Below are 56,797 nucleotides of genomic sequence, written 5' to 3'. Positions count from 1 at the left end.
CCTGCCGGGACGCCACGACCTCCCGGGCGAACACCGTGATCCGCTCCCCGGCCGGGTCCTGATGATCGAGCGGTACCTCGAACGTGTGGTCGGTCAGCACCGTTCCCGGATGGTGGAAGCTCGTCATGGCTCCGTACGCTACCGGCGCCGCTGTTGGTCGCCGAATTGCCCGTATTTGCGAGTAATGTTCGCTACCGTGCCGTCATGAGCTATCACGTACCCCTCGCGCTCCTGTCGCTGTTCGCGGCGCTGTTCGTGCCGGCTGCCCCGGCGTCGGCCGCCCCGCCGGACTCGGTGGTGGTGGTTGCGGGCGACACGCTGTGGGCCCTGTCCCGCCGCTACGGCACGACGGTGGCCGAGCTGCAGCGGCTGAACAACCTGGGCACGTCGACGCTGATCAGCATCGGCCAGACGCTGCTCGTGTCGGACTCGCGGGCCCGCAAGGTGGCCCTGGCGGTGGCGTACGCCGAGGCCCAGGTGGGCAAGCCGTACAGGTTCGCCACGGCGGGCCCGGACACGTTCGACTGCTCGGGCCTGGTGATGCGGGCGTGGGAGGCCGCGGGCGTGGACCTCCCGCGGGTCACCTACGACCAGATCAAGGTGGGCACCCGGGTGGCGAGGCCGGACCTGCGCGCGGGCGACCTGGTCTTCACCAACAACGGCGGCCACGTGGTCCTGTACATCGGCAACGGCGAGATCATCAACGCGGGCCACACCGGCGTCACGGTGGCCCGCCAGCCGCTGATGGCCGCCGAGAAGGTCGTCGCCTACGTGCACCTCACGGACATCTAGCGCGCCGGCCGCGTGGTTGGTCCGGTGGTTGCGGGTCAGCGTGCGGTGGCCAGCGCGTCGAGCGCGACGGCGCCGTCGGGTAGCGCAACGAGCGGGTTGATGTCGAGCTCGGCGAGCTCGCCGGACAGGTCCCGTGCCAGCTGCTGCACCCGCATCACGACGTCGACGACGGCGTCGAGGTCGGCGGCCGGCCGCCCCCTGCTGCCCAGGAGCAGCGGAAGCCCTCTGACCTCGCGGACCATGCGCAGCGCCTCGTCCCGGTCGAACGGCGGCACGCGGAACGTCACGTCGCGGTACACCTCGACCGACACGCCGCCGATGCCGAACATGACGGTCGGTCCGAACAATTCGTCCGTGGCGATGCCCACCACGGTCTCCACACCGCCGGAGACCTGCTCACACACCAGCACACCGTCGATCGGCGTGCTGGTCGCCGCGGCGGCCCGCTCGACCATCCGGGCGTAGACCTCCCGGACCTCGCGTCCGGAACCCACCCCCACCTGCACCAGTCCGAGGTCGGTCTTGTGCGGGAGCTCGGCGCCGGCGACCTTGAGCACCACCGGGTAGCCGAGCGAGGACGCCGCGGCCACGGCCTCGGTCGCGCTGGTGCAGAGGATGTCCCTGCTGGTCCTGATGCCGTAGGCCGACAGCAGTTCCTTGGAGCGGTGCTCCGGCAGGACGGCGCCCGGCACGAGCAGCGCCCGCGCCGCGCCGGCCCCGGGCGACGTGCCGAGGTCCATCGAGCCGCCCCAGCCGGACCGGTACCGCCGGGCGAACGCGTGGTACTCGAAGAACGCCCGGACCGCGGTCACGCAGTTGCCGAACGTGCGGAACACCGGTAGCGACGAACCGAGCAGAGCGTCCCGGTACGCCGGCTCGGTGCCGGCGGGCGAGCCCCAGACGACGCACACCGGCTTGTCGGTCGTCGCGGCGACGGCGATGAGGTCGTCGACGAGCTTGTCGCTCATCGGGGGGAATGCCCCGGTGATGGGCACGACCAGCACGTCGACGTTGGGGTCGGCGACGATGGTGTCGAGGATTCTGCGGCCCCGCCAGTCACCGGTCGGGTGGCCGCCGTTGTCGACCGGGTTGTTGATCCGTAGATAGCCCGGGATCCATTCGCGCAGGGCGACCTGGGTGTCCGGGGTCAGCTCGGGCAGTCGCAGGCCGGCGGCGGTGAGCAGGTCGGCCATGTGCGCGCTGGTCCCGCCGGAGATCGAGTACACGCACACGCCATCACCGCGCGGGGGTGCCGAACGCGCCAGCATCGCCGCGGTGTCGAGGAGTTCGTCGAGGCCGTCCACCCGGGTCACGCCGTACTGCCGCATCACCGCCGAGACGACCGCATCGGCACCGGTGAGGTGACCGGTGTGCGACTTCGCCCACGACCTGCCCACGTCCGTGCGCCCGACCTTGACCGCCACGATGGGCACCCCGCGGCGGGCCGCGTGGTCGGCCGCGAGCTGGAAGGTCCGGCCGTCCTTGAACCCCTCGATGTAGGCGGCGATCGCCCCGGTGCCGGGCCGGTCCGCGAAGTACCGGATGAAGTCGGCCGACTCCAGGTCCGCCTCGTTGCCCGTGGGCGCCCAGTGGCTGAAGCGGATCCCGATCTCCTGTCCCTGGAAGACCGGGCGGCCCTGGTGTCCGCTCTGCGTGATGAGGGCGATCGGTCGGCCCGGCAGGTCGTCGCGGAAGCTCTCGAAGGCGTTGAGGTTGGTGTTGGGTCCCAGCAGGCGCACGCCGCCGGTGGCGAGCAACTCCTCCAGGCGCCGCTGGCGTTCCTCGCCCTCCTGCCCGGACTCCGAGAACCCGGCGGCGAACAGCACGGCGAACCGCGCTTTCTTGGCGATGACCTGTTCCAGCGCCCCCATGGCGTCGGCGACCAGGATCACCGCGAGGTCGAGCTCGTCCGGGACGTCGAGCACGCTCGGCAACGAGGGGATCCCGTCGACAGTCTCCTTGTTGGGGTTGACCGGATAGACGCGGGCGCCCGCCCGCTCGGCCCAGGCCCTGATCCGGCCCCAGTTGAGGGTCGTCGGCCGTCCAGGGGTGTCGGAGGCACCGATCACCGCCACCGTCTCCGGACGGAAGAACCGGTCGAGATCGACCTCGCGCAGCGTGTCGTGCCCTGCTGGGTTCGCCATGTCACCACTTTCTCGTCAAGAGCTTGCTACGTCGGGGTGGCCGGTCGGTTCGCCGGGGACGGCGCCCGAGGCGCGGAGCCGGTCGATGTGCTCCGGGGCGTAGCCGAGCACGTCGGACAGGATCTCGGCGGTGTGCTGTCCGGGCGAGGGCGCGCGGCGCGGACGGTGGCGCGGCTCGCCCACCACGTTGACCGGGGTCGGGAGCAGGTCCGCGCCGTACTCGGCCGCCGGCAGCCACGGCATCCGTTCCCGGAACTGCGGGTCGGCGAGGATGGACGCCGGGCCGTTGACCGGCGCGATGGGACAGTTCACGGCGAGCCCGAACGCCACCCACTCGGCGGTGGTGCGCGCTTCGAAGATCTCCTGGAGCTGGCCGCGGAGCCGCCGGTCCCCGGTCGCGTGGTCGGCGTAGCGGCTGCCGGGACGCGCCTCGTACAGGTCCTCCCGCCCCACGCCCCGGCAGAAGTTCTCCCAGAACTCCCGCTCGGAGGCCATGAAGAGCACGTGCCCGTCGCCGCTGCGGTAGTACTGGTAGCGCACCGCCTCCTCCATGCCGCCCGGCCCGGGGACCCGGCGCTCGCCCCCGTCGGCCGGGTTGCCGGTGACGTCGGGCTCCGGTCGCTCGTAGGCACGGGATCCCTCGATCGGCAGCCAGTTGGCCGCCGCGGCGGCGTCGCTCTGCGCGATGTCGAGCTGGCAACCCCGTCCGGTCGTGCGGGCGCGCAGCAGCGCGGCGGCCACGGCCATCGCGGCCCAGACCGGGCCCACCTTGGTCCCGATGCTCGTGTGGTCGGCGAGGTAGGTGGCGCCCTGCGTGTCCACGCCGGGCGGTGCCACCCCGGCCCACGCGTCGAAGCCGACCCCATGCGACGGCAGGTCGCTGTACGGGCCGGTCAGGCCGAAGCCGGACAGGGAGCAGAACACTATCGCCGGGTTCACCTCGCGCAGCCGGTCATAGCCGACCCCGCGGCGGTGCAGCGCTCCCGGGCGCATGCCTTCGACGACCACATCGGCGGAACGGACCAGGTCGAGGAACACCTCGACCCCCTCGGGCGTGCGCAGGTCCAGCTCGATGCTGCGTTTGCCCCGGTTGACGTGCCAGTGCAGGATCGACACGCCGTCGACGAACGGCCAGCCCAGCCGGCGGATGTAGTCACCGCCGGGTGCCTCGACCTTGATCACGTCGGCGCCGAGGTCACCGAGGATCATGCCGAGGGAGCCGGGTTCGAGCAGCGAGCACTCGACGACCCGTACCCCGGCCAGCAACCCCGTCGCCCCCGAATCCCTGGACTCCGCCGAGTCCGCCATCGTCAGACCTCCCGCTGTCGGTGCGCTCGGTTCCGGCGGTCCATGACCGTAGCCATGCCCCGCCCGCCGCTCACGCACATCGTGTCCAGCCGAACTACTCGTCGTCCCGGCTGCGCCCGGCCGCGCGGGTGCACGCAGCAGCGGTGTGCCGTCACGCCGGGAACGTCATCGAGCCTCGCAGCACCGCGACCATCTGCGCCGGACCGCACCCTTGCCCGCCGGCCGGCTGACCGGGCAGGAGCTGGGAACCCTCGGCTGAGCCGGGTCGGGGTTCCTGGTCGGGCGCCGCACGCACGATCGTCACGGCCGGGCGTGTCGGCCCGTGCATCGCGAAGCGATCCCTCGTGCGCCACCGGCCTCCGACGGTGCCGCGGCAAGGATGACCGCCTCGGCATGGAGCCCCGGTGAGGGAATGTAGCAAGCGCTTGGTCGAAGGGTAGGCAGTGTGGCTCCGCCTCGTCAACAGCGCGGTCTGCGGCAAGCGATCGAGGCGGACGGCGCGGGGACGGGCCGCTGCCGGGGCATCGGACGAAATCAAGCAAACGCTTGACCGACTACGGGGCCGACCCTACGATCGGTCCCGCAGCCACGTCGGTTGCATATACAACCGGAGGGTCGCGTGGGAAAGACCTTGAGGTATGTAGCGCCGTTACTGGTGGCCGTCCTTGCCACCGCAGGATGCGCGTCCAAGACGAAGACCACCGATGCCCCGGCGGGACCCGCGGTCACCGGCAAGATCGATCCCGTCGCCGGGTGTGAGAACGCATGGACCGACCCGGCCGACCGGAGCCCGACCCGCAAGGCCGCCCGCTGCAAGCCCGGATTCCCCGAGCCGCAGCCGCTGCAGGAGCGCACGAAGTTCGTCATCGCGCTGACCACCAAGTCCGCCGAGCTGCAGGGCCCGATGTACTGGGCGCAGGCGAAGGGTGAGTTCGCCAAGGAGAACCTCGACGTCGAGATCAAGATCGTCCCACCCGCCGACGCGCTCAGCCTGCTCGCGAGCGGGCAGCTCGACGCCTGGCAGTCGGGTCCGGACGCGTCGTTTCACAACGCGCTGAACCAGGGGTATGACCTCCGCTGGGTCGCCGGCAACTACAGCGAGGCGCCGGAGTCCAAGAGTGGCCTGTGGGCGGTCGGCAAGAACGACATGTCGAAACTGCGTGGCGGCAAGGTCGGCTCGGCCGCCGGGATCGGCAGCACGATCCTGCTCCCGATCAGCCAGGCCCTCGCCAAGGGCGGGCTCACCGTCAAGGACGTCACGTTCCAGACGCTCAAGCCCAGCGAGCAGCTCACCGCGCTGGAGAACGGCGCCATCGACGCTGCCTGGCTGCTCACCCCCGCGTGGAACCAGGTTGTCGACCGCCCCACCTACAACTTCCTCGGCGGACAGCCGCCCGGCGAGCCGCTCGGCGGGCTGATCTACGGCCCGAAGCTGCTCCGCGAGCACCGTGACGTGGGTGTGGCGTTCATGCGCGCCTACTTCCGCACCATCAGCACCTACTTCACCGGCGACTACAAGGCCGACGCGAACTTTCTCAACGAGCTCGCCCCGCTGCTCGACCTCAAGCCCGAGACGCTGAAGTCCACGCCGCCACTGGTCTTCGACTGGGAGATCCGGGCGGGCACCTCCAAGGCCATGCAGGAGGTGTGGCTGCAGACCGGTGCGATCCGCTACGCCACGCCGCTGCCCGAGGAGAGGGTCGTCGACAGGTCGCTGTACCAGCTGGTCGTCGGCCACCAGGGTTAGGTCGGTATGCCAAGACGTTCCAACACCACCGCGCGCGTCGTGGCCGTCATGGAGTTCCTCGCCGGCCACACCGGCGAGGCGCTCGGCCTGTCGGAGCTGTCCCGGGAGCTCGGCATCAACAAGGCCACGCTGCTGAGCATCATCAGCACGCTGCTCGACGACGGGTGGCTCCTCCAGCACCCGACGACGCGCTGCTACAGCCTCGGTCCGACGCTCATCGGCGCCGGTTCGGCGGCGCTCGGGCGGTTCCCGGACACCGGCCCGATCCGGCCGCTCATGGACCGGTTCGCCGCCGGGTACGACGTCGGCTGCGTGGCCGTGGCGGTCGCCGAGGGTCAGCTCGTCGTGCTGTCCCGCTCCGGGTTCGGCGACCCGCTGCACGGCCTCGCCCGGTCGGGCGTGCGGATGCCCTTCGCGCCACCGTTCGGGCTGGCACTGTCGGCGTGGTATCCGCCGGGCCGATTCGACGCCTGGATGGCGGCGGCGAACCCGCCGGTCGGCCCGGAGGAGATGCCCGGGCTGCTCGGTGACGTCGCCACGGCACGCGACCGGGGCTTCGTGGTCGGGCTCGACCTGCCGCCCGACCACGAACTCGCGCAGCAACTCCGGGCACAGCGCCTGGAGACCGCGGGGATCAGCACGGAACTGCTCGTCCACCTCGGACAGGCGCTGCGGCGGCACGGCTACCACCTGGACGACATCCGCCCGGCAGCGTCCTACCGGGTCAATCACATCTCGGTGCCGATCCTCGGCCCGCAGGGGGGTCCCGAGATCGCGCTCATGGTTCCGCTGCACCACGGCAAGCAGACCGGCGACCGGCTCGTCGAACTCGGGACCGGCCTGGTCGCGCTCGCGCAGGAGGCGGCTCGGGTCGCGCCCGGCGCGGGAGCCGGCGCACGCCAGGACGACACGAAACCAAGGTGAGGTGAAGCGATGGCACACACCCCGACCCAGGAGGAGGCCGCTGTGGACAGCCCCCACGATGACGCCGGCGCATCGTCCGGCCACCCGGGCACGGCGCGAGTCGAGGTGGTACGGCCCCTCGGCATGTCGCCGGCGGCGCAGCGCGGCATGGCGCCCGCGCCCGTGCGCCGCGACCGACTCCGCGTCGCATTGGTGAGCAACGGCAAGGTCAACGGCAGCGAGCTGCTGTTGGCGGTGGCCCGCCACCTCGGTGCGTCCCTTCCGGACCTGGAGGCGCGCCACTACCGCAAGCCCTCGGTGAGCGTCCCGGCCACCGACGAGGACATCGCCGAGATCGCCGCCACCGCCGACGCCGTGGTCGCCGCGATCGGCGACTGCGGGTCCTGCTCCTCCCGGACGATCCGGGACGCCATCGACTTCGAGGCGCTGGGGATCCCGTCGGTCGCGATCATCGCCGACGCGCTCGTCAGCCCGGTCGACTACATGCGCAGGCTCTCCGGGATGCCGGACTACCCGTTCGCCGTCACGAAGTTCCCGGTCGGCAACCTCACCGCCGAGGAGACCGAGGCGCGGGCTGTCGTGCTGGCCCCCGAGATCGAGCGCCTGCTGTTCACCGGACGCCCGGCCCGGACCCACGACGGCGCCACTCCGGCAGCGACCGCCCACGCCGAGGCCGAGACGCCGAACCCCGAGACGTTCGGGTCCGCCGACGCCGCGCTCGCGGAGTTCTACGGGCGCGGTTGGACCGACGGCCTCCCCGTCGTCGTACCGACCCGGGCGAAGGTGGCGCAGATGCTCGACACCGTGGGCCTGCCGGCCGGGCACGTCGTGTTCCGGATTCCCACCCGCAACGACCTGACCGTCACCGCAGAGGTCGTCGCCGCCAACGCCGTCATGGCCGGGGCGCTGCCCGAACACTTCCCCGTCGTGCTCGCCGCCGCGCGGGCACTGGGCCGGCCCGAGTACAACCTGCACGGCCACACCGCCACGCTGTCGGGCGCGCAGCAGATCGTCATCGTCCACGGCCCGGTGCGCGACCGGATCGGGCTCAACAGCGGCGAGGGCGCGCTCGGCCCGGGCACCCGGGCCAACGCGACGATCGGCCGCGCGCTGCGGCTGCTGGTACGCAACGGCGCCCGGTCGGTGCACGGCAAGTTCGACCGGTCGACGTTCGGCCACCCGGGCCGCTACTCCTGGTGCTTCGGCGAGGCGGAGGACGACAGCCCGTGGACCCCGCTGACGACCGAGATGGGTCTGCCCGCGGGCACCGACGCGGTGAGCCTGTACGCCTCGGTGTGGCAGTCGTCGGTCATCTGCCACAGCCGTGACGCCGAGGAACTGCTCGGTCAGCTCGGGCTCGCGGCCCGCACCGCCTGCCACGTCAACTGGCTGCACCGCGACGTGGCGACCGACTCCAGCTTCTACGCCGGCCGGCCGTTCCTCTTCGTCGTCGGGCACGAGCATGCCGCGGTGCTCTCGGCCGGCGGGTACACCGACAAGGACACGATCCGCGCCTCGCTCTATGCGCGGCTCACCGGGCCGCACGAAACGCTGCGGGCGGCGGCAGTCGCCTCCCCGGAGCAGATCCGGCTCGTCTACGTGCACGCGACCGGGATGCAGCAAAGCTGGTTCTTCGCACCGTTCCAGAGCCATCACCTCGTGACGGAGCCGGTAGGCGACCAGTGGCGGCCGACAACAGAAGGGAAGCCGAGATGACGCAACAGTCCGAGCACGACGCTGCGGGCGCCGGGGACGCCGCGGCCGATGCGCTCGCCGGGATCGCCACCGCGTTCGCCGCCGACAACTACCGGATGGACGTCGTGACGACCGCCGGCAACGTCCGGCTCACCGTCAGGCCAGGACCGGGAGCCTGCGGTGAATGCCTCATCCCCGCGTCGCAGCTGCGTGCCATGGCGGCATCGGCACTCGCCGGTGGCCCACTGGCCGGACGGGACATCGTCGTGGACTACCCGCCGGAGGCCCAGCAATGAGCGCGCTGCGGCACCGCGGCCCGCAACCGGCACGCCGCTGGGGGGTGACCCTGTGAAGATCGGGATCCGCGACCTGACTCGCACCTTCGGCCGGGGGTCGAGGACGGTGGAGGCGCTCGGACCGGTGAGCCTTGATGTCGCGCCCGGCGAGTTCGTCTCCATCGTCGGCCCGTCCGGCTGCGGCAAGTCCACGCTGCTGCGCGCCGTCGCGGGGCTGGTACGGCCGAGCGGCGGCCGCATCAACATCCGCGTCGGCTCGCCGTACCCGGTAGCGATGATCTTTCAGGACTACGGCATCTACCCGTGGAAACGGGTGTTGGAGAACGTGCGCTTCGGACTGGACGTCCAGGGCGTCGACCGCAGGACCGCCGACGCGCGGGCACGCTACTGGCTGGAGCGGATGGGGCTGGCCGACTTCGCCGGAGCCTGGCCGGACAACCTCTCCGGCGGCATGCGCCAGCGGGTGTCGATCGCGCGGGCGATGGCCGCCGAGCCCGAGGTGCTGCTCATGGACGAGCCGTTCGCCGCCCTCGACGCCCAGTTGCGGTCGCTGCTGCAGGAGGAGCTGCTCGAGATCTGCCAGACCGAACAGCGGACCGTGCTCTTCGTGACCCACAGCCTGTCCGAGGCGATCCTGCTCGCCGACCGGGTCGTCGTCATGAGCGCGCGTCCGGGCCGGATCCTGCTGGACCGCACGGTGCCGTTCGACCGCCCGCGCAGCCCCGAGATCCGGCTGTCTGCGGAGTTCTCCGCGCTGGAGAACGAGCTGTGGCAGACCCTGCGGGTCGAGGTCAGTGGCCAACTCCGGCCGGTGCCGGGCGCGCCGGCCGACCGGCGCCCGGCCCGCACAGGACACGCGACGGGACGCGACAACCGAGGAGCGCGGGATGGCGATGACAACTGAGCGACGGCCCGGGCACGGCAGCCGTGGGCCCGACGCTACGGCCACGCGGACCATCGCCTACGGCCCCGGCCAGTCCGAGCTGGAACCGCAGCGGGCCCATCGCCGACGCCAGTCGCTGGAGATCAGTCTGGCGGTGGCGGTCCCGATCGCGTTGCTGGGGCTCTGGCAGGCCGCGTCCGATCTCGGCTGGATCGATGCCAGGCTCTACCCGACGCCGGTGACCATCGCCCAGACCGGATGGCGGCTGTCCACCGAGGGAGTGCTGTGGCACGACGTGTTCGCCACGATGCGCCGGGTGTTGTTCGGCTGGGGGATCGGCTCGGTCACCGGCGCCGTGCTCGGCCTGCTCATGGGCTGGGCTCCGCTCATCCGGCGGGCGCTTGAACCCACGCTCGACGCGCTGTACGTGGTGCCGAAGCTCGCCCTGCTCCCGATCCTGTTCAACATCTTCGGCCTCGGCGAGCGCTCACAGATCGCCCTGGTGGCGGTGACCGTCTTCTTCTTCGTCTGGATCGCCACCATGGCCGCGATCATGAGCGTGCCCATCGGCTACCGCGACAGCGCGGTCGTCTTCGGCGCGGGTCGCTGGCAGATGTTCCGGCACGTCCTGCTCCCCGCGTCACTGCCCCAGATGCTCGTCGGGATGCGGGTCGCGGCCGGGGTCGCCGTGCTGGTCATCGTCGCGGCCGAGTTCCTCGTCGGTCAGGACGGGCTGGGTTACCTCATCTTCAACTCGCGCAACCTGTTCATCAACGACGAGATGTTCGTGGGGATCGTCCTCGTCGCGCTCTTCGGGGTGCTCTTCGCCCAGCTCATCCGATGGGTGAGCCGGTTCCTCGTCCCATGGGCGCCGGAGGACCGCGGCGCACCCGACAACTAAGGGGTTCCATGCCGCCACACCTGGATCTCGGCGCGGTCGCGAACGCCGCCGCCGCCGACTTCGGCAAGCCACTGGACGGCGTGCGGGTCCTGGCCGCCGAGGGGATGCAGGCACTCCCGTACGCCACCCAGTTGCTGGCTCGCCTCGGCGCCGACGTGGTGAAGGTCGAGAGTCCGCGCGGCGGGGAGTCCGGCCGTGCCTCCAGGCCAGGCATCACCGATCCCGACGGGCGACACGTCGGAGCGACGTTCCTGCGCAACAACCTCGGCAAGCGCAGCGTGACGCTCGACCTGAAGCACCCCGAGGGCCGGGAACTGTTCACCGTGCTCGCCGGTCGCTTCGACGTGGTCGCCGAGAACTTCAAGCCCGGCACGATGGACCGGCTCGGGCTCGGCTACGGCGACCTCGCCGGGCGCTGGCCGCGGGTGGTGTACGTGTCGGTGTCGGGCTTCGGCAACACCGTCTTCGGCGGCGACAGTGTGTCGCCGTACCGCACCTGGCCGGCCTACGCCCCCGTGGTGGAGGCGATGTCCGGGATCTACGAGTATCGCCGTGAGGGTGACCGGCCGCCGCTCGTCGCCCCCATGGGCGGCGTCGCCGACATCGGCGCCGCCCTGTTCACGTCGGTGGGCATCCTCGCGGCGCTGCGGCACCGCGACCGCACCGGCCACGGGCAGTACCTCGACGTGTCCATGTTCGACTCGATCGTCGCGATCACCGACCTGGTGACCAACTTCTGGTCGCTGGGCATGCGGTCCGACGACGGCGGACCGCCGTTGATCATGCATTCCTGCCGGGCGTCCGACGGCTGGTTCGTCCTGCAGGTGGGGCGCGAACACCAGTTCACGGCACTCGCCGGCACGGTCGGCAGGCCGGAATGGACGAGCGACCCGCGCTTCGCCGAGCGCACGGGCTGGGTTGCGCACTTCGAGGAGGTCGTCCGCCCCGCCGTCGAGGCGTGGGCGGCCGGGCTCACGAGGGCACAGGCGTGCGCACTGCTCGCCGGGGCCGGCATCGCCGCCGGGGCGTGCCTCACCGCTGCGGAGGTCGTCGCGGACCCGCATGTGCGCGCACGCAACATGCTCGTGGCGATGCCGCGTCCCGACGGGGAGCCCGAGCCGGTGCTCGTGCCCGGAAACCCGGTGAAGCTGTCGAAGGTCGCCGACGGGCCGCAGCGGCGGGTGCCCTGGCTCGGCGAGCACACCGAGGAGGTGCTCTCCGGCGAACTCGGGCTCACCGCGGACGACCTCGCCAGGCTGCGCGAGGCGGGTGCCGTCTGAGCGCGACGCGGGGCACCGGGCGGGAAGCGCGCCGGACGATACGGCACATCGTGGCAGGACACGGAGTGGATGGAGGAACAACGACGTGAGCGGGCCGCAACGATGGTACGAGGAACTGGTCGGCATACCGCAGTACACCCAGGTGGCTGAGTTTCCGGTCGAGCAGGGCTACATCTGGACCGGATGCGCTTCGGTGGAGAACGGCAACCCGCTGTTCTGGGACGCCGACGCGGCGGCCGAGATCACGGGCGGACCGATCGCCCCGCCAACGATGCTCTCCACCTGGTTCCGCCCACACCACTGGGCACCGGACCGGGGCCTGGAACTGCTGCCGCTGCAGGCGCACTTCGACCTCAAGGAGCGGCTGCGCCTGCCCGAGGCGATCGTCTCGCACAACACGCTGGTCTTCCATGAGCCGGTCCGGGTAGGCGACACGATGACCACCAGCCAGGTGCTGCGGTCGGTGAGCGAGCCGAAGACGACCCGGCTCGGCACCGGGTTGTTCTGGGTCGTGGACGTGGAGTACCGCAACCAACGGGGGGACCTCGTCGGCGTGGACAGCTACACCTTCTTCGGCTACCGGAGGGACGGGCAATGACGAGCGTGGCCCGGGCGGTCAACCTGCTGCTGGCCGACGTGGCGGTGGGCGACCGGCTGCCGGAGGTGTCCCACGACGTGACGGCCACCAGCGTGGTGCTCGGCGCGCTGGCCACGCGGGACTGGCGGCCGATGCACCACGACCGCGACTTCGCGATCCACCACAGCGGCACGCGGGACATCTTCCTCAACACCCCCAACCAGGCGCACTGGTTCGAGCGGTGCATTGCTGACTGGGCGGGCCCGAGGGCCCGGCTCGGCCGGATGGAGTTCCGGATGCGTGCGTCGGTCTACCCCGGCGATCGGATGGTCGTCGCCGGCGAGGTGACCGAGGTGAGCACCGACGCCACGGGCTGCGGCTGGGTGACGCTCGCCCTGCGGCTCACGGTTGGCGACGAGGACCGGACCGTGTGCACCGCGCGGGTCGCCCTGCCGGTCGACGACGGCGACAACCCCTGGACCCGCCGCAGTACGCAGTGGAGGCCCTGAGCCGCCACCGTGCCGGACTTCCGCGACCGGCGCATCGCCGCGACCGTGGACCGGCGGCTGATCAGGCGATGAGCGCCCGGATCCGCTCGGCGCCCACCGCCAGCAGCAGCGTGGGCAGGCGCGGCCCCGACTCGCGGCCGACGATCAGGCGGTACAGCAGGGAGAAGAACTCCCGCTGCGCCACCTTCAGCTCCGGGGTCGGTGGCGTGTCGAGCGGCAGGCCGAGCTGGAGCTTCGGCACGCCGTACACCAGCGTCGTCAGGCCGTCGAGGGACCAGTGCGCGTCGAGGCCGCCCGCGAGGCGGGCCAGGGCGTCGCGCTGATCGTCGGTCAGGGACGACAGCAGCTCGGCGTCCGGATCGGCCCGGACGTGCGTGCGCTGCTCGGCGGGCACGCAGGTGGTGACCCACCGCAGCGCGCAGTCCAGCCGGGGGCGGGCCTCGTCGAGCGACACCACCGGGTCGGCCGGGTCGATGTCGGTCAGGATCCGCAGCATCTGGGCCGGGTCGCCGACGGTGATGTCGGCGACGGAGGCAAGCATCCGGTACGGCAGGGGCCGCGGCGTGGCCGGCAGCACGCCGAGCGCGGTGCTGGTGGCGCGGTGGTACGCGGCGGCGTCGGCCGGCGGGGCGGTGCCGGCGGCGGTCTTGCGCCCGAGCGTGTCCCACTCGTCGTACAGCCGCTGGATCTCGTCGTCGAAGGCGACCTTGAACGACTGGTTCGGCCGCCGCCGGCTGTACAGCCACCGCAGCAGCGACGGCTCCATGATCTGCAGCGCGTCGGCCGGCGTCGGGACGCCGCCGCGGGAACTGCTCATCTTCGCCATGCCGGCGATGCCGACGAAGGCGTACATCGGGCCGATCGGCGGCCGCCCGCCGAACACCTCGGCGACGAGCTGGCTGCCCACGACGTAGGACGAGCCGGGGGACGTGTGGTCGACGCCGGACGGCTCGAAGTGCACGCCCTCGTAGGCCCACCGCATCGGCCAGTCGACCTTCCACACCAGCTTCCCGGCGCGGTGCTCGCGCAGCAGGACCGTCTCGCCGTGGCCGAAGGAGCAGGTGTAGGTGAGCTCGGTGGTGTCGTCGTCGTAGGCGGTGACGGTGGTGGTGTCGCGCCCGCACACCGAGCAGTACGGCCGGTAGGGGTAGTAGCCGGCCGCGCCCTCGCCGTCCTCGTCGTTCTCCTCCGGGCGGATCTTCGTGCGGTACTTCGCGAGCACCGCGTCGATGTGCACCCGTTCGCGCATGGCGTGCAGGACCTGCTCCGTGTACGCCCCTTCGGTGTACATCGTCGTCTGGCTCACCGGCCGGTAGGTCACGCCCAGCTCGGCGAGCGACGCCGCCATCGCGGCCTTGAAGTGCTCGGCCCAGTTCGGGTGCTCGCTGCCGCGCGGCGCCGGCACCGCGGTGAGCGGCCGGCCGACGTGCTCCGCCCACGACTCGTCGACGCCGTCGAGCCCGGCCGGCACCCGCCGGAAGCGGTCGTAGTCGTCCCAGGACAGCAGGTGCACGCAGTCGTGGCCGCGCCGGCGGAGCTCGTCGGCGACGAGGTGCGGGGTCATGACCTCGCGCAGGTTGCCGAGGTGAATGGGGCCGGACGGGCTCAGCCCGGACGCGCACACGATCGGCGTGCCGGCCGGCCGGTCCTTGGCGGCCTCGATGACCTCGTCCGCGAAACGGGCGACCCAGTCGTCTCCGATACCTTCTGTCACACCCCTATTCAAGCAAGCTCGGATCCGGACTGCTCCAGCAGCGTCTCGACGCGTTCGAGCAGGGCGCCCGGCTCGAACGGCGTCGCGAGGTCGTCCTCGGCCACCAGCACCGTCGACATCGGGTCCTCCCGTTTTGGATATGCGGGCAAACTACCGCAACTATCGTAGATCGCGACATGAAGGCACCTCTCCTGCGGCGCGGTCCGCACGCACCGCGCGGCGTGTTCCTGCCGCATCGGCCGGTCGTGCCGGGCGGTGGCTGGGAGCGCCTCCAGCGCCGGTCGTCGGCAACCATAACGTGAAATGAAGTCTGCTTTAGGTCCGTTGACATCGAAGGTTCCGAATCAGCATCTTTGTCAGGAAAGTTACTTGACAGTTCTGGTTTGGAGGCGTCTCGTGAACCACCCCCTCAGGCTCGCCGGCCTGGGCGCCGCGGCCCTGCTCCTCGCCGGCTCGGTGACGACGGTCCTCGTCATGCGGGGGGCGGACGCGGCCACGGAGACCCTGCTCTCCCAGGGCCGGCCCGCCACGTCGTCGTCGGTCGAGAGCGCGTCGCTCGGCGCGGCCCAGGCCTTCGACGGCAACGGCGGCACCCGCTGGGGCAGCCTGGAAGGCGTCGACCCGCAGTGGATCCGCGTCGACCTCGGCGCGACGTACGCCATCACGCACGTGAACCTCGCCTGGGAGGCCGCCTACGGCAAGGCGTACCGCATCCAGACCTCGCCGGACGGCAACGCCTGGACGGACATCTACAGCACGACGAGCGGCGACGGCGGGACCGACGACCTCACGGGGCTGTCCGGGACGGGCCGCTACGTGCGGCTCTACGGCACGGCCCGCGGCACGCAGTGGGGCTACTCGCTGTGGGAGCTCAAGGTGTACGGCAACCCGGCGGCCGGCCCCTCGTCGAGTGCGTCCGCCTCGCCGTCGGTGTCGCCCTCGCCCTCCCGGTCCGCCTCGGCCTCCCCGTCCCCTTCGCGCTCGTCCTCATCGTCGCCGGTTCCCGGCAAGGACCTCACCGACCCGCGCAAGAAGGACATCGCCATGCAGCTGGTGTCCTCGGCCGAGAACTCCTCGCTGGACTGGAAGGCCCAGTACAAGTACATCGAGGACATCGGCGACGGCCGCGGCTACACGGCCGGCATCATCGGCTTCTGCTCGGGCACGGGCGACATGCTGGAGCTGGTCGAGCTGTACACCCAGCGCGTCCCCGGCAACGTCCTGGCCCGCTTCCTGCCGGCGTTGCGCACGGTGAACGGCACCGACTCCCACGCCGGCCTGGACGGCTTCGTCCCGGCGTGGCGCACCGCGGCGAGCGACCCCCAGTTCACCAGGGCCCAGGACGACGAGCGCGACCGGGTGTACTTCAACCCGTCCGTCCAGCAGGCCAAGGCCGACGGCCTGCGCGCGCTGGGCCAGTTCATCTACTACGACGCGATCGTCATGCACGGCCCGGGCAACAGCGGCGTCAGCTTCGGCGGCATCCGCAAGGCGGCCCTGGCCAAGGCCAAGCCCCCGGCCCAGGGCGGCGACGAGGCCACCTACCTGCACGCCTTCCTGGACGCCCGGGTGGCGGCGATGAAGACCGAGGAGGCCCACAGCGACACCAGCCGCGTGGACACGGCCCAGCGGGTCTTCCTCAACAACCGCAACTTCGACCTCAACCCGCCGTTGAGCTGGAAGGTCTACGGCGACCCGTTCACCATCCCCGCCTGAGCACGCACCGCACGGGCCCGGCCGGCGACCACCGGCCGGGCCCGGCCGTAGGATGGCCGGAGTGACCAGCACCGACCTTGACGGCCTGCGCGCCGGCGACCTCGAGACGCGCGAGGCGCACCTCTACGGGCTGCTCGACCGGGCCCGCGACGACGGCGACCCGTCGGCCGTCGCCAGCCTGCACGCGCTGGTCCGCGACTACGGCGACTACCATCGCTCGCTCTACACCCGGGCGATGAACCAGGCCGCCGTGTTCGCCGTCGCGGACCCGCCGGAGGACCTGCGCGAGGCGCTGCTCGCGGCGCTGGCCGACACGCGGTACAACTGCCAGGCCTGGGCGGCGATGGGGTGCGCCGCGATGGGGCTGCGCGAGGCGGTGCCGCAGCTGGTGCAGCTGCTGGACCATCCGCAGTGGATCGTCGTGGACGAGGCGGTCAAGGCCCTCGGCCGCCTCGGTGACGCCGGCACCGTGCCCGCGCTGCGGCCACTGCTCGCCGACGAGGTCGACTGGGTGCGGCTGCGCGCCGCCGAGGCGCTCGCGGAGATCGGGGGTCCGGAGGCACTCGAGGCGCTGTGGTACGAGTTCGAACACCGCCGGTTCGCGCGGATCGGGCACATCGCCAGCGCCCTTGCCGAGTTCGCCCCGGAGGTCATCCCGAGGCTGACGGCGGCGGCGGACGACCCCGACCCGAACCGGCGCTACTGGGCGGCCGTCGCGCTCGGCTCGACCGGCGACGAGCGCGTCGCGCCGACGCTGGAGCGGCTGCAGGCCGAGGACCGCGGCTCGACGGTGTTCGACGGCGAGGTCCGCGCCGCGGCGAAGAAGGCGCTGCGCACCCTGCGCCGCATCCAGGCGGCCATCGCCGCCCGCGAGGAGCGCCGGTCCGCGTGACGGCGGCCGCTCAGTCGGTGTCGGGGTGGCGGGGCGCTCCGCTGCACACGTGGAAATGCAGGTGCTTGGAGTCCTGGTAGCGGCCGAGGTTCGTCAGCACCTGACAGGCCCCGTGCTGCGCTTCCGTCGGCGTCGTCAGCGCGGCGGCAGGACCGCCGCGCGCAGCATGTGGGCGAGCCAGCCCTGGTAGGCGTCCTCCGGCCAGCCGGCGTCCAGGACCAGGGCCGCGTAGTGGGCCGGGTCGTTGAACAGCCACACCAGGTCGACCGCCCGCCGCTCGTCCGGCAGCGTCGTGAGCTCGGCGAGGCGCCGCACCACCATCGTCGCGCCCGCCCGGCGGTTCGCGCACAGCGTCCGCCACAGGTCGGCCGTCTCCGGGGCGTCGTCGGCGGCCCGGCGGACCGCCTCGAACAGCCGGGCCGCGCGCCGGCCGATGACCAGGCACACGTGCGCGTACGCCGACAGCGCGGCCGCGGCGTCCGGTGCCTGCAACACCGGGGCGAACCAGGGGCGCTCGGCCACCGGGACCGGCTCGTCGTCGCCGGCCAGCGCCACGTCGAGGACCTGTTTGAGCAGGGCCGGCTTCGAGCCGAACGCGGCGGTCACCGTCGGGCGGGCCACGCCCGCCACGGCGGCCACGTCGGCCAGGGACGTCGCCGCGTAGCCGCGGTCCTCGAACAGCCGCGCCGCCGCCGTGAGCACCGCCTCCCGGGTGCGCCGGGCGTGCTCCTCGCGGACCGGTGAGTGGTATCGCCGCTTGACCTCAGCCATCGATCCGCCATACTAACCGAATATTGACTAGACGGGAGTATGGTCAAATGGAGGCGTACGTCAGGCGCGACGGAGACGGCGAGGCCCTGTGGTTCCTGGGCAGCCTGGTGACGGTCAAGGCGACCGGCCGGGAGACCCGCGGGCGGCTCACCGTCGTGGAGTTCGTCAACCCGGCCGGGTTCGCCCCGCCGGTGCACCGCCACGTCGACGAGGACGAGATGTTCTACGTCCTGGACGGCACCGCGCGGTACCACTGCGGGGAGCAGACCTTCGAGGCCGGCCCGGGCGACTTCGTCCTGCTGCCGGCCGGCATCCCGCACACGTTCCTGGTCGGCCCGGACGGCCCGCTGCGCACGTTGCAGCTCACCGTGCCGTCGGGGTTCGAGGGCTTCGCCGCGGCGGCGGGCACGCCGGCGGCGCAGCGGCGCCTGCCCGACCCGCAGGCGGTCGACCCGGCGGCGCTGGCCGAGGCCGCCGCCCGCCACGGCATCGAGCTGCTCGGCCCGCCCCCGACGCCGTAGGACGGTGTACCTGGGAAACCGCAACCGGGACGCACCTGGTACCGGTGCGTTCCGGCTCAGGTCCATGCGCTGCGCACCGATCATCGGGCCATGTCGGAGAGCGCGCTGGAGCAGCACGAGGGTGAGTACCGGGCCCGCCAGATCAGGCTGGGCACCTGGATCGCCGTCGGCGTGATCCTCATCGGCGCCGTGCGGGTGCAGATGGACTGGCAGGGGGCGCCCTGGCTGGTCGGGCTCATCGCCGCCGCCGGCATCGGGCAGGCCTTCCTCGCCTGCCTGCCCTGGCAGGAGCTGGCCGGCCGGCCGTGGCTCAACCGGGCCCTCGTCAGCTGGTGGCTGGCCAACGTGGCCCTGCTGCTCGGCTTCTGCGCCTACGACGTCGCCGCGCTGGCCATCTTCCCGGCCGGCGTGACGCTCGTGCTCGCCTCGACCGCGGCGCTCGCCTCCGAGCGCGCCGTGATCGGCATCGGGTCGCTGTCGATCCTGGGGTACCTCGGCCTCGTCGTCACCAGGGACCGGCCGGTCGCCGGCACCCTCGCGGCGCTGACCGTCGCCCTGATGGCCGGCGTGACGTGGTTCTGCGCGCGGACCGCCAGCAACCGCCGGCGGCTCGACACCATGCGCCGCGCGGCGGAGCGCAAGATCGAGGCCCTGCTGGAGAACTCCTCCGACGCGGTACTGGCGGTGCAGCCCACCGGCGGCGTGACGTACGCGAGCCCGTCCTGGCGCACGATGCTGGGCTACGACCCGGGGTACGTCAGCAGCGACCTGCTCATGGACATCACCCACCCCGACTACCTGCCGACCGTCATGGAGTGGTGGCTCGCCCTGGCCGGCGGCCCGCCGGGGGCGAAGGCGCTCATCGAGTCGCGGGTGCGCCGCGCCGACGGCGGCTACATCCACGCCGAGGTCACCGGCACCAACCTCCAGCACGACCCGGCCCTCAACGCTGTCGTGCTCGGCATCCGCGACATCACCGCCCGCAAGGAGCTGGAGGAGGAGCTGACCCGGCAGGCGTTCGCCGACTCGCTCACCGGCATGCCGAACCGGGCCCTGTTCCGCGACCGCCTGGAGCACGCCATCGCCCGCAACCGCCGCGGCGGCGGGCGGATCACCCTGCTGCTCGTCGACCTCGACGACTTCAAGCTGGTCAACGACAGCCTCGGGCACACCGCCGGCGACCAGCTCATCGCGACCACCGCGCTGCGCCTGCACCAGCAGCTGCGGGCCGCCGACACGCTCGCCCGGCTCGGCGGCGACGAGTTCGCCGTCCTGGTCGAGGACATCAACGAGGTCGAGGCGATGGACCTGGCCGAGCGGCTGCTCGCCGCGATCCGCCGCCCGCTGCGCCTCGGCAACCGCGAGGTGGTGTGCTCGGCGAGCATCGGCGTGGCCACCGCCAAGGCCGGCGAGGGCGACGACGGCCCCGACCCGGGCGAGCTGCTGCGCAACGCCGACCTGGCGATGTACGCCGCCAAGGGCGCCGGCCGGGACCGCTACGCGCTGTTCGACCCGGCGATGTACGCCGACATCATGCGCGAGGCGGAGGACCGCGCGGAGCTGGAGGGCGCCCTCGCCGGCCAGGAGTTCGTCGTGCACTACCAGCCGATCGTGGACCTGCCGACGAGCCGCCTCATCGGCGTCGAGGCCCTGGTCCGCTGGCAGCACCCGGAGCGCGGCCTGATCGGCCCGAACACGTTCATCCCGCTCGCCGAGTCGACCGGCCTCATCGTTCCGCTCGGCCGCTGGGTGCTGCGCCAGGCCTGCGAACAGCTGGCCGCCTGGTGCGCCGAGTTCCCGCTCGCCCGCGGCATCCGGGTCAACGTGAACCTGTCCGCCCGGCAGTTCCAGCACGAGGGCCTGGTCGAGGAGATCGCGGGCATCCTCGCCGGGACCGGCGTGAACCCGCACCAGATCGTCCTGGAGATCACCGAGTCGCTGCTCATGCAGGACACCGACTCGACCATCGACACCCTCGGCCGCCTCAAGGCCCTGGGCGTGCGCCTGGCGATCGACGACTTCGGGACGGGCTACTCGTCGCTGTCGTACCTCAAGCGCTTCCCCGTCGACATCCTGAAGATCGACCGCTCCTTCGTCGACGGCATCGACACCGTCGACGGCGACGCCACCCTGGCCGAGGCGGTCGTGCAGCTCGGCCGGGCCCTGCAGCTGCAGACCGTCGCCGAGGGTATCGAGACCGCCGAGCAGTGGTCGACCCTGCAGGACCTCGGCTGCGAGTTCGGCCAGGGCTACCTGTTCGCCCGCCCGGGCGCCGCGGCCGAGATCGCCACCATCCTCACCGGCACCGCCGCCGACCCCGACTAGCGGCCGCCGCCCGGTGGCGCTCGACGGCCCGGCCGAGCTGGTCGGCGTTGCGCAGCACGTCACCCGGGTCGCACCGCGCCGAGGCCCAGGCCCGGCTCCCGGCGGCATGCCGCCGGACCTCCCGCGCCACGATCGGGAGGTCAACCACACACGTCAACCGGAGACGATGTTGCCCGACTCGTCGACGGTCTTGCCGCGCCAGTACACGTCCCACTCGTCGTCGACGTGCTTCGGGACCTTGCCGTCCGGGTACCGCACGTAGCCGGCCGGCGGGTCCTGCCCGTCGCGCACGCAGACCCGCCCTGTCGGATTGCCGACCGCCTTGGCCGGATACTCGCCGTCACGGCAGACGGCGTCGCGCCCGAGGCAGCCACCAAGGAGCAGCGCCGCGGTCAGCGCGGCCGCCGCGAGGGTCGCCGTTTTCGCCCGCACAGGTGTCACCGTACGCAAACCCCGGCCGGTCGGCATATCGTGGCATCGCTAACATCAACGGCGGGGGAGGGCGATGCGCGCGACCAGTCATAACAGAGCCGCGGTGATGAACGATGTCGCGCGGCTGGCGGGCGTGTCCCACCAGACGGTGTCGAGGGTGCTCAACGACCATCCGAGCGTGAGCCCGGCGACCCGGGAGCGGGTGCTGGAGGCGGTGCGCCAGCTCAACTACCGGCCCAACGCCATGGCCCGTGGCCTGGCCGGCCGCCGGTCCCGGGTGGTGGGCGTGGTCAGCTTCGACACGATTCTGTACGGGCCGGCCTCGACCCTGCTCGGCATCGAGCGCGCGGCCCGCGCCGCCGGCTACGGCGTCAGCATCGTCACGCTGGAGCGGATCGACCACACCGGCATGGTGGAGGCGCTCAACGCGCTGGCCGACCAGTCGGTCGCCGGCGTCGTCGTCATCGCGCCGCAGACCGCGGCCGCGGCGGCGCTGCACAACATGCCGCTGGGTATGGCCGCGGTCGCCGTCGAGTCCGACACGGGCGGCGAGATCCCGGCCATCTCGGTCGACCAGGTGACCGGCGCCCGCCTGGCGGTCCGCCACCTGCTGGAGCTGGGCCACCGCAGGGTGTGGCACCTGTCCGGCCCGCGCGACTGGCTGGAGACCCACGGCCGCATCGAGGGCTGGCGCAGCACCCTGGAGGAGGCCGGCCTGCCCGCCCCGAGGCTCATCACGGGCGACTGGAGCGCCCGCTCGGGCTACTCGGCGGGCATCGAGCTGGCCGCCCGCGACGACGTGACCGCGGTCTTCGCCGGCAACGACCAGATGGCGCTGGGCATGATGCGCGCCTTCCACGAGCACGGCATCCGCGTCCCGGACGACGTGAGCATCGTCGGCTTCGACGACATCCCGGAGGCGGAGTTCCTGTCGCCACCGCTGACCACGATCCGCCAGGACTTCGACGAGGTGGGCCGCCGCTGCATCGCGGCCCTGCTGCGCCTGATCGAGGCCGACCTGCGGGAGGGCCCGGACCGCCCGGACCCCGACCCGAGGGTGACCCCGACCCTGATCCTGCGCCGCAGCACCGCCCCGCCCCGCTAGGGGGCCCCGCGCCCTGAGGCGGCCGGCCACCCGACGGAGTGCGCGGGAGCCCGAGCGGCGCGCGGCCGTTTGCGACGGAGGCCGGGCGGCGCGCGGCCGTTTGCGACGGAGGCCGGGCGGTGCGGCCGTTTGCGACCCGAGTTGACCTTGGAAGATTGCCGCTGCCCCGGCGACGGTAATCCACCAAGGTCAACTCGGCTGGTCGATCTGGCCGCGCGATCCGCGCGCTGAACGATCGTGGGATCGACCAAAGTCGGGCGGTGGCGGGTCAGGCGGCGCGTGACGAGCGGGCCGAGGCGCGCACCACCAGGTGGGGCGCCAGGTGCACCGGCCCCGCCGGGGCCGGCGCCCCCGACAGCTGCCCGATCAGCAGCTCCACGCTGCGCCGCCCCAGCTCCGCGAAGTCCTGGTGGACGGTGGTCAGCGGCGGCAGGAAGTACCCGGACTCGGGCGTGTCGTCGAAGCCGACCACGCTGACCTCGCCCGGCACCCGGCGGCCCGCCTCGTGGAACGCCCGCAGGACGCCCAGCGCGATGTGGTCGTTGCCGCAGAACACCGCCGTCACCGCCGGGTCGACGGCCAGGCGCTGGCCGCGCAGGTAGCCCGACCGTGCGCTCCAGTCGCCCGGCTCCACCCGCGGGACCGAGGCGCCGGCGGCGTGCAGGGTCTGGCGCCAGCCGTCGATGCGGTCGCGGGCCTCGGGCCAGTCCGCCGGGCCGGGCACGTGGTGGACCGTCGCATGGCCCAGTTCCAGGAGATGCCGCGTCGCCAGGCTGGCCCCTCGGACGTTGTCCACCCGCAGCATCGGCACCGACCCGTCGTCGGCCCCGCCGACGCCCACCGCCGGGGTGCCCGCGGGCACCTGCGTGAGCGCGTCGGCCACCGAGTTCTTCGGAGCGATCGCGATGATCCCCTCCACGGCCTGCGCGCACAGCTGCTCGACCGCGTCCAGGACCGAGTGGCGGTCCAGGGAGCGTACGGTCGCGATGCTCACGTAGTAGCCGGCCTCGCGGGCGGCCTTCTCGATGCCGTAGATCATCGACGCCGGGCCGGCGAGGGTCGTCTCGAAGCCGATCAGGCCGATCGTGCGGGACCGGGCGGTCACCAGGGTCCGGGCCGCCAGGTTGCGCCGGTAGTTGAGCACCCGGACCGCGTCGAGCACCCGGCCGCGGGTCGCCGGGCTGACGTTCGGCAGGTTGTTGAGCACCCGCGACACCGTCTGGTGCGACACCCCGGCGAGCCGCGCGACGTCGCGCATGCCGACCTTGCGCAGCGGGGGCTGGACGGCGTCGAGCTCGGGCCCGCCGCCGTGCGCCACCGGTCCCCGCCGATCGCGGTCCGGCCCAACGACCGATGCAGCCACCGAGTGTCTCCTTCCGGCAACTATCCGACCGCCGGGACTTGACGCCCGGCATGAGAACGCTAACACTCTCGAAATACAAGCGCGATGGCCAATGTAACGACGGGCCTACGCGGCTGAACACCACACCGCACACCCCGGCGGTGCGGTGATCTGCCCTTGATTGTGAACGTTCACCAAGAACCACCGCAGCACCACCGCACGCCCCTGCACGACACCCCCACATTCCGAAGGGACATCACCCAAGTGTTGAAGAGATGGTCCGCGGCCGTGCTCAGCGGCCTGCTCGTCCTGGGCGCCATGGGCGCCTGTGGTGGCGAGAACGAGGCCGGCAGCAACGGCGGGAACGCGGACGACGGCAAGATCACGATGGGCTTCGCCCAGGTCGGCGCGGAGAGCGGGTGGCGCACGGCGAACACCAAGTCGATCCAGGAGGCCGCGGCGGCCGCCGGCATCGACCTGAAGTTCTCCGACGCGCAGCAGAAGCAGGAGAACCAGATCAAGGCCATCCGCAGCTACATCGCGCAGAAGGTCGACGTCATCGCGTTCTCGCCGGTCGTCGAGTCGGGCTGGGACACCGTCCTCAAGGAGGCCAAGGACGCGAAGATCCCGGTCATCCTGACCGACCGCGCGGTGGACTCGAAGGACACCTCGCTGTACAAGACCTTCATCGGCTCCGACTTCGTGCTCGAGGGCAAGAAGGCCGGCGAGTGGCTGGTCAAGGAGTACCAGGGCAAGACCGACACGGTGAACATCGTCGAGCTGCAGGGCACCACCGGCTCGGCGCCCGCCAACGACCGCAAGGCCGGCTTCGGCGACGTCATCAAGGCCGACCCGAAGTTCAAGGTGATCGCCTCGCAGACCGGTGACTTCACCCGGGCCAAGGGCAAGGAGGTCATGGAGGCCTTCCTGAAGGCCAACCCGAAGATCGACGTGCTCTACGCGCACAACGACGACATGGGTCTCGGCGCGATCGAGGCGATCGAGGCGGCCGGCAAGAAGCCCGGCGTCGACATCAAGATCATCACGGTCGACGCGGTCAAGGACGGCATGACGGCCCTCGCCGCCGGCAAGATCAACTTCATCGTCGAGTGCTCCCCGCTGCTTGGCCCTCAGCTCATGGACCTGGCCAAGAAGGTCGTCAAGGGCGAGACGGTCGAGCAGCGCGTGCTGACCGAGGAGACCACGTTCACTCCCGAGCAGGCCAAGGCCGCCCTCCCGGACCGTAAGTACTGAGACACCGCCATGACCGAAGCAATGCTGACGATGACCGGTATCAGCAAGCAGTTTCCGGGCGTCAAAGCCCTGGAGGACGTGGACTTCCGCCTGTACCCCGGCGAGGTCCACGCCCTCATGGGCGAGAACGGCGCCGGGAAGTCGACCCTGATCAAGGTGCTGACCGGGGTCTACAGCACGGACGCGGGCGAGATCGTGCTCGACGGCCGGCCGGTGAGCTTCACCGGGCCGTTGGCGGCCACCCAGGCCGGGATCAGCACGGTCTACCAGGAGGTGAACCTCTGCACCAACCTCTCGGTGGCGGAGAACATCTTCATCGGCCGCGAGCCGACCCGCTTCGGGCACATCCGGTGGGGGGTGATGCGCCGCCGCGCCGCCGACCTGCTCCACCGCTTGGAGCTCGATCTCGACGTGGCGGCGCCCCTTTCCGCCTACTCGATCGCGATCCAGCAGATGGTCGCGATCGCCCGGGCCATCGACGTCGACGCGAAGGTCCTCGTCCTGGACGAACCGACCTCCAGCCTCGACAAGGGTGAGGTCGCCCAGCTGTTCCGGGTCATGCGGCAGCTGCGCGACCAGGGCATCGCGATCCTGTTCGTGTCGCACTTCCTCGACCAGATCTACGAGGTGTGCGACCGCATGACGATCCTGCGCAACGGGCGGCTGGTCGGCGAGCACCGCGTCGCCGACCTGCCGCAGCTGGAGCTGGTCAGCCTCATGATCGGCAAGGAGCTCGCGGCGCTGGAGCGCCTCGAGGACCAGCCGAAGCGCAACCTGTCCACCGCCGAGCCCATCGTGGTCGCCGACGGGCTCGGCCGGACCGGCGCGGTGGAGCCGTTCAGCCTCACGATCCACAAGGGCGAGGTGGTCGGCCTGGCCGGCCTCCTCGGCTCCGGCCGCACCGAGATCGCCCGGCTGTTCTTCGGCGCCGACAAGTCCGACAGCGGCCGGGTCAGCATCGACGGCAAGTCGGTGGCGATGCACGGCCCGCGCACGGCGATGGACCACGACATCGCGTACTGCTCGGAGAACCGGCGCACCGAGGGCCTGGTCGAGGAGCTGTCGGTCCGGGAGAACGTCGTCCTGGCACTGCAGGCCGCCCGTGGTTGGTCCCGGCCGCTGTCGCGGCGCCGGCAGGACGAGCTCGTCCAGAAGTACGTCAAGGCGCTCGACATCCGCCCGGCCGACCCGGAGCTGCCGGTCCGCAACCTCTCCGGCGGCAACCAGCAGAAGGTCCTGCTGGCGCGGTGGCTCATCACCGAGCCCCGGCTGCTCATCCTCGACGAGCCGACGCGGGGCATCGACGTCGGCGCCAAGACCGAGATCCAGCGGCTCGTCATCGAACTGTCCGACGGCGGGATGGCCGTGCTGTTCATCTCCGCCGAACTGGAAGAGGTCCTCCGCCTGAGCCACAAGATCGCGGTACTGCGGGACCACCGCCTGGTCGCCGAGCTACCCAACACCGACGACGTGGACACCGACCGGCTGATGGCGGCGATCGCGAGCGGAGGTGGGCGAGCGTGAAGCGCTTCCTGTGGCCCCTCGTGGTCCTCGCGATCCTGCTGGTCGTCAACGTGCTGTTCTCGCACAGCTTCTTCAACGTCGAGCTGCGCGGGGGGCACCTCTACGGCAGCCTCATCGACATCCTCCGCGCGAGCGCCCCGCTCGCCCTCGTCGCGCTCGGCATGACCCTGGTCATCGCCACCGGCGGCATCGACCTGTCGGTCGGCGCGGTCGTCGCCATCGCCGGCGCCCTCGCCTGCCTGCAGATCAGCGACCTCGGCGACCAGAACAGCGTCACCGGCGTGCTGCTCGCCGTCGGCCTGGCGCTGCTGCTGTCGCTCGGCCTCGGCCTGTGGAACGGGTTCCTGGTCGCGACCGTCGGCATCCAGCCGATCATCGCCACGCTGATCCTCATGGTGGCCGGCCGCGGCCTCGCCCAGCTCATCACGGACGGGCAGATCATCACGATCAACAGCTCGCCGTACAAGATGATCGGCGCCGGCTACTGGCTCGGGCTCCCGCTGAACGTGCTCATCGCCGCGCTGGTGGTCGTGCTCGCGGTGCTGCTCGTGCGCCGCTCCGCGCTCGGCATGCTGCTGGAGGCGGTCGGCGGCAACGCCGAGGCCAGCCGCCTGGCCGGCATCCGCTCGCGGTGGCTGATCCTCACCGTCTACGTGTTCGCCGGGCTGTGCGCCGGCATCGCCGGGCTGATGATCAGCTCCAACGTGTCCAGCGCCGACGGCAACAACGCCGGCCTGCTCATCGAGCTCGACGCGATCCTGGCCGTCGTCATCGGCGGCACGTCCCTGTCCGGCGGCCGGTTCTCCATCCTCGGCACCGTCCTGGGCGCGGTCATCATCAAGACCCTCGACATCACCATCTACACGATCGGCGTCCCGCCCGAGATCACGCTGCTGTTCAAGGCGATCGTCGTCATCGCCCTGTGCCTCGCGCAGTCGCCGAAGTTCCGGGCCGCGTTCCAGCGCCGCCGCCGTCCCCCGGCGGCGGTTCCCGCTCCCGAAAAGGTCGAGGTGCCGGTATGACGACCCTCGAGATCCGCCGCTTCGTCACCCCCCGCCAGCGGCACATCCCCGTGCTCGCCACCCTCGCGCTGCTCGTCGGCATGTACGGCGCCGGCATCGTCGCCTACGACGGCTTCGACGACACCCAGGTCGTGCTGAACGTCTTCATCGACAACGCGTTCCTGCTCGTCGTCGCGATCGGCATGACGTTTGTGATCCTCACCGGCGGCATCGACCTGTCGGTCGGCGCGGTCGTCGCCCTCACCACGATGATCGCCGCGTCGCTGCTGGAGAAGGGCTGGTCGCCCGGCATCGTCCTGCCCCTGGTGCTGGCCGTCGGCGCGATCATCGGCCTGGCCATGGGCGCCGTCATCCACTTCTTCGATATCCAGCCGTTCATCGCCACGCTCGCCGGCATGTTCCTGGCCCGCGGCCTGTGCTACGTGATCAGCACCGACTCGATCCCGATCACCGAAACGTTCTGGACCCACATGGCCCAGGACAAGCTGCGCTTCGGCGGCTTCCACATCTCCTACAGCGTCGTCATCGCGCTGGTCGTGGTGCTCGCCGCGGCCTACGTGCTGGCGTACACCCGGTTCGGCCGCAACGTCTACGCCCTCGGCGGCAACCAGCAGTCGGCGCTGCTCATGGGCCTGCCCGTCGGCCGCACCCGGATCGCCGTCTACACCCTCAGCGGCCTGTGCTCGGCCCTCGGCGGGGTCCTGCTGAGCTTCTACATGTCCTCCGGCTACGGCCTGCACGCCCTGGGCATGGAGCTCGACGCGATCGCCGCCGTCGTCATCGGCGGGACCGTCCTCACCGGCGGCTCCGGCTTCCTCTTCGGCACCGTCCTCGGCGTCGGTGTGCTCGGCCTCATCCAGACCATCATCACGTTCCAGGGCAATCTCAGCTCCTGGTGGACCAAGATCGTCATCGGTGCGCTGCTGTTCGTCTTCATCGTCCTGCAGCGGGCCGTGGCGCGGAGAAGCAGATGACGCAGTATGTAGTCGGTGTCGACTTCGGCACCCTGTCGGGCCGGGCCGTCGTGGTCCGCGTCGGCGACGGGGCGGAGGTCGGCACGGCCGTCCACGAGTACCGCCACGGTGCCGTCGAACGGACCCTCCCGCACACCGGCGAGGCGCTGCCCCCGCACTGGGCGCTGCAGATCCCGTCCGACTGGACCGACGTCCTGCGCAACGCCGTCCCCGCGGCGGTCGCGTCGGCCGGCGTCGACCCGGCCGCGGTGATCGGGATCGCCACGGACTTCACCGCGTGCACGTTCCTGCCGGTGCTCGCCGACGGCACGCCGCTGTCGGACGTGCTGCCGGCGCAGCGCCACGCGTACCCGAAGCTGTGGAAGCACCACGCGGCGCAGGGCCAGGCGGACCGGATCAACGCCCTCGCGGCCTCCCGCCGGGAGTCCTGGCTGCCACGGTACGGCGGGAAACTGTCGTCCGAGTGGCAGCTCGCGAAGGCGCTGCAGGTGCTCGAGGAGGCGCCGGAGATCTACGCGCGCGCCGACCGGTTCATCGAGGCGGCCGACTGGATCGTCTGGCAGCTGGCGGGCGTCGAGACGCGCAACGCGTGCACGGCCGGCTACAAGGGCGTCTTCCAGGACGGCACGTACCCGTCGAAGGCCTATCTGGAGGCCCTGCACCCGGGCTTCGGCGACTGGGTGTCCAAGGTGGACGGCCCGCTGTCGCCGCTCGGCGGCCGGGCCGGCTCGCTGACCGCCGAGGCGGCGGCCTGGACCGGCCTGCCGGCCGGCATCGCGGTGGCGGTGGGCAACGTCGACGCCCACGTCACCGCGCCGGCCGCCAAGGCCGTCTCGCCGGGGCAGCTGGTCGCCATCATGGGCACGTCCACCTGCCACGTGATGAGCGGCGAGTCCCTCGCCGACGTGCCCGGCATGTGCGGCGTGGTCCAGGACGGGATCATCCCCGGCCTGTGGGGCTTCGAGGCCGGCCAGTCCGGCGTCGGCGACATCTTCGCCTGGTTCGTCGAGACCCAGCTGCGCGGCGGCGTCACCCACGAGGAGCTCACACAGCTCGCCGCGGCGCAGCGCCCCGGGCAGCACGGCCTGGTCGCGCTCGACTGGCACAACGGCAACCGCTCGGTCCTCGTCGACCACGGCCTGTCCGGCGTCATCGTCGGGCAGACCCTCGCGACCCGCCCGGAGGACGTGTACCGGGCGCTGGTCGAGGCGACGGCCTTCGGCACCCGCACGATCGTGGAGACGCTCGAGCTGTCGGGCGTCCCGGTGACCGAGTTCATCGCCGCCGGCGGCCTGTTGAAGAACAGGTTCCTGATGCAGGTGTACTGCGACGTGCTGCGCCGGCCGATCTCGGTCATCGGCTCGGAGCAGGGCCCGGCGCTGGGCTCGGCGATCCACGCGGCGGTCGCCGCCGGCGCCTACCCGGACATCCGGGCCGCCGCCGAGGCGATGGGCCGGGTGGAGCGCGACGTCTACGTGCCCGATCCCGGGGCCGCCGACGTCTACGACCGCCTCTACGCCGTGTACGTCGAGCTGCACGACCACTTCGCCGGGTCGGCCAGGGGCGGCAGCGACGCGCTGCACCGGCTGCGGGCCCTGCGCGAGGAGGTGGCCGCGTGAGCGACGACCTGCGCAAGGAGGTGTGCGACCTGCACGCCCAGCTCATCCGGTGGGGCCTGGTCACCTGGACCGCCGGCAACGTCTCGGCGCGGGTGCCCGGCGAGGACCTCCTCGTCATCAAGCCCTCCGGGGTCATGTACGACGAGCTGACGCCCGATCACATGGTGATCTGCGACCTCGACGGCAAGCTCGTCGAGGGCGACCACGCGCCGTCGTCCGACACCGAGGCCCACGCGTACGTGTACCGGCACATGCCGCACGTCGGCGGGGTCGTGCACACCCACAGCCCGTATGCGACCGCCTGGGCCGCCCGGGGCGAACCCATCCCGTGCTCGCTCACGGCGATGGCCGACGAGTTCGGCGGGGACATCCCGGTCGGGCCGTTCGCCCTCATCGGCTCCGACGCGATCGGGCGGGGGATCGTCGAGACGCTCACCGGGCACCGTTCCCCGGCCGTCCTCATGCGCCAGCACGGGCCGTTCACCATCGGTACCACCGCCAAGGCCGCGGTCAAGGCCGCCGTCATGTGCGAGGACGTGGCCCGCACCATGCACTTCGCCCGTCAGCTCGGGTCCGTCGAGCGACTGCCCGCCGCGGCCGTCGACTCGCTGCACGACCGCTACCAGAACGTCTACGGCCAGCACAACTCCGGTAAGAAGGGCGCACGATGACGCACGAGGTTTGGTTCCTGACCGGCAGCCAGGGCCTGTACGGCCCGGAGACGCTGGAGCAGGTGGCGTCGCAGTCGCGCCAGATCGCCGCGGCCCTCGACGAGGCGCCCGACATCGGCGTGCGGGTCGTGTGGAAGCCGGTGCTGACCTCGGCCGCCGACATCCTGCGGATCTGCCTGGAGGCCGGCAACGACGCGAACGTCGTCGGCGTCGTCGCCTGGATGCACACGTTCTCCCCGGCCAAGATGTGGATCTCCGGCCTGGACGCGCTGCGCACGCCGCTGCTGCACCTGCACACCCAGTCCAACGTCGCGCTGCCCTGGGCCGACATCGACATGGACTTCATGAACCTCAACCAGGCCGCCCACGGCGACCGCGAGTTCGGGTACATCCAGTCCCGCCTCGGCGTGGCCCGCAAGACCGTCGCCGGGCACGTCAGCGACCCGCGGGTCCTGCAGCGCATCGGCGCCTGGACGCGGGCCGCCGTGGGCTACGCGGCGATGCGCAACCTGCGCCTGGCCCGCTTCGGCGACAACATGCGCGACGTCGCCGTGACCGAGGGCGACAAGGTCGAGGCCCAGCTGCGCTTCGGCGTCTCGGTGAACACGTACGGCGTCAACGACCTCGTCGCCGCCGTGGACGCCGCCCTGGACGCCGACGTCGACAAGCTGGTGAAGGAGTACGCCGACACCTACCGCGTCGCGCCGGCGCTGCTCGCGGAGCGGTCGGACGCGCTGCGGTACGCCGCCCGCATCGAGCTCGGCCTGCGCTCGTTCCTCGACGCGGGCGGCTTCAAGGCGTTCACGACGAACTTCGAGGACCTCGGCGGCCTGCGCCAGCTGCCCGGCCTGGCCGTGCAGCGGCTGATGGCCGACGGGTACGGCTTCGGCGGCGAGGGCGACTGGAAGACCTCCGTCCTCGTGCGCACCCTCAAGGCCATGGCCCCCGGCGGTGACTCCAGGGGCACGTCCTTCATGGAGGACTACACCTACGACCTCACGCCCGGCAACGAGGTCATCCTCGGCGCGCACATGCTGGAGGTCTGCCCGTCGATCGCCGCCGGCACGCCGTCGTGCGAGATCCACCCGCTCGGCATCGGCGGCCGCGAGGACCCGGTCCGCCTGGTCTTCGACGCCGCCCCCGGCCCGGCGATCGTCGTCGGCCTGGCCGACCTGGGGGAGCGGTTCCGCCTGGTCGCCAACGAGATCGAGGTCGTGGCGCCGTCGGCCCCGCTGCCGAAGCTCCCGGTCGCCCGCGCGGTCTGGAAGCCGGCCCCGTCCCTGTCCACGTCGGCGGAGGCCTGGCTGACCGCGGGCGGCCCGCACCACACGGTGCTCTCGCAGGTGGTCGGCGCCGAGGAGCTGCACGACCTGGCCGAGATGGTCGGCACCGAGCTGCTCGTCATCGACGCCGGCACGACCACGCGCGAGTTCACCAAGGAGGTCCGCTGGAACGCGGCCTACTACCGCCTGGCGCGCGGCTTCTGACGGTCGCCGCACGGTTCCCGGGCGGGCCGGCGCGCCCGCCCGGGTCCTTGCGGTACCGGCTGGTTCCGGCGGACGATGCTTGCCATGCAGCGCGAGGAGAGCAGCCTCACCGGTGGCGGCGGGGTCCGCATCGTGTACGACGTCTGGACGCCGGGCGGTGACGTGTCCGGGGCCGTCGTCCTGTCCCACGGGATGGGGGAGCACGCCCGGCGGTACGATCACGTGATCGCCCGCCTCGGCGAGCTCGGCCTGGTCGTGTATGCCCCCGACCACCGCGGCCACGGCCGCTCCGGCGGCAAGCGCCTGCTGGCCCGGCGCATCGGCGAGTTCACCGCCGACCTGGACCTGCTCGTGGCCGAGGTCGCCGGGCGCCACCCCGGGCAGGCGCCGTTCCTGATCGGCCACAGCATGGGCGCGATGATCGCCCTCGCGTACGCGCTCGACCACCAGTCGTCCCTGCGCGGGCTGGTGCTCTCGGGCACCCCGGTGCTGCCCGGCAACGGGATCCCGAAGCCGGCGATGGCCGTCGCCAAGATCCTCGGGCGCATCGCTCCCGGGGCGCCGGTGCAGTCGCTGCCCTCGGCGTACATCTCCAAGGACCCGGAGGTCGTGGCCCGCTACGACGCCGACCCGCTGGTCCACCACGGCAAGATCCCGGCCGGCCTGGGCGGCGCGATGCTGACCCAGATGGCCGTGTTCCAGCAGCGGCTGCCGTCCCTGACGCTCCCGGTGCTGGTCCTGCACGGCGCCGAGGACCGCCTGGTCGACCAGGAGTCCAGCCGCCTCATCGCCGCCCGCGCGGGCTCGACCGACCTGACCCTGCACGTGTACGAGGGCCTGCACCACGAGGTCTACAACGAACCCGAGCAGGAGCGGGTCCTGGACGACCTCGTGGGCTGGCTCAAGGCGCACTGAGGGCGGGAACATTTCGCGTCCGCGGCGGCGTTGACACCTGCCATGACCGACATGATCGCCGAGTACCGGAGGGGTGTCCTCTACCTGGACGCCGGTGACCCGATCGAGGCGGCGAAGATCCTCGCCGCCGTCCTCGAGGCGGAGCCGGGCAACGCCGAGGTGCGGCTGTGGCTGGCCCGCGCCTACTTCGCGTCCGCGCAGCTGCACCGGGCCGAGACCCAGCTGCGGGCGCTCGTCGACCGCGATCCGAGCGACCACTACGCCTGCCACCTGCTGGGCCGCACCCTGGAGCGGCAGAACCGCGGCCGGGAGGCCCTCCCGTACCTCCGGCTCGCCGCCGCCATGGCCGACGTCCCCGACTACGCCAAGGCCGTGGAGCGGGTCGCCGCCAAGCATTGAGACCGGTCGCCCCCGCCCCCGCCCCCGATCCCGAAGAGGCTTCGTGATCGGGGGCGGGGGCAGCGCCGCGGCGGCTGATCGCCTACGGTGTCGGGCGTGACGAGGTATCCGTGGCGCGCCCTGTTGACCGGACTGTGGCGCACCGGCGCCGCGTTCCTCATCACCGCGTGCTTCGTCGCGGTCACCGGGCTCATCGCGGGGCGGCCCGGGTTCGCCTGGCTGCTCGTCGGATCGGTGCTGTCCCTCGGGGCCGCCGTCCCCGGCTACCTGGTCCACCGCGCCGGTGCCCCCGACCACACGGCCCCCAGCCGGATCGTGATGCTGCTCGTGCTGACCTTCACGGCGTGGCTGACGACGCTGCTGGTGCTGCCGGTGTACATGGCGAACCAGGGCCGGCCCGTCAACGCGACCGTCACCCAGATCACCAACGGCTGGCAGCGCGAGACCAGCGGCGACTTCCCGGTCTTCCACGTCCGCGACACCTCCACGGGCGAGGATCTCGGCGGCGTGCGCTTCCTCGACGGCGAGCCCAGGGTCGGCGACCTGCTCGCGGTCCGCGTCGACCCGCGCGGCTGGTTCAACGTCACGGCCGAGCACCCGGTCGGCCGCTTCACCACCCTCGCCCTGATCATCGCCGCCGGCTGCGCCCTGCTCGGGTTCGTCATCGGCGCCGGCGGCCACATGCCGGACGACTGACGGTCGCATGCACGACGCCGCCTGCGCGTACAAGTGCGCAGACCGGAGCCGCCCGGGGCGCGACCGTCTTGGGCATGACGCACTCGAACATCGCCCGCCGGGTCGTCGTGCTGGGCGGCGGGATCGCCGGGCTGCTCGCGGCCGCGGCGCTCGCCCCGCGGCACGACTCGGTCCTCATCGTCGAACGGGACCTGCTGCCGGCCGGGCCCCTGCACCGCCGTGGCGTCCCGCAGGGGCGGCACGTGCACGCCATGCTGCCGCGCGGGCTGCAGGCCGCGGAGGAGCTGCTGCCCGGGTTCACCGACCGCCTCCTCGCCGCCGGCGCGCTGCGGGGTGACATCTCGGCCGACGCCCGGTGGTACCTCAACGGTCGCCGCCTGCGCGCCGCCCGCAGCGGGCTGACCGCCGTGTCGGGGAGCCGCCCGCTCATCGAGCACACCGCCCGCGAGCTCGTCCGCCAGCTGCCGAACGTGCGGTTCCTCGACGGCTACGACATCGTCGGGCTGAGCGCCGGCGACGCCGGGCACCGCGTCGTGCGGGTCACCAGCCGGCACGGCGACGGCTCGCGGGCGCTGCCCGCCGGCCTCGTCGTCGACGCCACCGGCCGGGGCTCCCGCATGCCGCAGTGGCTCGCCGCGCTCGGCGCGACGCCACCGCAGGAGGAGGTCGTCCCGATCGACCTGCGGTACTCGACGCGCATCTTCGCCGACGACGGGCGCTTCGGCACCGATCTCGTCGCCGTCACCGCCCGCTACGGCGACCGCCGCCGCAGCTCGGTCGTGCAGCGGCTGGAGGGCCGCCGGATCCTCGTCACGCTCGCCGGCGTCCGCGGCGAGGTCCCGCCGACCGACCTCGACGGCTTCCTGCGGTACGCCGAGAGCCTCCCCGTGCCCGACACCGCCGACGTCGTCCGCGGCGCGGCCCCGCTCGGCGACGCCGTCACGTTCCGGGTCCCCGCCTACGTGCGGCGCCGGTACGAGCGGGCCGACGTGCCCGGCGGCATCGTCGTCATCGGCGACGCCGCGTGCGCGTTCAACCCGGTCTACGGCCAGGGGATGTCGGTCGCGGCGGTGTGCGCGCTGGCCCTGCGCGACGGCGAGGACGGGTTCTTCGCCCGCCAGGCGGAGGCCCTCGAGGCGCCGTGGGCCCTCGCCACCGGCAGCGACCGGGGCGGCTCGCCACAGGTCCGCGCGCTGCAGCTCGCCGCCTGCGAGGACGACGAGCTGGCGGTCGCGTTCCTGCGCGTCACCGCGCTGGTCGACCCGCCGTCGGCGCTGGCCGCGCTAGCGGCTGCCTAGGCCCGGCATGAACGCCGTCGGGTAGCGGTCGCCCTTGGCCGCGCCGTCCGGCACCGCGCGGTCGATCGCCGCCAGGTCGCCGGCGCTCAGCGCCAGGTCGGCCGCGCCGAGCGCCTCGGACAGCCGCTCCCGGGTGCGGGCGCCGACGAGCGGCACGACGTCCGCGCCCTGCGCCAGCACCCAGGCGATCGCCACCTGGGCCACCGTCGCCCCGCGCGCGTCGGCGACGGCCCGCAGCCCGTCGACGAGCGACAGGTTGTGGTCGACGTTGCCCTCGGCGAAGCGCGGGCTGTGCGCCCGGAAGTCGCCCGGGTCGAGGGGCCGGTCGGTGCGCCAGTGGCCCGAGATGAGACCGCGCGACAGCACGCCGTACGCCGTCAGGCCGATGCCCAGCTCCCGCAGCGTGCCGAGGACCTCGTCCTCGACGCCGCGGGAGATCACGGAGTACTCGATCTGCAGGTCGGCGATCGGGTGCACGGCGTGCGCCCGCCGGATGGTGTCGGCGCCGACCTCCGACAGGCCGATGTGCCGCACCCAGCCCGCCTCGACGAGTTCCCGCAGGCCGCCGATGGTCTCCTCGATCGGCACGGCCGGGTCGAGGCGGGCCGGCCGGTAGATGTCGACGTAGTCGGTGCCGAGGCGGGTCAGCGTGTACCCGAGGAAGTTCTTCGTCGCGATCGGGCGGGTGTCCATCCCGGCGAAGGCGGCGTCGGGCCCGCGCAGCCCGCCGTACTTCACGCTGAGCACCACGTTCTCCCGCTCGCCGGCGCGCAGCGCGTCGCGGATGAGCAGCTCGTTGTGGCCCATCCCGTAGAAGTCGCCCGTGTCGATGAGCGTGACGCCGGCGTCGAGCGCCGCGTGGATGGTGGCGATGCTCTCGTCGCGGTCGGCCGGGCCGTACATGCCCGACATGCCCATGGCGCCGAGGCCGATCGCCGAGACCGCCGGGCCGGTGGTGCCGAGGTTCGTGGTTCGCATGATGTCGCTCCTGTACCGGTTGTGCCTTCCCGAGCACCTTCCCGCGCCCGGCGGCCCGGCACCATCGGAGCGTGTTCCCTAGGAGCGGCGCTCCCTGGCTACGGCGCCGCGCACCGGGGCACGATGGGCGCATGCAGCGTGACGACCTCGCCGACTTCCTGCGCCGCCGCCGGCTGGCGATCAACCCCGGCGACGTCGGCCTGTCCGAGGGGCCCCGGCGGCGCACGGCCGGCCTGCGCCGCGAGGAGGTCGCCATGCTCGCCGGCATGTCCACCGACTACGTCGTGCGCCTCGAGCAGGGCCGCAGCGCCCAGCCGTCGGCGCAGCTGCTCACCGCCCTGGCCCGGGCGCTGCGCCTCAGCGACGACGAGCGCGACCACCTGTTCCACCTCGCCGGCCACCGCCCGCCGCCGTCCGGCGGCGCCGAGGCCCACGCCCGCGCCGGCCTGCTGCGGATGCTCGACCTGCTCGGCGACACGGCGGCGATGGTGGTGTCCGACCTCGGCGAGACGCTCGCGCAGAACCGGATGAGCACGCTCCTCATGGGCGACCAGACGGCGCTGCGGGGCGACCGGCGGTACCGCATCTGGCGCTGGTTCACCGATCCCGGGGTCCGCGTCGTGCACCCGCCCGAGGAGGAGGGGTACCACTCCCGCGCGATGGTCGCCGACCTGCGCGCGACCGCGGCCCGCCGCGCCGGCGACGCGGACGTCGAGGGCCTGGTGCGGCGGCTGCGGGCCGCGAGCCCGGAGTTCGCGTCGCTGTGGGACGAGCACCGGGTCGCGGTCCGGCGGGCCGACCGGAAGACGATCGTGCACCGGCAGGTGGGGCCGGTCCGGGTGGACTGCGAGACGCTGATGACACCGGACCAGGGGCAGTACCTGCTGGTGTACACGCCGACGGCCGGCACCGACGCGGCCGAGAAGCTGGCGCTGCTCGCGGTGGTGGGGCTGCAGCAGTTCGCCTGACGCCGGCCGGTGGGTTGCGGTCGTCGGATATGTCCGGCACTGCGCGCCTGACATATCCGACATTTCGGTTATGTCTGCTCGGTCGAAGTGCCCATGGGCGACCCGGGCGGGCGCCCATGATCGATGGAGAGTTCCGGTCGCCATGGCAGCCAGAAGTCTCCATCGATCATCAGCCCGCCGGCTCCGCGGCCCGGCGCCGCCCGCGCGGTGGGTGGGTGGTGGCGGTCGCTGCCGCCGCGTCTGCGCCCCGGTGGCAGCGACCCGCGTCTGGGCCGCGGTCCGTGGTGCCGGTGCGGTTCGCCCCGCTTGCCTGCCCTGACTGGGGCGCGTCCTCGCCCCGGCGCCGCGGGTGGCGCCTTTTGACCTGGTCAGGCACCCTTTCGCCAGCTCGGCGGACCTTTTTTATCGACCTTAATCAAGACTTACATTGACAGCTGATAGTTAACTTTCCTATCGTCTCAGCCACCTGTCATCGCACCGCGCTCCTGGACCTCCGCCGCCGCCCCCGACCGTCGCCGCCCGCGACGAGGTGGTGGGGTTCGCGGGCTGACCCACCACGCCCTGGAGCCGGTCGACCCACCCGAAGGAGCACCCATGCCCTCCCACTCGGAGTCCGGGACCGCCCGTCCCGGACGCCACCGGGCGCGCCGGTCGGCCCTGGCGGCCGGCGCTCTCGCGGTGGCCACGGCCGCCGTGGGCGCTGTCGTCGCCCTGGCGAGCCAGCCGTCCGCCGACGCCGCCGTGCTGCCCAACGGCTTCAAGAGCGTCGGCTACATGCCGTCCTGGGCCGGCAGCGCGACCGCCATCCAGTACAGCAAGCTCACCCACATCAACTATGCCTTCATCCTGCCCAACAGCAACGGCAGCCTGCAGGGCCTCGACAACCCGTCGAAGCTCCAGCAGATCGTCTCGCTGGGCCACGCGGCCGGGGTCAAGGTGTCGATCGCCGTCGGTGGCTGGAACGACGGCAACGACTCGGGCTTCGAGGGCATGGCCGGCAACGCCACCGCCCGCACGGCCTTCGTCAACAACATCGTCAACCTGGTCAACCAGTACAACCTCGACGGTGTCGACATCGACTGGGAGTACCCGGACCCGGGCACGTCCGGCAACAACTACACGGCGCTGATGTCCCAGCTCAGCACCGCCATGCACAGCCGGGGCAAGCTGCTCACCGCGGCCGTGGTGTCCGAGGGCGGCACCGCCAACGGGGTGCAGCCGGCGGTGTTCGGCTACGTGGACTGGCTGAACATCATGGCGTACGACGGGGGCAGCCCGCACGCCAACTACGACTGGGCGATCAACTCGGTCAACTTCTGGAAGGGCCGCGGCCTGCCCGCGTCGAAGGCCGTCCTGGGCGTGCCGTTCTACTCGCGGCCGAACTACTACACGTTCGCCGACCTGGTGGCCCGCGACCCGGCCAACGCCAACCGGGACTGCACCACGGTCAACGGCTCCAACGAGTGCTACAACGGCCTGCCCACGATCCGCCGCAAGACCCAGTGGGCCATGGCCAACGCCGGCGGCATCATGAACTGGGAGCTGTCCCAGGACGCGACCGGCGCGAACTCGCTGGTGTCGGCGATCTACACCACCGCGACCGGCGGCACGACGCAGCCGCCGACCACCCCGCCGACCGGCCGCACGGGCCGCATCACGGGCCTGGCCGGCAAGTGCGTGGACGTCGCCGCGGCGTCGACGGCCAACGGGGCGGCGATCCAGCTGTACACCTGCAACGGCACCAATGCCCAGAACTGGACCGTCGCCACGGACGGGACGCTGCGGGCCCTCGGCAAGTGCATGGACGTGACGAGCGCCGGCACCGCCAACGGCACGAAGATCCAGCTCTGGGACTGCAACGGCACGGGCGCCCAGGTCTGGCAGAGCCAGTCCGACGGCACCCTGCGCAACCCCGCGTCGAGCAAGTGCCTCGACGTCACCGACAACAGCTCGGCCGACGGCGCGAGGCTGCAGATCTGGGACTGCTTCGCCGGCGCGAACCAGCGCTGGACCCTGCCGTAACCGAGGGGTGTGATGGAGGCGGCGGCCCTTCCTCGGGGGAGGGCCGCCGCTTCGCCGGTACCTCAGGCGAGGTCGACCGGCAGGGCCGTGGTGCCGTGGATCAGCACGCCCGGGCGCCAGACCAGCTCCTCGGCCGGGACGGCCAGGCGCATCGACGGGAACGCCGACAGCAGGTCGGTGAACGCCACCTGGGCCTCCAGGCGGGCCAGCGGCGCGCCCAGGCAGTAGTGGATGCCGTGGCCGAACGCCAGGTGCTGGTTCTCCGGGCGGGACAGGTCGAAGCGGTCGGGGTCGGGGAAGCGGTCGGGGTCGCGGTTCGGGCCGAGCAGGGAGATGCCGACCAGGGCGCCGCGCGGGATGGTGACCTCGCCGAAGGTCACCGGCTCGACCGCGGTGCGGAACGTCGCGGTCTCGACCGGGCTCTCCAGCCGCAGGAACTCCTCGACCGCGGCCGGGATCAGGGTCGGGTCCGCGATCAGGCGCTTGTGGTCGTCGGGGTGGGTGAGCAGGGTGTACATCCCGTTGCCGATCAGGTTGACCGTGGTCTCGTGGCCGGCGAGCAGCAGCAGGAACACCATCGACGTCAGCTCGTCCTCGCTGAGCCGGTCGCCCTCGTCGCGGGTGGCGATGAGGCCGCTGAGCAGGTCGTCGGCCGGATCGGCGCGCTTGGTGGCGATGAGCTTCATGAGGTACCCCAGGAAGGCCGCCGCCGCCTCGGGCACCCCGGCGGTGCTGGCCGAGCCGCCGACCATCACCGACGTCCAGCGCCGGAAGTCGGCCTGGTCCGCGAGCGGCACGCCGAGCAGCTCGCAGATGACCTGGATCGGCAGCTGGACCGCGTAGTCCTCGACGAGGTCCGCCGACGGCCGGCCGCGCATCCCGTCGACGAGGGCGGCGCTGAGCTGCTCGATCCGTGGGCGCAACTCCTCGACGCGCCGGGCCGTGAACACCTTTGCGACCAGCCGCCGCAACCGCGTGTGGTCGGGCGGGTCGTTGGCCAGCAGATGGCGGGTGAGCGGCGAACTCACATTGTTGTCCGTGACCGCCTTCGCGTTGTCGGTCGCGCCCTGTCGCTTGGAGAAGCGCGGGTCGCCGAGCGCCGCCTTGGCGTCGGCATAGCGGGTGACCAGCCAGATCTCCGAGCCGGTCGGGAGCGTGAGGCGATGCACTGGCGCCTGCTCCCGCAGGGCCGCGTAGACCGGAAATGGATTGTTCCAGAACTCCTGCGTGAACAGCGTCGTCGTCACCTATTCACCGTAACGAATCGCGGCCCGGACCGAGATCGCCCACGCGGCCGGTGTTCGCCAAGCGCGTCTTAAGTCGTCGCCAACCACGCCGCGGTCCCCTGACGATCGACGAAAGGGGAACCGACATGCCGAACCTGCTGGGCATCACCATCAACCACCGCTCGATGCGCGGGGACACGCGCCGCTTCGCCGAGCTGGTGCGGGGCATCGCCGCCGGGACGACGCCGAACCCGGCTTCGCGGGCGCGGGCGATCCAGCGGTACCTCGTGAGCCTCATCGACGGCATTCACCATCATCACCGGGCGGAGGACGAGGTGCTGTGGCCCGTGCTGGAGCGGGTCGCCGGTGCGGAGGTCGACCTGGCCGAGCTGACCGACGACCACGCGCAGCTCGACCCGCTGCTCGACCGGATGCGCACCGAGGCGGCCGCGCTCGCCGCCGCGCCGGACGACCGGGCCGCGGCCGGGCGCCTCGCGACCAGCCTGGAGACGCTGCGCGACCTGCTCGACGAGCACATCGAGGACGAGGAGCGCACGATCTTCCCGATCATCGAGCGCTACGTCCCGGAGGCCGACTGGCAGCGCGTGGAGACGGCGGTGCGCAAGGGCTCGACGGCGGGGTTCGAGCTGCCGCGCATCGAGCGGTACGCGACCGAGGCCGAGCTGGCCGAGCTGCGCCGCGTCGCCGGGCCGGTGCTGCTCGTGATGCTGGCCCTGACCCGCCCGGGCTTCCGCCGCCGCGAGAAGCTGATCTTCGGCTGACCGCCCGCCGGCTCGCTCGCAAACGTAGACGTTGGTCGATCTACCCTCATGATGATCGCGGATCGAGAGGGTAGATCGACCAACGTCTGTGCGCAGCGGGCCCACGCCGCCAGCGGGCCCACGCCGCCAGCGGGCCCGGCGGGCCCGGCGGGCCCAGTGGGGCCCAGCGCGCCCGGCGGGCCCAGCGGGCCCAGCGCGCCCGGCGGGAGCGCGCCGTGGACGTGCGGGGGTGCCGGAGCGCCGTCGGCCCGCGCGGCCGGGTGCGCGACGCCGAGCCCCCGATCAGTGCGGTCAGCGTGGCCCGGCCGCCTCGGCGGCCCAGTGGGCGGCGCCGACCGAGTCGGCCAGCGCGCGAGCCGCCGCGAAGTGCCGCCCGGCCGCCGCCGGGTCGCCGAGCGTCGTGGCGAGCCGGCCCAGCACCAGGTCCACCGGCGGGCCGCCGATCGTGCCGCTGGCCAGCCCGACGAACTGCCCCGCCCACGGCAGCAGCGCCTCGTAGCACCGCGCCGACCACGCGGCGTCGCCCAGCGCGGCGGCGTTCTCGGCGCGCAGGCCCATCCAGGTCAACCAGTAGTAGTCCGCCCGCACCGCGATCGCGTCCGGGGCCCACACCGCGCGGGCCTCGTCCAGGCGGCCGGCATCGACGAGGGCGCGGGTGATCATGTCGTTCGCCTCGCCGGGCGCGATCGTGGCGATCGGCTCCAGCTGGGGCAGCATGGTGTGGGCCGCGTGCTGGGCGAGCCGGACGAAGAATACGCCCAGCAGGCCCACCTCGGCGGCGTTCGGCTGGCCGGCGCGCTCGATGCGGTCGACGAGCTCGAGGTACAGCCGCTCGGCCGTGGCGAAGTCGCCGGCGAACAGGGCGCGGATGGCGCCCAGGATCGACAGCACGGACAGCGTGATGCCGAGCTGGCCGGCGGTGGAGCGGTGCAGGGCCTCGTCGATGTGGGACTGGGCGGCGGCGAAGTCGTTGCGTTCGAGGGCCGCCTGGAACAGCACGTGGTGGGCCTGGGCCTGGAACCCGGGCAGCCCGGCCCGCCCGGCCACGTCCAGCAGCTCGGCGCCGACCGCGGGCAGCTCGTGGCGGCGCTGCGGGTTGAGCACGGCGAAGTACCGCGCGTTGAGCGCCTGGCACCGCAGCGCCCAGTCGTCGCCGGCCAGCGCCACCGCCTCCGCGCTGGCGTCGGCGCACCGCGTGGTGTCGTCGCCCTCCAGCTCGTACACCAGCGACACCAGCAGCCGGCAGCGCACGTCCGGCGGCGGTGGCGGGTCCGCGGCCAGGGCCGCCTCCAGCAGCGCCACGAGCGGCGCGTCGACGACCCGGGCCGGGCGGATCGACCAGGCCACCGGCGCGTCGAACGCGGTCAGTGCCCGGTGCAGCGCCGCCGGCGCGCCGAGGGCCCGCGCGGCGGCGACCGCCTCGGCCCGGGCGGCGCGGGCGCCGGTCATGTCGCCGGCGTGGGCCCGGGCCGAGACGAGGCCGCACAGCAGGTCGAGGCGCACCGACGGGTCCGGGGCGTCGAGCCGGCCCAGCGCGTCCAGCGCGCCGCTCCACAGGGTCGCGGCCTCGTCGTGGGCGTGCAGCGCGGCGGCCTGCCGGGCGGCGGCCGCGGCGTGCCCGGCGGTGCGGGCCGCCGTCGCCGCCGACACCGACGCGAGCGCGTGGTGGGCGAGCGCGGCCGCGTCGGCCGGCCGGACCCGTTCGAGGGTGGCGAGGACCCGCTCGTGCAGCCGGCGGCGGCGCAGCAGCGGCATGTCGGCGTACAGCAGTTCGCGCAGCAGCGCGTGGGTGAACCGCACCTGCCCGGGCGCGGGCTCTTCGAGCAGCCCGGCGAGTACCCCCGCCTCGAGGCCGTCGAGCACGGTGTCGTCGGCATCGGAGGCGGACCCGACGGCCGCTTCCAGCACGTCGACGTCGACGTCCCGGCCGACGACGGCGGCCTGCCGCAGGACGGTCTGGGCCGGCGCGGGCAGCCGGCTGAGCCGCCGCCGCAGGACGTGCCCGATGCCCGAGGGGATCGCCTGGACCGCGCTCGCCGCGCCCTCGGCGGAGATGAGCCGGGCGGTCTCGGCCAGGAACAGCGGGTTCCCGCCGGTGCGGGCGTGGACCACGGCGGCCGTGTCCGGGTCGAGGTCGTCGCCGAGGTGGGACCGCAGCAGCCGCGCGGCGTCGCCGGCGCCGAGCCCGGCGAGCTCCAGCTCGGCCGACCGCGGCCCGGCCAGCGCCGCCCGGGCCGCGGCGAGCGCGGCGCCGCCCTCACCGGGCCGATGGGTGGCCGCGACGAGCACCGGCCGCCCGGCCAGGGCGACCGCGACGTGCCGCAGCACCTGCAGCGTCTCGCCGTCGGCCCGGTGGACGTCGTCGAGCACGACGAGCAGCGGCCCGCCGTCGCCGAGCCGTTCGGTCGCGGCCTGGGCGAGCTCGAAGCTCGCCTCGACCACGCCGAGGATCTCCGTCCAGGCCCAGGCGGGCGGCGCCCCGTCGACCTCCGGGCAGCGCCCCCACAGCACCCGCCAGCCGCGCCCGGCCGCCCGCGCGGCGAACATCCGCAGCAGCGTGGTCTTGCCCGCGCCGGCCTCGCCGCCGACCCAGACGACCCGCAGCCCGTGCCGTTCGGCCGCGTCGGCCTCCCGCCCGAGCCGGTCGAGCTCGTCGTCGCGCCCGACCGCGACGTCGGGGCCGGGCTCGACGGCCTGGCGTTCGGGCAGCGCCTCCGGTACCGGCGAGGACAGGTGGTCGGCGTGCGCCAGGACGTCGGCCTCGATGGCCCGCAGCGCCGGGCCGGGGTCGACGCCGAGCTCGTCGGCGAGCCGCTCCCGCGCGGCCCGCAGCGCGGCGAGCGCGTCGGCCTGCCGTCCCGCCCGGTACAGGGCCGTGGCCAGCAGCGCCACCGCCTGTTCGCGCAGCGGGTGCGCCTGCACGTGGCGTTCCAGCTCCGGTACCGCGAGCGCCGCCCGCCCCAGCCGCAGCGCGACCTGCCCGGCCGTCTCGACACAGACCAGCCGCAGCTCCTCCAGCCGGGCCGCCTCGGGCACCGCCCACGGCTCGTCGCGGAACTCGGCGTACGCCGGCCCGGCCCACACCGCCAGGGCCTCCTGCAGCAGCGCGTCGGCGGCGGCCGGATCGCCGGCCGCGAGCGGCGCGGCCCGGCGCAGCAGGTCCTCGAAGTGCCAGGCGTCGACGGCGGCGGCGGGCAGGCGCAGCGCGTACCCGGGCGCCGCCGACACCACGACCCGCGCCGGCGTGCGCGGCGCGCGGCCGGGCTCCAGGACCCGGCGCAGGTTCGACACGTACACCTGCAGGGCGGCCATCGCCTTCGGCGGCGGCTCGCCCTGCCACAGGTCGTCGACGAACCGGTCGGCGGGCACGACGTGGCCGCCCGCGGCGACCAGCCGGGCCAGCACCGCCCGCTGGCGGGGGCCGCCGAGGTCGAGCGCCGCGCCGCCGAGCGAGGCCCGCAGCGGGCCGAGCGCACCGATCTGTAACGACATCAGTGGAACAGCGAGCTGACCGACTCGCCGTTGTGGATGCGCCGCATCGCCTCGGCCATCGCCGGGGCGATCGACAGCACCCTCAGGTTGGGGACCAGCTTCTCCTTCGGGATCGGCACGCTGTTGGTGCAGACGATCTCCAGCACGTCGGGCTGGGCGGCGATCCGGTCGAGCGCGCCGTCGGTGAACAGCCCGTGGGTGCAGGCGACCCGGATGCTGGCCACGCCCCGCTCGCGCAGCTTGCCGATGAGCTCGATGACCGTGCTGCCGCGGGCGATCTCGTCGTCGAGGACGATGACGTCCTTGCCCTCGATGTCGCCGATGACGGTGCTGATGACGACCCGGTCGTCGGAGAAGCGCTGCTTGGCGCCGGCCGCCACCGGCACCCCCAGCATCCGCGCGAACGCCGAGGCCGGCTTGGCGTTGCCGAGGTCCGGCGACACCACGACGGTGTTGGACAGGTCGTGGCTGCGGAAGTGCCCGGCCAGCTCACGCAGCGCGTGCAGGTGGTCGACCGGCACGCTGAAGAACCCGTGGACCTGCGGCGAGTGCAGGGTGAGGGTCAGCACCCGCGACGCGCCAGCCGCGCTGAGCAGGTCGGCGACCAGCCGGCCGCCGATCGAGATGCGCGGCTCGTCCTTCTTGTCGGACCGCGCGTAGGCGTAGTGGGACATCACGACCGTCGTGCGCGCCGCCGACGCGCCCCGCGCCGCGTCGAGCATGAGCAGCAGCTCCACGAGGTGCTCCTGGACGGGCGGGACGAGCGGCTGGATCAGGAACACGTCCCGCTCCCGGCAGTTGGCCTGCAGCTGCACCTCGAGGCAGTCGTTGGCGAACCGGTCGATCCGCACGGGCAGCAGGGGCACCTGCAGCTGCGCGCAGATCTCCTCGGCCAGCCCCGGGTGGGCACTGCCACTGAACACGGCGATGTCCCGCAATGGGATGGCTCCTCGCAGAGGGCGATAGGTCATCCCGTTGATACCACACCCAGTCGCCGGCCGGTCTCGGCACGCACGTCGTCGGCCGGGCAACGCCCCCGCAGGACGTACCGGTCGGTGAACGCGGCCACGGCGTCGCGCACCGCCAGCGGCGCACCCTGGCGGGCGAGCACCTCCCCGGCGGCCGTGAAGCAGGCCAGGGCGGCGCCGGCCAGGGCCGGGTCGGCCAGCCCGTCGCGCGCGGCGGTGATCCAGTCGCGATGCCGGCGCAGCGGCGAGCGCAGGTGCTCGGTCGCGTCGGCCGCGGCCTGGGCGCCCTCGGGGTCGTCGAGCAGGGCCGTGACGACCGCGACCGGGACCGTCCAGCCGTCGCCGGGCTGCTGGTCGATCATGCGCAGCTCGAGGTACCCGCGTGGGCGCACCGGCGGCACGAGCGTCCCGAGGTGCCGTTCCAGGTCGTCCAGGGTGACCGGGCGGGGTCCGTGGCCGCGCAGCCAGTCCCGCATCGTCAGCCCGGACGGCACCGTCCACGGGTCCGGCCCGGGCTGGGCGATCATCGCGACCCCGGCGGCCAGCGCGTACCGCGACCAGTCCCGCCGCGGGTCCACGCTGCGCCGGGGCGCCCGGGTGCGGCGGGCGTCGGTGCCGAAGCGCAGCGCCTGCCGGTACGACACCCACCGCCGGCCCGACCGGGTGACGTGCGGCGAGTTGGCGAACGCGGCCATGACCACCGGCCCGATCGCGTCGGCCAGCCACCAGCGGCGCCGGAAGTCGCTCCAGTCGCCGTCCTCGGTGCCCGCGTCGAGGCAGATCTGGATCGACGCCGAGTTGCACATGACGGCCCGGCCCTTCGGGCCCGAACGGTCGTGGTACTCGGCCAGCGCCACGTACCGCGGGTGATCCGTCACCAGCCGCGGCCGGCGCGCCATGTCCAGCCCGGTCCCGTCCAGCACCAGGCCGTGCGCGCCGAGCACGCCCCGCACCAGCTGCAGGTCGCCGGCGACCGCGGCCGCGCAGCTCGCGGTGTCCGCCCCGACCGCCGAGGACAGCTCCAGCTGCCCGCCCGGCTCGATCGTCACCGCGCTGCCGCCCGGCAGCGGGTTGCCCAGGTGGGCCAGCAGATCGAGCAGGCGGGCCGGCGCCGGCCGGTGCTGCGGGCGACGCGGGTCGCGCACGCAGTACTCCAGCTCGACGCCGACGCGGCCGACCGGCCCGACCCGGAAGCCGGCGGCGGCGACGTAGGCGGCCGCGGTGGCCTCGGTGAGCGGTGCGTCGTGCGGGTTCAGGTCGTTCATCGGCGGCCTCCCGGAAGCAGGGTGCACGCGGCCCAGGGCTGGTGGTGCGGTGGATGATGGCGGCGGGCCCCGGCCCGGCGGCGGGTGCCGGGCGAGGTGCATACCATTAGGCGGTCGCCGTGCCGTTCCTGTCCAGCGCTGCGGGACAACGCGCGATGAACACTCGATGGGAAACGGCTGGGCACACCGTGCTGTGCTGCGGCGGGGCCGCCCGCCGGGCCCGGCGAAGCGGGCGCTTGCTCAGCGGGGCGTCGCGAAGTCCTGGGTCCAGAACGGCACGCCCCGGCCGTTGTACACGACCGCCACCCCCACGTTCCGGAAGCGGCAGTCGAGGATGTTCGCCCGGTGCCCGGGGCTGCTCATCCAGTCGTCCATCACCTCACCGGCGCTGCGCTGCCCCCAGGCGATGTTCTCGCCGTACGCGGCCCACCGGTAGCCGGCCGCCCGCACCCGCACCCCGGTCGCCCCGTGCGAGAAGTACCCCTGCATCGCCATGTCCCGCGAGTGCGCCCACGCGGCGTGGTTGAGCCGCGCGTTGGCCGTCACCGGACCGCACCCCGCGCGTGCCCGCACGGCGTTGGTGATCGCGACGACCCCGCGCACCAGCCCGCCGGCATCGGCCCCGGCCGGCGCCGGGATCGCGACCCCCGTGGCGACCGCCCCCGCGGCCACCGTCACGGCGACACCCTTGCGGATTCCCATCTGCCCCTCCACGAAGTCCGGCGGATGAGCCGAACCTAGGGGATTGCCGGACGTTCGGGCAGAATCTCCGGAAACCCACCGTTTTGCACCCGATCTCCGCTACGGCACGCGCCGGCGCGGGTCGCCGACCGGCCCGGATTCACCCGTTCGTGGGGGTTTCTACCGGGACGCGGCCACCGGGGACGAGGCCGACGACAGCGGCAGCAGGTCGTCCAGGGCGGTGCGGGCGCCGAAGCGGTGGGCGCGGGCGTAGGTCGGCTCCGGCAGCGCCGCCTGCAGCGCCTCCTCGCAGGCCCGGCGCGCGGGCAGCTCGCAGGCCGGGGTCGGCGCCCCGATCTCGGTGCGGATCGCGTCCGCGGCCCCCAGCAGCGCCGCCGCGTGGGTCGGGTCGCCGGCGCGGCGGCGGGCCTCCGCGAGGGCCTCCAGGACGCTCGCCGTCCGCCAGCGGTCGCCGACGCGGCGGTGGATGGACAGGGCCGCGCGCAGGCGCTCCAGCGCGGCCGGGATGCGGTCCTCGGCCAGGTCGACCCGCGCGAGGAGGTCCTGGGCCCAGCCGATGCCCTCCGGGAACGACAGCTCGGTGAACCCGTCCAGGGCCTCGACCAGGTGGCGGCGGGCGCCCGCCTGGTCGCCGCGGAAGTGGGCGACCGCGCCCAGGTGGGTCAGGCAGGACGCCGCCGACTCGGCGTCGGCGAGGTCACGGAACGCGGTCAGGGACGCGTCCAGCAGCGCCGCGGCACCGTCGAGGTCGCCCGAGAGCCAGGCCGTCGCGCCGGCGAGCTGGGTCGCCCGGCCCTCGCCCCAGGCGTCGGCGGCCTCGCGGTACAGCTGGATCGCCTCCCGCAGGTGCGACGCCGACCGCGTGTAGCGGGCGCGCTCGCGCTCCACGCTGCCCAGGAGCGTGAGCAGCGGGCCCCGCGCGAGGCCGGAGGCGGCCGACAGGGCCTGGTGGGCGAGGTTCGCCGCGGCCGGGTAGTCGCACGACAGCATGGCGAGCGTGGCGGCGGCGCGGGCGGCCTCGGCGCGCAGGACGGCGGGGGCGTCGGGCCGGCGCGCCAGGGCGCCGGCGAGCCATTGCCGGCCCAGCTGATACCCCCCGATGAAGTGCTGGAAGGGTGCCATGGCGGTGGCGAGGCGCAGGTCGCCGGCGCCGGGGCGGGCCGACAGCCAGGCCATCGCGGCGCGCAGGTTGTCCTGCTCCAGGGTGAGCCGGCGCAGCCAGTCGCGCTGGCCGGGGCCGCGGATGCCCTCGGCGGCGCGCTCGGCCAGGTCGAGGTAGTGGGCGGCGTGGGCGTCGCGGGCGGCGGTGTCCTCGCCGGGGGCCTCGGCCAGGCGGGCGGCGGCGTACGCGGCGACGGTCTGCAGCATCCGGCCGCGGGGGCCGTCGTGCAGCAGCGACCGGTCGGCGAGCGCGGCGGTCAGGCCGGGGCGGTGCGCGGGCAGCGCGGCGACGGCCGCCGCGTCCCAGCCGCCCTGGAACACCGCGAGCTGGCGCAGCAGGGCCTGCTTGTCGGGGGAGAGCAGGTGGTAGCTCCAGTCGAGGGCGGCGCGCAGCGTGCGGTGGTGCTCGGGCCCGGTGGCCTTGGCGTCGGCGAGCACGCGGAAACGGTCGGTGAGCAGCCGGTGCACCTCGGGCACGCTGAGCAGCGCCGCCCGCGCCGCGGCCAGCTCGATCGCCAGGGGCAGCCCGTCGAGCGCCGCGCAGATCGCGGCCGCGGCCGGGCGGTGGGCGGCCGGCAGCGGGCGGCCGGTGCGCTCGAACGTGCGGGTCTCGAACAGCGTGAGCGCGGTGCCCTCGTCGAGCGGCTCCACGGCCAGGACCGTCTCGCCGGCCACGCCCAGCGCCTGGCGGCTCGTCACCAGCAGCCGCACCGCCGGCCTGGCCGCCAGCAGGCGCGCACAGAGCAGCGCGAGCGGCTCGGTCACGTGCTCGCAGTTGTCGAGGACCAGCAGCAGCGGCTCGTCACCCAGCTCGGCCAGCAGCGTGTCGGTGTCGTCGAGGTCGGCGCGGCGGGTGACGCCGAACGAGTCGAGCAGGAACCCGGGTGCACCGGCGGCGGGGTCCATCGTGGTGAGGTCGGCGAACCGGACCGCCCCGGGCGCCGAACCGGCCACGGCCAGCGCGAGGCGGGTCTTGCCGCTGCCCGCGGCGCCGACGAGGGTCAGGACCCGCCCGGACAGCAGGCGCGCGGCGGCCCGCAGCTCGGCCTCGCGGCCCACGAGCTGCGTGAGCGGACGCGGCAGGCCCGCGCCGGGATCCATCCGGCGACTGTACCGGCCGGCGTCGATCCGCGGGCACCAGCCGAAACGCCGGTGGGTAGGCATGCGGACGGGTGGGTATCGCCGTCCACATGAGGATCGGGATCATCGGCTCGGGCAACATCGGCGGCACGCTCACCCGCCGGTTCCGCGAACTCGGCCACGACGTGACGGTCGCCAACTCGCGGGGGCCGGGCTCGCTGGCCGGGCTGGCCGCGGAGACGGGAGCGACACCGGGCACCGCCGAGGAGGCCGTCAACGCCGGCGACCTGGTGGTCGTCGCCGTGCCGCTGCGTGCGGTACCGCAGCTGCCCACGGCCGCCTTCGCCGGGAAGCTCGTCGTGGACACCGACAACTACTACCCCCCGCGGGACGGGCGGGTCGCCGCCATCGAGGAGGGCACCACCTCCAGCCGGTGGACCGCGCGGCACCTGCCGGGCGCCGTCGTGGTGAAGGCGTTCAACAACATCCGCGCCGAGCACCTGCTCGGCCACGGCCGCCCGGCCGGCAGCGCGGGCCGCATCGCGCTCCCGGTCGCCGGGGACGACCCGGCCGCGAAGCGGACGGTGATGTCGCTCGTCGACGACCTCGGCTTCGACCCGGTCGACGCGGGCGGGCTCGACGACAGCTGGCGGCAGGAGCCCGAGACGCCGGTGTACGGTACGGATCGCGACGCCGACGGCGTCCGGGCCGGGCTGGCGGAAGCGACACACTGAGGGAAGACAGTTGGCGTTCCTGGTGGAGATGCCCGACGGCGGGTTCCTCGAGGTCGAGGAGCGCGACGACGTGACCCCCGACGAGGTGCTCGGCGTGCTCGGGGCCGCGCCGCTGGAAGGCACCGGCCTCATCACGTTCGGCGCGGTCGTGCGCACCGGGCTGGCCGAGGCCGAGCAGGACGACTTCGCCGACTGGCTGTTCGACCGGGTGGTGATGTTCGCCGAACTCGGTGGCGAGCGCGACGGCTGGGAGCGCCGCGACGACGGCACGTGGCAGATCGCCGCCTTCCGCGGGGAGGCACTGGGCTGAACGGCCGATGAACGGTGGGCCGCGTGGTCGATCGATGACCGGCTAGCCTAGACGTTGATGACGATCGAGGTCCAGGGTGCGGGGCGGCTGCTGCGGGTCGGCAGCGCCACCGAGGTCGGCCGGCGCTATCCGGCCAACTTCGACGTGCTCCACGCCACCCAGCTGCTGCGCCGGCCCGGGCTGTGCGCTGTCGTCGCCGACGGGATGGGCGCCGGCCAGGGCAGCCGCACCGCCGGCCGCACCGCCGTCGACGTCTTCACCTCCGCCGTGCAGGAGCATCGCGGCCCGTTCGAGCCGCGGCCGCTCTTCGCCGCGGTGGCCGACGCCCAGCGGCGGGTCCGCGCCGCCGGGCAGGAGCTGCGGGAGCTCACCGGCTGCACGCTCACCGCGCTGGTGGCCGACGCGACCGGGGCGTGGGTCACGCAGATCGGCGACTCCCGGGTGTATCGGCTGCGCGGCGGACTGCTGGAGCTGCTCACCATCGACCACACCGAGGCGTGGCTCGGCGCCGTCCACGGCTGGTTCCCGGCCGACTCGCCGCAGGCCGAGGCCGCGCGCTACCAGCTGCACCGCTTCATCGGCCATCCGGGGCTGCCCGAGCCGGACGTGCTGAGCGTGACGATGTTCCCGGGCGACGTCTACTGCCTGTGCACCGACGGTGTCGCCGAGCAGGTGCCGTATCGGCGGATGGAGCAGTTGCTCGGCTCCGGCGCCCCGCCGGACGTCATCGCCGCGTCGCTGGTGGCGGCGTCGCTGGAGGCCGGCGGCCGGGACAACGCGACCGCCGTGGTGGTTGCCGTCGCCTGACCGGGGCATTCTCGCGGCATGCGTCTGACGCCGCGCTCGGTGGGCGCCCTGTACCTGCTGGTCCTGGCCGTCGCCGCCGCGGTCCTCACCTGGACGGGCGATCCGGGCACCAGCCACGGCCGCCGCTGCGCCGCCCCGGGCGCGGTCGAGATGCCGGAGCGCGACATCGACGCCACCGACCTGAGCGAGCGCAAGCTGCGCTGCGCCGACCTGGAGCGCGCCACCCTCGACGGCGTGGTCAGCGAGGCCGACCTGCGCGGGGCGAACCTGCACCGGGCCCAGCTCACCGGCGCCGGCCTCACCGACGTGGACCTGTCGGGCGCCGACCTCACCCACGTGTCGGCCCGCGACGCCTCGCTCGACGGCGTCCGGCTGACCGGCGCCGACCTGCGCGACGCGTCGTTCCGCTCGGCCGAGTTCAACAACGCCGGCCTGGACAAGGCGCTGCTGGGCGGCGCCGACCTGCGCGACGCGGTGATCCGCCGCTCCGACCTGCGCGGCGCGGACCTGAGCGGGGCCGACCTGCGCGGCGCCGAGCTGTCCGACTCCGACCTGCGCGGCGCCCGCCTGAAGGGCGCCCGCCTCGACGGCGTCAGCTACGTCGACGTCCTGTGCCCGAACGGCAAGAAGTCGTCCGGCGGCTCATGCTGACAGCAGCTGCGTGAGCTGCGCAGCGTTGCGCTGGGCGTAGTCCCGGTAGCAGTTGTTCATGAGCGCGTGGGTCTGCTCCGCGTGGGTGGCCAGCTCGCGCAGCTTCGGGGCCCAGGTGCGCAGCTCGTCCGCGGAGTACTCGTAGCCGAACTTCTCGTGGATGTCCTTGCTCGCCCAGCGGCCGCTGTGGCCGTGGAAGCGCATCATGGCCAGGCCGGCGGTCGCCGCCAGGACCGGCGGCACCGACTCGCGGTGGCCCTGGGGCATGTCGACCGCCACGTACGGCAGCTCGTGGCGGCGCAGGAAGTCCAGCGTCTCGGCCGCGTTGTCGCCGTCGAACCAGGAGTGGTGGCGCAGCTCGACGGCCACCGGCAGCGGGCTGCAGCGGCGCTTGACCTCGACGAGGAAGTCCTTGTTCGAGCGGCGGATGGTGAACCACGGCGGGAACTGGAACAGCAGCGCGCCGAGCTTGCCGGCGTCCGCGAGCGGGTCGAGGGCGCTCAGGAACCGCGTCCACACGTCCTCGTACGCCTGGGGTTCGAGGTCCTTGGGGTACACACGCTGCTTCGGCGTCTCGGGGCGCAGGTCCTGGTAGATCGCCGCCGTCCGGGTCGGGTGCCCGGTGAGCAGGCTGAACGCCTTCACGTTGAACAGGAAGCCGGGCGGGGTGCGCTCGGCCCACAGCCGGGCGGTCTGCTCGGCCGGCGGGTGGTAGTAGGTGGCGTCGACCTCGACGAGCGGGAACTTCGACGCATAGTAGGCGAGCCGCTGCTCGGCGGAGTCGGTGCCCGGCGGATACCAGCCCGACGCCAGCAGCGTCGGGTCGGTCCAGGACGCGGTGCCGACGCGGATGGCCATATGCTGCATTGTGCTCTCCCTCGGCTGGAACGACGTCCTGAACTGGCGCTCCCGGCGCCAGCGCCTGCACCGCCCGGACGCGGACCCGACCGGCGTGGTCCGCGCCCTCGCCGGCGTGCAGGCCCAGGTCACCGCGTCCGCCGAGCAGGCCGTCGGGGCCCGCACCCCGTTGCCGGATCCGGCGCCGCTGCGCGCGGCCGTCGCCGACCGGCGGCTGGTGAAGACGTGGGCGGCCCGCGGCACCCTGCACCTGCTCGACGCCGCCGAGGCCCCCGCCCACCTGGCCCTCCTCGCCGCGGCCCGCACGTGGGAGAAGGGCGCCTGGCAGCGCACCTTCGTCACCGCGGACCAGCTGGCGAAGATCGCGGCCGCCGCCTGGGACATCCTCGACGGTACCGTCCTGAGCCGCGACGAGCTCACCACCGCGATCGTCGAGCACGCCGCCGACCCCTCGATCGAGGAGCACCTGCGCTCCGGGTGGGGCTCGGTGCTCAAGCCGCTCGCCTGGCAGGGCCTGCTCGTCTACGGCCCGAGCACCGACAACCGCGTCACGTTCACCCGCCCCGACACCTTCGTGCCCGGGTGGACCGCCCCGCCGACCCCGGAGTCCGCCGCCGAGGTCGTGATCCCGTCGTACCTCGGCGCCTACGGCCCCGCCTCACCCGCGACGTTCGACCAGTGGCTGATCCGCGGCCACTCGAAGAAGGCCCAGCTGAAGGCCTGGTTCGCCGCGCTCACGTCGGCGGGCGTGCTGAGCCGGGTCGACGTCGACGGCGAGGTCCTCTACGCGCGGACCGAGGATCTGGCGTCGCTGGCCGACCCGGAGCCCTTCGACGAGGTGCGCCTCCTGCCGGCCTTCGACCAGTTCGTCCTCGGCCCCGGCACGTCCGACGCCCGGGTGATCCCACCGGCCCGCCGCGCCGAGATCAGCCGCACGGCGGGCTGGATCGCCCCGGTGATCGCGTACCGCGGCCGCGTCTGCGGCACCTGGGAGCGCGCCGAGGCCGGCGTCGTCGTGAACGTGTTCCCGGAGCAGGGCCCGCTCCCTGCCCTGGACGCCGAGATCGCCCGGGTGGCTCAGGCCCCGGGCACGGCGGCCACCAGCTCCGACTCCAGGAACAGCACGTAGGTGGCGACGGCCGGGTAGGTCAGGTAGCCGAGCCGGCCCGGGTCCCTGGTGTAGACGAGCTCGTGGCTGAGCACGACCCCGGTGCGGCGGTCGACCACGAGCAGGTCCCGCTGCCCGCCCTGCTCGACCGCGAACGCCACACCGGCCCGCCCGCCCCGGTCGACGGTCTCCCCGGCGAGCACGAGCTCGGGCAGCCCCGCGAGCAGCCGCAGCGCCGCGATCCGGACGGCCGGCGGGAGGTACCAGTCGCGGCACACGTCGGCGATCCCCCGGACGACCGACTTCGGCCCGTTCTGCTCGGGCTGTACGGCGTAGATCTGCTCCCCGAGCCTTGCCGGGTCCGTGGCCGGTGGGCCGGCGACCGCGGGCCGGTGCCCCCCGGCTCCCTGCCGTTCGATGCTGGTCCCGGTCGGCAGCTCCGCCCGGTGCTCGGCCGGCAGCGGATCCGGCCAGGTCCGCTCGGGCGGCAGCCAGGCGATGTCGGTGCGCCCGGATCCGTCGGCCGCCAGCCAGTTCCGCGTCTCGAACGGCACGATCGCCGACCAGTTCGTGTCCTCGGAGGCCGTGAAGCTCAGCCCCCAGGACCGCATCCGCACGTGGTTGACGGAACTCGCCGTGGTGTCGCCGGGCAGCCGCCGCACGTTGTCGACGATCTCGTCCAGCACGGCCCGCGCGGCGGCGTTGTCCCCGCCCCCCGTGGTCGCCAGCATCGGCGGCGTGATCGCGTACGCCGGCACCGGCGCATCCCCCGGCAGCAGCGACAGCGCGGCAGCCCCGCAGACGACGGCGGCCGCGGCGACGAGCACCGTCCGCCGGCTCACCCACGGCCGCGCGGGCGCTCGATGCGGTTCGCGGTACTCGGGCAGCTCCCGGGCCGGGTCGGCGGGCGCCAGCTGCGCACGAACACTCTCTACCAGTCGCATTGCTCTCCTCCTTGCCGGCATCAGCGGCCTGTCCTGGTGGTGGCGTCGAGCGCTTTGAGCAGCCGGTTGCGGGCCCGGAACAACCGCACGGACAACGTGAGGGCGCTGCACCGCAGCGACACGGCCGCCTCCTGCACGCTGAGCCCGTCCCATCCGACGAGCATCAACAGCTCCCGGTCGGCCGCACTCAGCCGCAGCAGCGCCCGCCGGACGTCCACGACGTCGTCGACCCCGTCGAGCCCGCCGCCCCGCGACCCGTCCTCTTCCCCGAGCTCGACCAGCTGCGGCTGCCGCTGCCGATGCCGGAACTCGTTGGCGAGCAGGTTCCGCGCGACCCCGTACAACCACGGCCGGACCGGCTCGCGAACGCCGGCGTGCTGCCGCCAGAAGACGATGAACGCCTCCTGGGCCACCTCCTCGGCGGCGGTACGGTCACGGAGCCGCCGGTAGGCGTACAGCAGAACGTCGTTGAAGTGAGCCCGGTAGATCTCATCGAACCGCGCCGCCCGTTCGTCCGTGGAGAGGACCACATGCCAACCTTCCGATCATGAGTGCTCTACCCACGTTGTTGTCCGCCCGGCCGCAGCCATTACACCCAACTTCGAGCGCTTCTCTGCCTCCGCCCGCGCGCCCTCCGCCTCCGCCCGCGCGCTCTCCGCCCGCGCGCTCTCCGCCCGCGCGCCCGCGGGCTCTCTGCCTCCGCGATCTTGGAGTTGTGGTCCCGTATTTGTCGCAAATATCAGGACAAAGTTGGCACCACAACTCCAAGATCGCGGAGGTGGGGGAGCCGCAGCGGCGGTGGTCCATGCTTGCGGGCGGTGCGGGCAGTGCGGGCGGGAGCGGCGGGGGCGGGCTGCGGGGCGGGCTGCGATGGTGGGAAGCCGGCGCGGGCAGCGCGGGGTGCGGCGGGTGCGGAGCTCGGGGGTAGCGGGCTGTTGGCCGGGTGCTACTCCCTGGGTGCGGGTGTGCGGTGCCGGCCCGGCGGGGGCGTGGTGGCCGGTGCCTGCC

General features: G+C 73.2%; 51 protein-coding genes and 1 pseudogene (1 of these 52 cut by a window edge). 34 read left to right on the top strand and 18 right to left on the bottom strand.

Translation table 11 applies throughout. The features are described 5' to 3' along the window. Positions 1 to 127, bottom strand: the 5' end (the start) of a protein-coding gene (locus IEZ31_RS22600; RefSeq protein WP_190251917.1) for an alpha/beta fold hydrolase. 1,097 nt of this gene lie to the left of the window's left edge; the window shows 127 of its 1,224 coding nt (coding positions 1-127); it begins with the start codon at positions 125 to 127; its stop codon lies off the left edge, out of view. Between the two features lie 77 nt (positions 128 to 204). Here IEZ31_RS22600 and IEZ31_RS22595 point away from each other — a divergent pair, with 77 nt between their 5' ends. Further along, positions 205 to 792, top strand: a complete 588-nt coding sequence (locus tag IEZ31_RS22595; protein ID WP_229835742.1) for a C40 family peptidase — start codon at positions 205 to 207, stop codon at positions 790 to 792. Between the two features lie 35 nt (positions 793 to 827). On the opposite strand, the gene IEZ31_RS22590 is transcribed toward IEZ31_RS22595, so the two are convergent. Together IEZ31_RS22590 and IEZ31_RS22585 are read right to left on the bottom strand one after the other, a co-directional pair. Beyond that, complete coding sequence (locus IEZ31_RS22590; RefSeq protein WP_190251916.1) at positions 828 to 2,936, bottom strand: acetate--CoA ligase family protein; 2,109 nt, start codon at positions 2,934 to 2,936, stop codon at positions 828 to 830. Between the two features lie 15 nt (positions 2,937 to 2,951). Next, positions 2,952 to 4,244, bottom strand: a complete 1,293-nt coding sequence (locus tag IEZ31_RS22585) for a CaiB/BaiF CoA transferase family protein (protein WP_190251915.1) — start codon at positions 4,242 to 4,244, stop codon at positions 2,952 to 2,954. Positions 4,245 to 4,899: 655 nt separating this feature from the next. On the opposite strand from IEZ31_RS22585, the gene IEZ31_RS22580 reads away from it, so the two are divergent. From IEZ31_RS22580 to IEZ31_RS22540, 9 genes are all read left to right on the top strand, one after another. After that, entirely contained in the window at positions 4,900 to 5,991 is a 1,092-nt protein-coding gene (locus IEZ31_RS22580; RefSeq protein ID WP_229835741.1) for an ABC transporter substrate-binding protein, read from the top strand. 6 nt (positions 5,992 to 5,997) lie between these two features. Further along, positions 5,998 to 6,915 (top strand): helix-turn-helix domain-containing protein, encoded by a 918-nt coding sequence (locus tag IEZ31_RS22575; protein WP_190251914.1) that lies wholly within the window; start codon positions 5,998 to 6,000, stop codon positions 6,913 to 6,915. A gap of 9 nt (positions 6,916 to 6,924) precedes the next feature. After that, on the top strand, positions 6,925 to 8,631 hold the full coding sequence (locus IEZ31_RS22570) for a UGSC family (seleno)protein (RefSeq protein ID WP_190251913.1): 1,707 nt from the start codon (positions 6,925 to 6,927) through the stop codon (positions 8,629 to 8,631). Further along, a complete protein-coding gene (locus IEZ31_RS22565) occupies positions 8,628 to 8,906 on the top strand; it encodes a hypothetical protein (protein ID WP_190251912.1) in 279 nt (92 codons plus the stop codon). Before IEZ31_RS22570 ends, IEZ31_RS22565 begins: the two co-directional genes overlap by 4 nt. 52 nt (positions 8,907 to 8,958) lie before the next feature. After that, positions 8,959 to 9,810, top strand: a complete 852-nt coding sequence (locus IEZ31_RS22560) for an ABC transporter ATP-binding protein (protein ID WP_229835740.1) — start codon at positions 8,959 to 8,961, stop codon at positions 9,808 to 9,810. After that, positions 9,800 to 10,690 (top strand): ABC transporter permease, encoded by an 891-nt coding sequence (locus IEZ31_RS22555; RefSeq protein ID WP_190251911.1) that lies wholly within the window; start codon positions 9,800 to 9,802, stop codon positions 10,688 to 10,690. The genes IEZ31_RS22560 and IEZ31_RS22555 overlap by 11 nt, the downstream gene beginning before the upstream one ends. A gap of 8 nt (positions 10,691 to 10,698) precedes the next feature. Continuing rightward, a complete protein-coding gene (locus tag IEZ31_RS22550) occupies positions 10,699 to 11,970 on the top strand; it encodes a CaiB/BaiF CoA transferase family protein (protein WP_190251910.1) in 1,272 nt (423 codons plus the stop codon). Positions 11,971 to 12,055: 85 nt separating this feature from the next. Continuing rightward, entirely contained in the window at positions 12,056 to 12,568 is a 513-nt protein-coding gene (locus tag IEZ31_RS22545) for an FAS1-like dehydratase domain-containing protein (protein WP_190251909.1), read from the top strand. Next, positions 12,565 to 13,056: a hotdog family protein gene (locus tag IEZ31_RS22540; RefSeq protein ID WP_190251908.1), complete on the top strand. Its 492-nt coding sequence runs from the start codon at positions 12,565 to 12,567 to the stop codon at positions 13,054 to 13,056. Before IEZ31_RS22545 ends, IEZ31_RS22540 begins: the two co-directional genes overlap by 4 nt. A gap of 61 nt (positions 13,057 to 13,117) precedes the next feature. Here the strand turns inward: IEZ31_RS22540 and lysS are convergent, their stop codons facing one another. After that, entirely contained in the window at positions 13,118 to 14,770 is a 1,653-nt protein-coding gene (gene lysS, locus IEZ31_RS22535) for a lysine--tRNA ligase (RefSeq protein ID WP_190251907.1), read from the bottom strand. A gap of 396 nt (positions 14,771 to 15,166) precedes the next feature. Between lysS and IEZ31_RS58895 the strand changes: the two genes are divergently transcribed. Next, positions 15,167 to 16,486, top strand: a complete 1,320-nt coding sequence (locus IEZ31_RS58895; protein WP_308429426.1) for a chitosanase — start codon at positions 15,167 to 15,169, stop codon at positions 16,484 to 16,486. 61 nt (positions 16,487 to 16,547) lie between these two features. Continuing rightward, entirely contained in the window at positions 16,548 to 17,378 is an 831-nt protein-coding gene (locus IEZ31_RS22525) for a HEAT repeat domain-containing protein (RefSeq protein ID WP_190251906.1), read from the top strand. Between the two features lie 10 nt (positions 17,379 to 17,388). Here the strand turns inward: IEZ31_RS22525 and IEZ31_RS22520 are convergent. Both IEZ31_RS22520 and IEZ31_RS22515 read right to left on the bottom strand, forming a co-directional pair. Further along, positions 17,389 to 17,502 (bottom strand): annotated as a pseudogene (locus IEZ31_RS22520) (HIT family hydrolase); the annotation flags it as partial. 11 nt (positions 17,503 to 17,513) lie between these two features. After that, the gene (locus tag IEZ31_RS22515; RefSeq protein WP_190251905.1) at positions 17,514 to 18,149 is read right to left on the bottom strand and encodes a TetR/AcrR family transcriptional regulator; all 636 of its coding nucleotides are present in this window, start codon (positions 18,147 to 18,149) and stop codon (positions 17,514 to 17,516) included. Between the two features lie 47 nt (positions 18,150 to 18,196). Between IEZ31_RS22515 and IEZ31_RS22510 the strand changes: the two genes are divergently transcribed. Further along, on the top strand, positions 18,197 to 18,670 hold the full coding sequence (locus IEZ31_RS22510; protein WP_190251904.1) for a cupin domain-containing protein: 474 nt from the start codon (positions 18,197 to 18,199) through the stop codon (positions 18,668 to 18,670). A 90-nt stretch (positions 18,671 to 18,760) separates the two neighbouring features. Next, positions 18,761 to 20,995 carry a putative bifunctional diguanylate cyclase/phosphodiesterase gene (locus IEZ31_RS22505; protein WP_190251903.1) on the top strand — a complete coding sequence of 745 codons (2,235 nt, stop codon included), beginning with the start codon at positions 18,761 to 18,763 and terminating at the stop codon, positions 20,993 to 20,995. 153 nt (positions 20,996 to 21,148) lie between these two features. On the opposite strand, the gene IEZ31_RS22500 is transcribed toward IEZ31_RS22505, so the two are convergent. Next, entirely contained in the window at positions 21,149 to 21,427 is a 279-nt protein-coding gene (locus IEZ31_RS22500; protein WP_229835739.1) for an SCO0607 family lipoprotein, read from the bottom strand. A gap of 106 nt (positions 21,428 to 21,533) precedes the next feature. On the opposite strand from IEZ31_RS22500, the gene IEZ31_RS22495 reads away from it, so the two are divergent. Then, the gene (locus tag IEZ31_RS22495) at positions 21,534 to 22,532 is read left to right on the top strand and encodes a LacI family DNA-binding transcriptional regulator (RefSeq protein ID WP_190251901.1); all 999 of its coding nucleotides are present in this window, start codon (positions 21,534 to 21,536) and stop codon (positions 22,530 to 22,532) included. A 268-nt stretch (positions 22,533 to 22,800) separates the two neighbouring features. On the opposite strand, the gene IEZ31_RS22490 is transcribed toward IEZ31_RS22495, so the two are convergent. Next, on the bottom strand, positions 22,801 to 23,790 hold the full coding sequence (locus IEZ31_RS22490) for a LacI family DNA-binding transcriptional regulator (RefSeq protein ID WP_190251934.1): 990 nt from the start codon (positions 23,788 to 23,790) through the stop codon (positions 22,801 to 22,803). Positions 23,791 to 24,192: 402 nt separating this feature from the next. Here IEZ31_RS22490 and IEZ31_RS22485 point away from each other — a divergent pair, with 402 nt between their 5' ends. The 11 genes from IEZ31_RS22485 (at position 24,193) to IEZ31_RS22435 (ending at position 35,733) form a co-directional block, all read left to right on the top strand. Continuing rightward, entirely contained in the window at positions 24,193 to 25,128 is a 936-nt protein-coding gene (locus tag IEZ31_RS22485; RefSeq protein WP_190251933.1) for an ABC transporter substrate-binding protein, read from the top strand. Between the two features lie 9 nt (positions 25,129 to 25,137). Continuing rightward, entirely contained in the window at positions 25,138 to 26,652 is a 1,515-nt protein-coding gene (locus tag IEZ31_RS22480) for a sugar ABC transporter ATP-binding protein (RefSeq protein ID WP_190251900.1), read from the top strand. Beyond that, entirely contained in the window at positions 26,649 to 27,674 is a 1,026-nt protein-coding gene (locus IEZ31_RS22475) for an ABC transporter permease (RefSeq protein WP_190251899.1), read from the top strand. The genes IEZ31_RS22480 and IEZ31_RS22475 overlap by 4 nt, the downstream gene beginning before the upstream one ends. Further along, entirely contained in the window at positions 27,671 to 28,648 is a 978-nt protein-coding gene (gene yjfF, locus IEZ31_RS22470; RefSeq protein ID WP_190251898.1) for a galactofuranose ABC transporter, permease protein YjfF, read from the top strand. Before IEZ31_RS22475 ends, yjfF begins: the two co-directional genes overlap by 4 nt. After that, positions 28,645 to 30,267 (top strand): ribulokinase, encoded by a 1,623-nt coding sequence (araB, locus tag IEZ31_RS22465; RefSeq protein WP_190251897.1) that lies wholly within the window; start codon positions 28,645 to 28,647, stop codon positions 30,265 to 30,267. The genes yjfF and araB overlap by 4 nt, the downstream gene beginning before the upstream one ends. Continuing rightward, complete coding sequence (locus tag IEZ31_RS22460) at positions 30,264 to 30,938, top strand: L-ribulose-5-phosphate 4-epimerase (RefSeq protein ID WP_190251896.1); 675 nt, start codon at positions 30,264 to 30,266, stop codon at positions 30,936 to 30,938. The genes araB and IEZ31_RS22460 overlap by 4 nt, the downstream gene beginning before the upstream one ends. After that, positions 30,935 to 32,425, top strand: coding sequence for an L-arabinose isomerase (gene araA, locus IEZ31_RS22455; protein WP_190251895.1), 1,491 nt, complete (start codon positions 30,935 to 30,937; stop codon positions 32,423 to 32,425). Before IEZ31_RS22460 ends, araA begins: the two co-directional genes overlap by 4 nt. A gap of 84 nt (positions 32,426 to 32,509) precedes the next feature. Next, positions 32,510 to 33,340: an alpha/beta hydrolase gene (locus tag IEZ31_RS22450; RefSeq protein ID WP_308429425.1), complete on the top strand. Its 831-nt coding sequence runs from the start codon at positions 32,510 to 32,512 to the stop codon at positions 33,338 to 33,340. A gap of 42 nt (positions 33,341 to 33,382) precedes the next feature. After that, positions 33,383 to 33,739, top strand: a complete 357-nt coding sequence (locus IEZ31_RS22445) for a tetratricopeptide repeat protein (RefSeq protein ID WP_190251893.1) — start codon at positions 33,383 to 33,385, stop codon at positions 33,737 to 33,739. 96 nt (positions 33,740 to 33,835) lie between these two features. Next, a complete protein-coding gene (locus tag IEZ31_RS22440) occupies positions 33,836 to 34,435 on the top strand; it encodes a hypothetical protein (protein WP_190251892.1) in 600 nt (199 codons plus the stop codon). Between the two features lie 74 nt (positions 34,436 to 34,509). Beyond that, positions 34,510 to 35,733: an FAD-dependent oxidoreductase gene (locus IEZ31_RS22435; protein WP_190251891.1), complete on the top strand. Its 1,224-nt coding sequence runs from the start codon at positions 34,510 to 34,512 to the stop codon at positions 35,731 to 35,733. Here IEZ31_RS22435 and IEZ31_RS22430 read toward each other — a convergent pair. After that, complete coding sequence (locus tag IEZ31_RS22430; protein ID WP_190251890.1) at positions 35,719 to 36,711, bottom strand: aldo/keto reductase; 993 nt, start codon at positions 36,709 to 36,711, stop codon at positions 35,719 to 35,721. The two genes, IEZ31_RS22435 and IEZ31_RS22430, sit on opposite strands and share 15 nt — an antisense overlap. 131 nt (positions 36,712 to 36,842) lie before the next feature. On the opposite strand from IEZ31_RS22430, the gene IEZ31_RS22425 reads away from it, so the two are divergent. Both IEZ31_RS22425 and IEZ31_RS22420 read left to right on the top strand, forming a co-directional pair. Further along, positions 36,843 to 37,679, top strand: a complete 837-nt coding sequence (locus IEZ31_RS22425) for a helix-turn-helix transcriptional regulator (protein ID WP_190251889.1) — start codon at positions 36,843 to 36,845, stop codon at positions 37,677 to 37,679. A gap of 594 nt (positions 37,680 to 38,273) precedes the next feature. Next, positions 38,274 to 39,701: a glycosyl hydrolase family 18 protein gene (locus tag IEZ31_RS22420; protein ID WP_190251888.1), complete on the top strand. Its 1,428-nt coding sequence runs from the start codon at positions 38,274 to 38,276 to the stop codon at positions 39,699 to 39,701. Positions 39,702 to 39,763: 62 nt separating this feature from the next. Here IEZ31_RS22420 and IEZ31_RS22415 read toward each other — a convergent pair whose 3' ends face one another. Continuing rightward, a complete protein-coding gene (locus tag IEZ31_RS22415; RefSeq protein WP_190251887.1) occupies positions 39,764 to 40,948 on the bottom strand; it encodes a cytochrome P450 family protein in 1,185 nt (394 codons plus the stop codon). A 125-nt stretch (positions 40,949 to 41,073) separates the two neighbouring features. On the opposite strand from IEZ31_RS22415, the gene IEZ31_RS22410 reads away from it, so the two are divergent. After that, entirely contained in the window at positions 41,074 to 41,709 is a 636-nt protein-coding gene (locus tag IEZ31_RS22410) for a hemerythrin domain-containing protein (RefSeq protein ID WP_190251886.1), read from the top strand. Between the two features lie 291 nt (positions 41,710 to 42,000). On the opposite strand, the gene IEZ31_RS22405 is transcribed toward IEZ31_RS22410, so the two are convergent. The 5 genes from IEZ31_RS22405 to IEZ31_RS22385 all read right to left on the bottom strand — a co-directional run bounded on the left by IEZ31_RS22405 (position 42,001) and on the right by IEZ31_RS22385 (position 50,398). After that, positions 42,001 to 45,201 (bottom strand): ATP-binding protein, encoded by a 3,201-nt coding sequence (locus IEZ31_RS22405; protein ID WP_190251885.1) that lies wholly within the window; start codon positions 45,199 to 45,201, stop codon positions 42,001 to 42,003. After that, positions 45,201 to 46,139 carry a ribose-phosphate diphosphokinase gene (locus tag IEZ31_RS22400; protein ID WP_190251884.1) on the bottom strand — a complete coding sequence of 313 codons (939 nt, stop codon included), beginning with the start codon at positions 46,137 to 46,139 and terminating at the stop codon, positions 45,201 to 45,203. Before IEZ31_RS22400 ends, IEZ31_RS22405 begins: the two co-directional genes overlap by 1 nt. A gap of 29 nt (positions 46,140 to 46,168) precedes the next feature. Then, positions 46,169 to 47,434: a glutamate-cysteine ligase family protein gene (locus tag IEZ31_RS22395; RefSeq protein WP_190251883.1), complete on the bottom strand. Its 1,266-nt coding sequence runs from the start codon at positions 47,432 to 47,434 to the stop codon at positions 46,169 to 46,171. Between the two features lie 240 nt (positions 47,435 to 47,674). After that, positions 47,675 to 48,136, bottom strand: coding sequence for a CAP domain-containing protein (locus IEZ31_RS22390; protein WP_190251882.1), 462 nt, complete (start codon positions 48,134 to 48,136; stop codon positions 47,675 to 47,677). A 159-nt stretch (positions 48,137 to 48,295) separates the two neighbouring features. After that, on the bottom strand, positions 48,296 to 50,398 hold the full coding sequence (locus tag IEZ31_RS22385) for an ATP-binding protein (RefSeq protein ID WP_190251881.1): 2,103 nt from the start codon (positions 50,396 to 50,398) through the stop codon (positions 48,296 to 48,298). Positions 50,399 to 50,487: 89 nt separating this feature from the next. On the opposite strand from IEZ31_RS22385, the gene IEZ31_RS22380 reads away from it, so the two are divergent. The 4 genes from IEZ31_RS22380 to IEZ31_RS22365 are packed head-to-tail and all read left to right on the top strand — an operon-like array spanning position 50,488 to position 52,879. Continuing rightward, positions 50,488 to 51,111, top strand: a complete 624-nt coding sequence (locus tag IEZ31_RS22380) for an NADPH-dependent F420 reductase (RefSeq protein ID WP_190251880.1) — start codon at positions 50,488 to 50,490, stop codon at positions 51,109 to 51,111. A 10-nt stretch (positions 51,112 to 51,121) separates the two neighbouring features. Continuing rightward, complete coding sequence (locus tag IEZ31_RS22375) at positions 51,122 to 51,421, top strand: hypothetical protein (protein WP_190251879.1); 300 nt, start codon at positions 51,122 to 51,124, stop codon at positions 51,419 to 51,421. Positions 51,422 to 51,478: 57 nt separating this feature from the next. Continuing rightward, complete coding sequence (locus IEZ31_RS22370) at positions 51,479 to 52,228, top strand: PP2C family protein-serine/threonine phosphatase (protein WP_190251878.1); 750 nt, start codon at positions 51,479 to 51,481, stop codon at positions 52,226 to 52,228. Positions 52,229 to 52,246: 18 nt separating this feature from the next. Next, positions 52,247 to 52,879, top strand: coding sequence for a pentapeptide repeat-containing protein (locus tag IEZ31_RS22365; protein ID WP_190251877.1), 633 nt, complete (start codon positions 52,247 to 52,249; stop codon positions 52,877 to 52,879). Here the strand turns inward: IEZ31_RS22365 and IEZ31_RS22360 are convergent. After that, a complete protein-coding gene (locus tag IEZ31_RS22360; protein WP_190251876.1) occupies positions 52,871 to 53,737 on the bottom strand; it encodes a DUF72 domain-containing protein in 867 nt (288 codons plus the stop codon). The genes IEZ31_RS22365 and IEZ31_RS22360 overlap by 9 nt on opposite strands. A 10-nt stretch (positions 53,738 to 53,747) precedes the next feature. Between IEZ31_RS22360 and IEZ31_RS22355 the strand changes: the two genes are divergently transcribed. Then, the gene (locus IEZ31_RS22355) at positions 53,748 to 54,866 is read left to right on the top strand and encodes a winged helix DNA-binding domain-containing protein (protein ID WP_229835738.1); all 1,119 of its coding nucleotides are present in this window, start codon (positions 53,748 to 53,750) and stop codon (positions 54,864 to 54,866) included. On the opposite strand, the gene IEZ31_RS22350 is transcribed toward IEZ31_RS22355, so the two are convergent. Together IEZ31_RS22350 and IEZ31_RS22345 are read right to left on the bottom strand one after the other, a co-directional pair. Further along, complete coding sequence (locus IEZ31_RS22350) at positions 54,815 to 55,789, bottom strand: CU044_5270 family protein (RefSeq protein WP_190251874.1); 975 nt, start codon at positions 55,787 to 55,789, stop codon at positions 54,815 to 54,817. The two genes, IEZ31_RS22355 and IEZ31_RS22350, sit on opposite strands and share 52 nt — an antisense overlap. Before the next feature lie 20 nt (positions 55,790 to 55,809). Next, entirely contained in the window at positions 55,810 to 56,319 is a 510-nt protein-coding gene (locus IEZ31_RS22345) for an RNA polymerase sigma factor (RefSeq protein ID WP_190251873.1), read from the bottom strand. Positions 56,320 to 56,797 lie beyond the last annotated feature (478 nt).

This window comes from Dactylosporangium sucinum (genome assembly GCF_014647515.1).
Lineage (GTDB): Bacteria > Actinomycetota > Actinomycetes > Mycobacteriales > Micromonosporaceae > Dactylosporangium > Dactylosporangium sucinum.
The sequence above is the reverse complement of the archived record's forward strand: the minus strand, read 5'-3'. Positions and strand labels throughout refer to the sequence as shown.

Bases quoted from the DNA above. Each gene is read 5' to 3' on its own strand.
- IEZ31_RS22515 (WP_190251905.1), bottom strand. From the start codon at position 18,149: ATGGCTGAGGTCAAGCGGCGATACCACTCACCGGTCCGCGAGGAGCAC.
- IEZ31_RS22490 (WP_190251934.1), bottom strand. From the start codon at position 23,790: ATGCGCGACGTCGCGCGGCTCGCCGGGGTGTCGCACCAGACGGTGTCG.
- IEZ31_RS22390 (WP_190251882.1), bottom strand. From the start codon at position 48,136: ATGGGAATCCGCAAGGGTGTCGCCGTGACGGTGGCCGCGGGGGCGGTC.
- IEZ31_RS22360 (WP_190251876.1), bottom strand. From the start codon at position 53,737: ATGGCCATCCGCGTCGGCACCGCGTCCTGGACCGACCCGACGCTGCTG.
- IEZ31_RS22450 (WP_308429425.1), top strand. From the start codon at position 32,510: ATGCAGCGCGAGGAGAGCAGCCTCACCGGTGGCGGCGGGGTCCGCATC.
- IEZ31_RS22485 (WP_190251933.1), top strand. From the start codon at position 24,193: ATGGGCGCCTGTGGTGGCGAGAACGAGGCCGGCAGCAACGGCGGGAAC.
- IEZ31_RS22380 (WP_190251880.1), top strand. From the start codon at position 50,488: ATGAGGATCGGGATCATCGGCTCGGGCAACATCGGCGGCACGCTCACC.
- IEZ31_RS22510 (WP_190251904.1), top strand. From the start codon at position 18,197: ATGGAGGCGTACGTCAGGCGCGACGGAGACGGCGAGGCCCTGTGGTTC.
- IEZ31_RS22570 (WP_190251913.1), top strand. From the start codon at position 6,925: ATGGCACACACCCCGACCCAGGAGGAGGCCGCTGTGGACAGCCCCCAC.
- IEZ31_RS22565 (WP_190251912.1), top strand. From the start codon at position 8,628: ATGACGCAACAGTCCGAGCACGACGCTGCGGGCGCCGGGGACGCCGCG.
- IEZ31_RS22430 (WP_190251890.1), bottom strand. From the start codon at position 36,711: ATGCGAACCACGAACCTCGGCACCACCGGCCCGGCGGTCTCGGCGATC.
- IEZ31_RS22575 (WP_190251914.1), top strand. From the start codon at position 5,998: ATGCCAAGACGTTCCAACACCACCGCGCGCGTCGTGGCCGTCATGGAG.
- yjfF (WP_190251898.1), top strand. From the start codon at position 27,671: ATGACGACCCTCGAGATCCGCCGCTTCGTCACCCCCCGCCAGCGGCAC.
- IEZ31_RS22385 (WP_190251881.1), bottom strand. From the start codon at position 50,398: ATGGATCCCGGCGCGGGCCTGCCGCGTCCGCTCACGCAGCTCGTGGGC.
- IEZ31_RS22585 (WP_190251915.1), bottom strand. From the start codon at position 4,244: ATGGCGGACTCGGCGGAGTCCAGGGATTCGGGGGCGACGGGGTTGCTG.
- IEZ31_RS22555 (WP_190251911.1), top strand. From the start codon at position 9,800: ATGACAACTGAGCGACGGCCCGGGCACGGCAGCCGTGGGCCCGACGCT.
- IEZ31_RS22495 (WP_190251901.1), top strand. From the start codon at position 21,534: ATGAACGATGTCGCGCGGCTGGCGGGCGTGTCCCACCAGACGGTGTCG.
- IEZ31_RS22480 (WP_190251900.1), top strand. From the start codon at position 25,138: ATGACCGAAGCAATGCTGACGATGACCGGTATCAGCAAGCAGTTTCCG.
- IEZ31_RS22350 (WP_190251874.1), bottom strand. From the start codon at position 55,789: ATGCGACTGGTAGAGAGTGTTCGTGCGCAGCTGGCGCCCGCCGACCCG.
- IEZ31_RS22410 (WP_190251886.1), top strand. From the start codon at position 41,074: ATGCCGAACCTGCTGGGCATCACCATCAACCACCGCTCGATGCGCGGG.
- IEZ31_RS22395 (WP_190251883.1), bottom strand. From the start codon at position 47,434: ATGAACGACCTGAACCCGCACGACGCACCGCTCACCGAGGCCACCGCG.
- IEZ31_RS22590 (WP_190251916.1), bottom strand. From the start codon at position 2,936: ATGGCGAACCCAGCAGGGCACGACACGCTGCGCGAGGTCGATCTCGAC.
- araB (WP_190251897.1), top strand. From the start codon at position 28,645: ATGACGCAGTATGTAGTCGGTGTCGACTTCGGCACCCTGTCGGGCCGG.
- IEZ31_RS22420 (WP_190251888.1), top strand. From the start codon at position 38,274: ATGCCCTCCCACTCGGAGTCCGGGACCGCCCGTCCCGGACGCCACCGG.
- IEZ31_RS22595 (WP_229835742.1), top strand. From the start codon at position 205: ATGAGCTATCACGTACCCCTCGCGCTCCTGTCGCTGTTCGCGGCGCTG.
- araA (WP_190251895.1), top strand. From the start codon at position 30,935: ATGACGCACGAGGTTTGGTTCCTGACCGGCAGCCAGGGCCTGTACGGC.
- IEZ31_RS22405 (WP_190251885.1), bottom strand. From the start codon at position 45,201: ATGTCGTTACAGATCGGTGCGCTCGGCCCGCTGCGGGCCTCGCTCGGC.
- IEZ31_RS22445 (WP_190251893.1), top strand. From the start codon at position 33,383: ATGACCGACATGATCGCCGAGTACCGGAGGGGTGTCCTCTACCTGGAC.
- IEZ31_RS22550 (WP_190251910.1), top strand. From the start codon at position 10,699: ATGCCGCCACACCTGGATCTCGGCGCGGTCGCGAACGCCGCCGCCGCC.
- IEZ31_RS22505 (WP_190251903.1), top strand. From the start codon at position 18,761: ATGTCGGAGAGCGCGCTGGAGCAGCACGAGGGTGAGTACCGGGCCCGC.
- IEZ31_RS22365 (WP_190251877.1), top strand. From the start codon at position 52,247: ATGCGTCTGACGCCGCGCTCGGTGGGCGCCCTGTACCTGCTGGTCCTG.
- IEZ31_RS22425 (WP_190251889.1), top strand. From the start codon at position 36,843: ATGCAGCGTGACGACCTCGCCGACTTCCTGCGCCGCCGCCGGCTGGCG.
- IEZ31_RS22435 (WP_190251891.1), top strand. From the start codon at position 34,510: ATGACGCACTCGAACATCGCCCGCCGGGTCGTCGTGCTGGGCGGCGGG.
- IEZ31_RS22540 (WP_190251908.1), top strand. From the start codon at position 12,565: ATGACGAGCGTGGCCCGGGCGGTCAACCTGCTGCTGGCCGACGTGGCG.
- IEZ31_RS22370 (WP_190251878.1), top strand. From the start codon at position 51,479: ATGACGATCGAGGTCCAGGGTGCGGGGCGGCTGCTGCGGGTCGGCAGC.